The 57,671-nt window shown below is 33.3% G+C and carries 55 protein-coding genes, 1 other RNA gene and 3 pseudogenes (2 of these 59 only partly in view); 28 read left to right on the top strand and 31 right to left on the bottom strand.

From position 1 onward, the window contains the following. The 3 genes from P5P90_RS01135 to P5P90_RS01125 all read left to right on the top strand — a co-directional run. A protein-coding gene (locus P5P90_RS01135) for an RNA polymerase sigma factor (protein ID WP_278035423.1) crosses the window boundary here: on the top strand, positions 1–478 show its 3' portion. It extends 53 nt beyond the left edge of the window; the window shows 478 of its 531 coding nt (coding positions 54–531); its start codon lies beyond the left edge, outside the window; the stop codon is at positions 476–478. A gap of 4 nt (positions 479–482) precedes the next feature. Beyond that, positions 483–1,268, top strand: a complete 786-nt coding sequence (locus P5P90_RS01130; RefSeq protein WP_278035422.1) for an anti-sigma factor — start codon at positions 483–485, stop codon at positions 1,266–1,268. A 153-nt stretch (positions 1,269–1,421) separates the two neighbouring features. Next, positions 1,422–2,366: a tRNA dihydrouridine synthase gene (locus tag P5P90_RS01125; protein ID WP_278035421.1), complete on the top strand. Its 945-nt coding sequence runs from the start codon at positions 1,422–1,424 to the stop codon at positions 2,364–2,366. Between the two features lie 91 nt (positions 2,367–2,457). On the opposite strand, the gene P5P90_RS01120 is transcribed toward P5P90_RS01125, so the two are convergent. From P5P90_RS01120 to P5P90_RS01100, 5 genes are read right to left on the bottom strand one after another with little or no spacing between them, the layout of a single operon-like run. After that, on the bottom strand, positions 2,458–2,964 hold the full coding sequence (locus tag P5P90_RS01120) for a hypothetical protein (RefSeq protein ID WP_278035420.1): 507 nt from the start codon (positions 2,962–2,964) through the stop codon (positions 2,458–2,460). A gap of 21 nt (positions 2,965–2,985) precedes the next feature. Next, positions 2,986–4,476 (bottom strand): SUMF1/EgtB/PvdO family nonheme iron enzyme, encoded by a 1,491-nt coding sequence (locus P5P90_RS01115; protein ID WP_278035419.1) that lies wholly within the window; start codon positions 4,474–4,476, stop codon positions 2,986–2,988. Positions 4,477–4,520: 44 nt separating this feature from the next. Next, positions 4,521–7,241 carry a beta strand repeat-containing protein gene (locus P5P90_RS01110; protein WP_278035418.1) on the bottom strand — a complete coding sequence of 907 codons (2,721 nt, stop codon included), beginning with the start codon at positions 7,239–7,241 and terminating at the stop codon, positions 4,521–4,523. An 8-nt stretch (positions 7,242–7,249) separates the two neighbouring features. Next, a complete protein-coding gene (locus P5P90_RS01105; RefSeq protein WP_278035417.1) occupies positions 7,250–7,879 on the bottom strand; it encodes a hypothetical protein in 630 nt (209 codons plus the stop codon). Then, positions 7,876–8,346, bottom strand: coding sequence for a T9SS type A sorting domain-containing protein (locus P5P90_RS01100; RefSeq protein ID WP_278035416.1), 471 nt, complete (start codon positions 8,344–8,346; stop codon positions 7,876–7,878). The genes P5P90_RS01105 and P5P90_RS01100 overlap by 4 nt, the downstream gene beginning before the upstream one ends. Positions 8,347–9,133: 787 nt before the next feature. Between P5P90_RS01100 and P5P90_RS01095 the strand changes: the two genes are divergently transcribed. Further along, entirely contained in the window at positions 9,134–9,766 is a 633-nt protein-coding gene (locus P5P90_RS01095; RefSeq protein ID WP_278035415.1) for a helix-turn-helix domain-containing protein, read from the top strand. 90 nt (positions 9,767–9,856) lie between these two features. Here the strand turns inward: P5P90_RS01095 and P5P90_RS01090 are convergent, their stop codons facing one another. From P5P90_RS01090 to P5P90_RS01065, 6 genes are all read right to left on the bottom strand, one after another. Then, positions 9,857–10,084, bottom strand: a complete 228-nt coding sequence (locus P5P90_RS01090; RefSeq protein ID WP_278035414.1) for a hypothetical protein — start codon at positions 10,082–10,084, stop codon at positions 9,857–9,859. Beyond that, the gene (locus tag P5P90_RS01085; protein WP_278035413.1) at positions 10,068–10,406 is read right to left on the bottom strand and encodes a chlorite dismutase family protein; all 339 of its coding nucleotides are present in this window, start codon (positions 10,404–10,406) and stop codon (positions 10,068–10,070) included. Before P5P90_RS01085 ends, P5P90_RS01090 begins: the two co-directional genes overlap by 17 nt. Before the next feature lie 102 nt (positions 10,407–10,508). Continuing rightward, entirely contained in the window at positions 10,509–11,315 is an 807-nt protein-coding gene (locus tag P5P90_RS01080) for an ABC transporter ATP-binding protein (protein WP_278035412.1), read from the bottom strand. 82 nt (positions 11,316–11,397) lie between these two features. Further along, positions 11,398–11,913, bottom strand: a complete 516-nt coding sequence (locus tag P5P90_RS01075; RefSeq protein WP_278035411.1) for an ABC transporter permease subunit — start codon at positions 11,911–11,913, stop codon at positions 11,398–11,400. A 20-nt stretch (positions 11,914–11,933) separates the two neighbouring features. Next, the gene (locus P5P90_RS01070; RefSeq protein ID WP_278035410.1) at positions 11,934–12,284 is read right to left on the bottom strand and encodes a hypothetical protein; all 351 of its coding nucleotides are present in this window, start codon (positions 12,282–12,284) and stop codon (positions 11,934–11,936) included. Between the two features lie 118 nt (positions 12,285–12,402). Beyond that, positions 12,403–13,635 carry a CmpA/NrtA family ABC transporter substrate-binding protein gene (locus tag P5P90_RS01065; RefSeq protein ID WP_278035409.1) on the bottom strand — a complete coding sequence of 411 codons (1,233 nt, stop codon included), beginning with the start codon at positions 13,633–13,635 and terminating at the stop codon, positions 12,403–12,405. Positions 13,636–14,307: 672 nt separating this feature from the next. Between P5P90_RS01065 and P5P90_RS01060 the strand changes: the two genes are divergently transcribed. The 3 genes from P5P90_RS01060 to P5P90_RS01050 all read left to right on the top strand — a co-directional run bounded on the left by P5P90_RS01060 (position 14,308) and on the right by P5P90_RS01050 (position 19,937). After that, on the top strand, positions 14,308–17,826 hold the full coding sequence (locus P5P90_RS01060; RefSeq protein WP_278035408.1) for a nitrate reductase: 3,519 nt from the start codon (positions 14,308–14,310) through the stop codon (positions 17,824–17,826). Between the two features lie 86 nt (positions 17,827–17,912). Beyond that, complete coding sequence (locus tag P5P90_RS01055; RefSeq protein WP_278035407.1) at positions 17,913–19,358, top strand: rubredoxin; 1,446 nt, start codon at positions 17,913–17,915, stop codon at positions 19,356–19,358. A 27-nt stretch (positions 19,359–19,385) separates the two neighbouring features. Further along, positions 19,386–19,937: an acyl-CoA thioesterase gene (locus P5P90_RS01050; RefSeq protein WP_278035406.1), complete on the top strand. Its 552-nt coding sequence runs from the start codon at positions 19,386–19,388 to the stop codon at positions 19,935–19,937. Between the two features lie 159 nt (positions 19,938–20,096). Here the strand turns inward: P5P90_RS01050 and moaA are convergent, their stop codons facing one another. From moaA to rocD, 11 genes are all read right to left on the bottom strand, one after another. After that, positions 20,097–21,104, bottom strand: coding sequence for a GTP 3',8-cyclase MoaA (gene moaA / locus P5P90_RS01045; protein WP_278035405.1), 1,008 nt, complete (start codon positions 21,102–21,104; stop codon positions 20,097–20,099). After that, positions 21,091–22,005 carry a bifunctional molybdenum cofactor biosynthesis protein MoaC/MoaB gene (moaCB, locus tag P5P90_RS01040; protein ID WP_278035404.1) on the bottom strand — a complete coding sequence of 305 codons (915 nt, stop codon included), beginning with the start codon at positions 22,003–22,005 and terminating at the stop codon, positions 21,091–21,093. The genes moaA and moaCB overlap by 14 nt, the downstream gene beginning before the upstream one ends. Before the next feature lie 196 nt (positions 22,006–22,201). Next, positions 22,202–22,636: a molybdenum cofactor biosynthesis protein MoaE gene (locus P5P90_RS01035; RefSeq protein ID WP_278035403.1), complete on the bottom strand. Its 435-nt coding sequence runs from the start codon at positions 22,634–22,636 to the stop codon at positions 22,202–22,204. A 72-nt stretch (positions 22,637–22,708) separates the two neighbouring features. Beyond that, the gene (locus P5P90_RS01030; RefSeq protein ID WP_278035402.1) at positions 22,709–23,776 is read right to left on the bottom strand and encodes a HesA/MoeB/ThiF family protein; all 1,068 of its coding nucleotides are present in this window, start codon (positions 23,774–23,776) and stop codon (positions 22,709–22,711) included. Positions 23,777–23,804: 28 nt separating this feature from the next. Continuing rightward, positions 23,805–24,041, bottom strand: coding sequence for a MoaD/ThiS family protein (locus P5P90_RS01025; RefSeq protein WP_278035401.1), 237 nt, complete (start codon positions 24,039–24,041; stop codon positions 23,805–23,807). Next, a complete protein-coding gene (cobA, locus tag P5P90_RS01020; protein ID WP_278035400.1) occupies positions 24,041–24,841 on the bottom strand; it encodes a uroporphyrinogen-III C-methyltransferase in 801 nt (266 codons plus the stop codon). Before cobA ends, P5P90_RS01025 begins: the two co-directional genes overlap by 1 nt. A 5-nt stretch (positions 24,842–24,846) precedes the next feature. Further along, on the bottom strand, positions 24,847–25,419 hold the full coding sequence (locus tag P5P90_RS01015; RefSeq protein WP_278035399.1) for a molybdenum cofactor guanylyltransferase: 573 nt from the start codon (positions 25,417–25,419) through the stop codon (positions 24,847–24,849). 7 nt (positions 25,420–25,426) lie between these two features. Continuing rightward, positions 25,427–26,044 carry a molybdopterin molybdotransferase MoeA gene (locus P5P90_RS01010; RefSeq protein WP_278035398.1) on the bottom strand — a complete coding sequence of 206 codons (618 nt, stop codon included), beginning with the start codon at positions 26,042–26,044 and terminating at the stop codon, positions 25,427–25,429. Between the two features lie 58 nt (positions 26,045–26,102). After that, positions 26,103–26,600, bottom strand: coding sequence for a molybdopterin-binding domain-containing protein (locus tag P5P90_RS01005; RefSeq protein ID WP_278035397.1), 498 nt, complete (start codon positions 26,598–26,600; stop codon positions 26,103–26,105). A gap of 230 nt (positions 26,601–26,830) precedes the next feature. Further along, the gene (locus P5P90_RS01000; protein ID WP_278035396.1) at positions 26,831–27,793 is read right to left on the bottom strand and encodes an arginase; all 963 of its coding nucleotides are present in this window, start codon (positions 27,791–27,793) and stop codon (positions 26,831–26,833) included. A 6-nt stretch (positions 27,794–27,799) separates the two neighbouring features. Continuing rightward, positions 27,800–29,050 carry an ornithine--oxo-acid transaminase gene (rocD, locus tag P5P90_RS00995; RefSeq protein ID WP_278035395.1) on the bottom strand — a complete coding sequence of 417 codons (1,251 nt, stop codon included), beginning with the start codon at positions 29,048–29,050 and terminating at the stop codon, positions 27,800–27,802. Positions 29,051–29,260: 210 nt separating this feature from the next. On the opposite strand from rocD, the pseudogene P5P90_RS00990 reads away from it, so the two are divergent. The 5 genes and pseudogenes from P5P90_RS00990 to P5P90_RS00970 all read left to right on the top strand — a co-directional run bounded on the left by P5P90_RS00990 (position 29,261) and on the right by P5P90_RS00970 (position 33,044). Next, a pseudogene (locus P5P90_RS00990) lies at positions 29,261–30,276 on the top strand (M28 family peptidase). A 3-nt stretch (positions 30,277–30,279) separates the two neighbouring features. Then, entirely contained in the window at positions 30,280–30,927 is a 648-nt protein-coding gene (locus tag P5P90_RS00985; RefSeq protein ID WP_278035394.1) for an HAD family hydrolase, read from the top strand. 21 nt (positions 30,928–30,948) lie between these two features. Further along, positions 30,949–31,584 carry an HAD family hydrolase gene (locus P5P90_RS00980; RefSeq protein WP_278035393.1) on the top strand — a complete coding sequence of 212 codons (636 nt, stop codon included), beginning with the start codon at positions 30,949–30,951 and terminating at the stop codon, positions 31,582–31,584. Positions 31,585–31,599: 15 nt separating this feature from the next. Next, positions 31,600–32,147 (top strand): annotated as a pseudogene (locus P5P90_RS00975) (DUF1697 domain-containing protein). 198 nt (positions 32,148–32,345) lie between these two features. Next, positions 32,346–33,044 carry a Crp/Fnr family transcriptional regulator gene (locus P5P90_RS00970; RefSeq protein ID WP_278035392.1) on the top strand — a complete coding sequence of 233 codons (699 nt, stop codon included), beginning with the start codon at positions 32,346–32,348 and terminating at the stop codon, positions 33,042–33,044. A gap of 5 nt (positions 33,045–33,049) precedes the next feature. Here the strand turns inward: P5P90_RS00970 and P5P90_RS00965 are convergent, their stop codons facing one another. Together P5P90_RS00965 and P5P90_RS00960 are read right to left on the bottom strand one after the other, a co-directional pair. After that, positions 33,050–34,099: an AMP-binding protein gene (locus P5P90_RS00965; protein WP_278035391.1), complete on the bottom strand. Its 1,050-nt coding sequence runs from the start codon at positions 34,097–34,099 to the stop codon at positions 33,050–33,052. A 3-nt stretch (positions 34,100–34,102) separates the two neighbouring features. Next, positions 34,103–35,026, bottom strand: coding sequence for a CPBP family intramembrane glutamic endopeptidase (locus P5P90_RS00960; RefSeq protein ID WP_278035390.1), 924 nt, complete (start codon positions 35,024–35,026; stop codon positions 34,103–34,105). Positions 35,027–35,122: 96 nt separating this feature from the next. Between P5P90_RS00960 and arsC the strand changes: the two genes are divergently transcribed. Beyond that, positions 35,123–35,467: an arsenate reductase (glutaredoxin) gene (gene arsC, locus P5P90_RS00955; protein ID WP_278035389.1), complete on the top strand. Its 345-nt coding sequence runs from the start codon at positions 35,123–35,125 to the stop codon at positions 35,465–35,467. Between the two features lie 170 nt (positions 35,468–35,637). After that, positions 35,638–38,046 carry a TonB-dependent receptor gene (locus P5P90_RS00950; RefSeq protein WP_340696421.1) on the top strand — a complete coding sequence of 803 codons (2,409 nt, stop codon included), beginning with the start codon at positions 35,638–35,640 and terminating at the stop codon, positions 38,044–38,046. Positions 38,047–38,178: 132 nt separating this feature from the next. On the opposite strand, the gene P5P90_RS00945 is transcribed toward P5P90_RS00950, so the two are convergent. Then, positions 38,179–38,343, bottom strand: a complete 165-nt coding sequence (locus P5P90_RS00945) for a hypothetical protein (RefSeq protein ID WP_278035387.1) — start codon at positions 38,341–38,343, stop codon at positions 38,179–38,181. A 169-nt stretch (positions 38,344–38,512) separates the two neighbouring features. Here P5P90_RS00945 and fumC point away from each other — a divergent pair, with 169 nt between their 5' ends. After that, entirely contained in the window at positions 38,513–39,898 is a 1,386-nt protein-coding gene (gene fumC / locus P5P90_RS00940) for a class II fumarate hydratase (protein ID WP_278035386.1), read from the top strand. A 132-nt stretch (positions 39,899–40,030) separates the two neighbouring features. Here the strand turns inward: fumC and P5P90_RS00935 are convergent, their stop codons facing one another. Then, entirely contained in the window at positions 40,031–41,239 is a 1,209-nt protein-coding gene (locus P5P90_RS00935; RefSeq protein WP_278035385.1) for an NAD(P)-dependent oxidoreductase, read from the bottom strand. A gap of 184 nt (positions 41,240–41,423) precedes the next feature. On the opposite strand from P5P90_RS00935, the gene P5P90_RS00930 reads away from it, so the two are divergent. The 3 genes from P5P90_RS00930 (at position 41,424) to P5P90_RS00920 (ending at position 43,965) form a co-directional block, all read left to right on the top strand. Continuing rightward, positions 41,424–42,629, top strand: coding sequence for a serine hydrolase domain-containing protein (locus tag P5P90_RS00930; RefSeq protein WP_278035384.1), 1,206 nt, complete (start codon positions 41,424–41,426; stop codon positions 42,627–42,629). An 87-nt stretch (positions 42,630–42,716) separates the two neighbouring features. After that, positions 42,717–43,114: a transfer-messenger RNA gene (gene ssrA / locus P5P90_RS00925) on the top strand. A 380-nt stretch (positions 43,115–43,494) separates the two neighbouring features. Further along, complete coding sequence (locus tag P5P90_RS00920) at positions 43,495–43,965, top strand: Arm DNA-binding domain-containing protein (protein ID WP_278035383.1); 471 nt, start codon at positions 43,495–43,497, stop codon at positions 43,963–43,965. Between the two features lie 94 nt (positions 43,966–44,059). Here the strand turns inward: P5P90_RS00920 and P5P90_RS00915 are convergent, their stop codons facing one another. Together P5P90_RS00915 and P5P90_RS00910 are read right to left on the bottom strand one after the other, a co-directional pair. After that, a complete protein-coding gene (locus tag P5P90_RS00915; RefSeq protein WP_278035382.1) occupies positions 44,060–46,351 on the bottom strand; it encodes a type IA DNA topoisomerase in 2,292 nt (763 codons plus the stop codon). A gap of 104 nt (positions 46,352–46,455) precedes the next feature. Further along, positions 46,456–46,926 (bottom strand): OsmC family protein, encoded by a 471-nt coding sequence (locus P5P90_RS00910; protein ID WP_278035381.1) that lies wholly within the window; start codon positions 46,924–46,926, stop codon positions 46,456–46,458. Positions 46,927–47,108: 182 nt separating this feature from the next. Here P5P90_RS00910 and P5P90_RS00905 point away from each other — a divergent pair, with 182 nt between their 5' ends. Then, positions 47,109–47,546 (top strand): META domain-containing protein, encoded by a 438-nt coding sequence (locus P5P90_RS00905; protein WP_278035380.1) that lies wholly within the window; start codon positions 47,109–47,111, stop codon positions 47,544–47,546. Between the two features lie 7 nt (positions 47,547–47,553). Beyond that, positions 47,554–48,000: a peptide-methionine (R)-S-oxide reductase MsrB gene (msrB, locus tag P5P90_RS00900; RefSeq protein ID WP_278035379.1), complete on the top strand. Its 447-nt coding sequence runs from the start codon at positions 47,554–47,556 to the stop codon at positions 47,998–48,000. A 167-nt stretch (positions 48,001–48,167) separates the two neighbouring features. Here msrB and P5P90_RS00895 read toward each other — a convergent pair whose 3' ends face one another. From P5P90_RS00895 to P5P90_RS00885, 3 genes are all read right to left on the bottom strand, one after another. Next, positions 48,168–48,389: a LutC/YkgG family protein gene (locus P5P90_RS00895; RefSeq protein ID WP_278035378.1), complete on the bottom strand. Its 222-nt coding sequence runs from the start codon at positions 48,387–48,389 to the stop codon at positions 48,168–48,170. Positions 48,390–48,584: 195 nt separating this feature from the next. After that, positions 48,585–50,270 carry a sodium/sugar symporter gene (locus tag P5P90_RS00890; RefSeq protein ID WP_278035377.1) on the bottom strand — a complete coding sequence of 562 codons (1,686 nt, stop codon included), beginning with the start codon at positions 50,268–50,270 and terminating at the stop codon, positions 48,585–48,587. A 329-nt stretch (positions 50,271–50,599) separates the two neighbouring features. Further along, complete coding sequence (locus tag P5P90_RS00885; RefSeq protein ID WP_278035376.1) at positions 50,600–51,328, bottom strand: biotin--[acetyl-CoA-carboxylase] ligase; 729 nt, start codon at positions 51,326–51,328, stop codon at positions 50,600–50,602. A 96-nt stretch (positions 51,329–51,424) separates the two neighbouring features. Here P5P90_RS00885 and rsfS point away from each other — a divergent pair, with 96 nt between their 5' ends. The 8 genes and pseudogenes from rsfS to P5P90_RS00845 form a co-directional block, all read left to right on the top strand. After that, positions 51,425–51,796 (top strand): ribosome silencing factor, encoded by a 372-nt coding sequence (rsfS, locus tag P5P90_RS00880; RefSeq protein WP_026715516.1) that lies wholly within the window; start codon positions 51,425–51,427, stop codon positions 51,794–51,796. Between the two features lie 17 nt (positions 51,797–51,813). After that, complete coding sequence (gene ftsH, locus P5P90_RS00875; RefSeq protein WP_278035375.1) at positions 51,814–53,739, top strand: ATP-dependent zinc metalloprotease FtsH; 1,926 nt, start codon at positions 51,814–51,816, stop codon at positions 53,737–53,739. Between the two features lie 110 nt (positions 53,740–53,849). Beyond that, entirely contained in the window at positions 53,850–54,452 is a 603-nt protein-coding gene (locus P5P90_RS00870; protein ID WP_278035374.1) for a lactate utilization protein B/C, read from the top strand. A gap of 1 nt (position 54,453) precedes the next feature. Further along, a complete protein-coding gene (locus P5P90_RS00865) occupies positions 54,454–55,344 on the top strand; it encodes a phosphatidate cytidylyltransferase (RefSeq protein ID WP_278035373.1) in 891 nt (296 codons plus the stop codon). After that, positions 55,334–55,984, top strand: coding sequence for a phosphatidylserine decarboxylase family protein (locus tag P5P90_RS00860; protein WP_278035372.1), 651 nt, complete (start codon positions 55,334–55,336; stop codon positions 55,982–55,984). The genes P5P90_RS00865 and P5P90_RS00860 overlap by 11 nt, the downstream gene beginning before the upstream one ends. Beyond that, positions 55,984–56,244, top strand: coding sequence for an acyl-CoA-binding protein (locus tag P5P90_RS00855; RefSeq protein ID WP_278035371.1), 261 nt, complete (start codon positions 55,984–55,986; stop codon positions 56,242–56,244). The genes P5P90_RS00860 and P5P90_RS00855 overlap by 1 nt, the downstream gene beginning before the upstream one ends. Further along, the gene (locus P5P90_RS00850; RefSeq protein ID WP_422851718.1) at positions 56,222–57,034 is read left to right on the top strand and encodes a superoxide dismutase; all 813 of its coding nucleotides are present in this window, start codon (positions 56,222–56,224) and stop codon (positions 57,032–57,034) included. The genes P5P90_RS00855 and P5P90_RS00850 overlap by 23 nt, the downstream gene beginning before the upstream one ends. Before the next feature lie 206 nt (positions 57,035–57,240). Further along, a pseudogene (locus P5P90_RS00845) lies at positions 57,241–57,671 on the top strand (OstA-like protein); it runs 1,167 nt beyond the window's last position.

The following is a 57,671-nucleotide window of genomic DNA, read 5'->3' as shown; positions in this document are numbered from 1 at the left end:
CACACATCTTTATGATATGTATGCCAAAAGTTTATTTGCGGTTATAAGTAACTTAATCAAAAACACAGAAGAAGCGGAGGACGTACTCCAAGAGGTTTTTGTTAAAATCTGGAAAAACTTAGATACTTATAACGAAAATAAAGGACGTTTTTACACTTGGATTCTAAATATCGCACGAAATACTTCGATTGATAGATTACGTTCTAAAAACTTTAACAACAGTCAAAAAAACCTTTCTTCAGATAATTTCGTAAATCTATTTGAAGACAATAACAAATTGACCAATAAAGTAGACGGAATAGGACTGCAGGATTTCATCAAACGATTAAAACCTAAATGTATCCAAATAATAGACTTATTGTTTTTTAAAGGTTATACCCAACAGGAAGCTGCTGATGAACTTGAAATTCCATTAGGAACGGTAAAAACACACAACAGAAACTGTATTAATGATTTAAGAAACTATTTGAAAGTATAGTACGATGGAAACGAAAGAATATATAGAATCAGGTATATTAGAACTTTATGTTTTTGGTTCATTATCAGAAACCGAAAGTGAAGAGGTTGCTGAAATGGCTAAAAAATATCCTGAAATTAATGCCGAAATTATAGCTATCGAAAAATCAATGTTGGCCTTATCGTCTAGCTTTGCTCCTTTTCAATCGGTTAAAAATTATGCCGCTATAAAAGAAAAACTAAACTTGAGCACCCCTGAAGTTATCAACATGAGTCCAAAAAGAAATTGGGCTCAATACGTCGGTTGGGCAGCCGCTATTATACTCTTGGCAGGAATTGGTTTTCAATACAATCAATTAGAACTTACTAATAATCAAATAGTAACTACCAACTTAGAAAAAGTAAAAATCGAAAAAGAACGTAACGAATTAGCGACTAAAAAAGCCGCTATCGAAACTCATTTGGCTGTTATCAAAGACGACAAAAACACCGTAATCACACTTGGAGGACAAACGGTTTCCCCAGAATCTTCTGCAAAAGTATATTGGAACAAAGATACGCAAACGGTTTATGTAGATGCTTCTGGATTACCAGAACCTCCAAAAGGAATGGTTTACCAAGTTTGGGCTTTAAAATTAAATCCTCTTACACCTACCAGTATTGGTTTATTGGATAAATTTAAAGACAATAACGAGCGCTTTTTTGCCGTTAATAATATTGCCGAAGCTGAAGCTTTCGGTATTACATTGGAACCTGCTGGAGGAAGTTTAACTCCTACATTAGAACAATTATACACTTTAGGTAAAGTATAAAATAGACATTTATACCATTAACAAGTCAAGTTGATTAAGCAATTAATAATCTTAGAATTTAGTTCAAAACGTAAAAAGACTTTCTAGCGAAAGTCTTTTTACGTTTTGTATAGTTCTGGTTTCCATTGATTATATTTGCACAATTATTTTTTTATGAGCTATACCCTTCTTTCCTCTCCTCTTCAAGGATTTACTGATTTTCGCTTTAGAAATGCGCAAAACAAATATTTTGGCGGTATTGATACTTTTTATTCTCCTTACATTCGCTTAAACGGAAAACTGGTTGTAAAATCTTCCTACCAACGTGACTTACTTCCTGAGAACAATCAGGATTTAGAAGTTATTCCTCAAATCATTAGTAATGATGCGGATGAATTTTTATTTGTTTCGAAATATGTTCAGGAATTAGGATATAAAGAATTGAATTGGAATTTAGGTTGTCCGTATCCAATGGTAACCAAATCTGGCATGGGATCCGGATTGATTTGCCAAACACAAAAAATTGATCATATTCTGGAAAGAGTTCATGCCGAATCGGATATTATTGTTTCGATGAAAATGCGTTTGGGTTATGAAACTCCCGAAGAAATTCTGAATGTTTTACCTCTTTTAGAAAAATACCCGATTAAGAATGTGGCAATTCATGCCCGCATTGGGAAACAATTGTACAATGGTGGAGTGAATTTAGACGGTTTCCAACAATGTGTAGACAACACCAAACTAAAATTGTATTATAACGGTGATATTACTTCGGTGGCTCAATTTCAAAAAATGCAGGAACGCTTTCCTACCATCGACCATTGGATGATAGGTCGCGGATTAATTGCTGATCCTTTTTTACCTTCGATGATCAAAAGCAACAGCAGCGAATATCCATCAAACAAAATGGAATTGTTCAGCGATTTTCACGATACTTTATACGCCGGTTATAGTGAATCCTTATCGGGAGCAACACACATTTTATTGAAAATGCATCACCTCTGGGAATACTTTTCAGTGATCTTTTCCAATCCCCACAAAATCCATAAAAAAATTAAAAAAGCAAAAAGCATCCGTAATTATGAGCAGGCAGTGAGAGAGATTATAAAGGAGGGGTAAACATAAAACTAGTTAACTATTCGTAAAAAAAGGATAAATGAACTTTCTTATGTTTAGTTCATTTATCCTTTTCTATTTTATTCTATTTTAATTATTGACAAATGGTTTGAATAACAATACTCTGTTGATCACCATAACCATTACCCCCAAAAAAAATGGATTCAGTTAATGGATTAGTACAAATGGATTGTATAACAAAATTATCTATAGTTCCTGACCCTTTTCCACCATAAAAAATGGATTCAACAACAGGTGTACTACAAACAGATTGTACTAGAACATTATCTTGAGCGCCATATCCTTGACCTCCATAAAATATGGACTCAACAATAGCAGGGGAACATACCGTTTGAGACAAAATATTATCTTGAGAGCCATATCCTTGACCTCCATAAAATATAGATTCAACAAGTAAAGGCGTACAATTATTTTGAATTATTTCTTTTTGATCTGAACCAATTCCTTTCCCACCAGAATACATAGTAGGAATAATTTTTGATCCAGCAGATATTACCCCTCTCATGCTTGGCAAACCAATTTGCGCTTGAAGGTAATTACAACTAAAATAAAATAAAGTCAGTAAGATTATTTTTTTCATGCCTTATTAGTATTAAATAATTTAATAAGATCTCACTCCACGTCCTCCTTGAAAAAAACCATAACTATCAAAATTCACCCAATTTCGAGGCGATACACCCATCCATTCTCCTTGCCAGTTTGCTCCTCCTCCCTTTACAATAATTCTATTAGGAATCCATTCTGCCATATCTGTTGAACCATTATTCATTGACTCTCCACTTTCATACAAATTACCATCTCCATTGGCAGTAGTAAAATTTGAATAATCAACACCCCATCCACCTATACAAGATTCCCATACTCCACCAGTCATGTCTAACACGCCATAATAAGTAGCTCCAGCGTGCAATCTATCAGAACTTGCTGTAGCAAACATACCTGTTCTATAAAAAGTATCATACCCACTATTCGTTGGTCCTAAACCATTTTTTCTATTTTGTTCTGTCGATTTTCCTCTATCTACCACATCAAATTCCCTGAATAAATCGGTCGAACCCCAAGCATATTCATTAGCTGTAGGAGTAACAGGTCCTCTACACACTTTTTCATATTCAAATTCAGTCATAGGACGTATGGCAGCCCAATCTAAAAATGCAAAGAAGTTTTTCATATTCAATGCCACTGGCAAACCTAAACCATCTTCATCTTCGTTATATACACCATCGTTATCAAAGTCATTAGCATATACCGCAGGAGACATTTGTGTTAATGATTGTGCCGGTGTTGCTATCACAATATTCGCAGATCGATTAGAACAAGGCCAACAATGAAATTGGGTACCAGCCGGAGATGTAGGTGGTGTTGTATTCGAATTATAATCACGTTGCATTCTCAATTGTTGTTTGTAAGAAAGTGTGTTTAAAAAAGCAACGTATTGTGCAGCAGTAATTTCATATTTCATGCAATAAAAACGATTATACCCTAGTGGAAATGTTGAAGGTAAATTACCTGCAGAACCTAATGATTGTTTTTGATAATTTGAAGCAGCCCCTAGACCGTTAGTTTGAACAGTAGCATCGATTAATTTTGGAGCATCAGTACCACCTTCTGAAAAACTACGCATATCTACCCTACCATCACCAATATAAAATTGTCCTTGAGGTATGTTGACCATTTCTATTCCATAAACACCTATATTATCTGCTCCAACAGCTGTTGCCAAAGTTAATGTAACTGTTGCCTCGTTTATAATTCCAATTCCTGGAGCATTTCTTCTTATGAAAACCCCTTTGTTATCAGTAACTAAATCAACCTGAAGTTGAGCCCCTGAAACAGATTGACCAGAAGTTGCTAAATCGGCGTGAATCCAAGGACTTGTGGCACCATTAACACATGATTGCCTTTTAACAAATACCCATACAGCATCCCAATTAGAGGGTCCTGTAGTAACATTCCAGCTATTATCCCATTTAATCGTGAAAGTAACAGAATTTCCGCTTACACTTGGCGTTCCCATTATCAAATTATTTGCAACAGTTCTAGTGTAACTTGCAAAAAGCACAATTAGTATTATCAGTATATTTTTTTTCATAACTATTCTTTTATTAACTTAAAATTTTATCTATTTAACTCAAATTATTGCATATCTCCTGCAGTAACAATAATATCCCCACCTATACTCACAACTGTTGCAATTGCATAATTACCAGCCGTTGCAGTATAATTATTTCTGTTTTTCATCGTTACTCCTAGCCCTCCTGAAATATTAATTTTATTTGCATCATCACTTTTTTGCAAAATCATACAATTAAACCCTCTTGGTAATCCATTAGCAAATGTGATCGTGATAGGACTACTAGGATTACATATTAGTATTTTACTTTTATATTGCTCGACATTATTACTATCAATAGTTAAATCGGAAGTTATCTCATCTGTAATTGCTGCATTAGCCGTTACAGAACCATAAGTATTTACATTACTAATATCTGAATTCCCCAATTGAATAGTATTATTATTTGCTACCGTTGCACCATAACCTATAGCAGTAGCATTCGTTAAAGCTCCATTTGAAACATTTGCGTTACTTCCTATAATTGTATTTTTTGAACCAGTGGTTAAATTTACTCCAGCTCGATAACCTAAAGATGCATTGTCAGTTCCCATCCCCATTTCCATAGTACTTGTACCTACAGCAGTGTTTCTTGATCCTTCTTGAGCATTAGACAAAGCTCTAAATCCTAAAGCTGTATTATCATCTCCTCCACTTCCATTCCCTTGTCTCATCGCATCTTTTCCAATAACAGTGTTATTACTTCCTCCAGAAGATGTAAAAGCAAAAGTTCCCATAACTGTATTATTTCTTCCTACCGATGGGGCATATACAAAATTAGCCTGACCAAAATACAAGTTATCTACATTTCCTATAGTACCAATTTTGGCTAATTGTCCATCTCCAGATTTTACATTTAAAGGTTCATTAAAAGTTTTATTTCCTCCAATAGTTTGATGACTAGATAAATCAACAAACTTTGATGAAGATGCTGCTGAAGTAACAAAAGCAGTAGTTGCTATCTGTGTTGTGTTTGTCCCTTCATCCGCTGTTGGTGCAGTAGGAATACCCGACAAATCAATAGAAGTTGTCAATTTGGAAGAAGTTACACTAGCATCTTTGATTTTGTTAGTTTCAACTGCATCATCTGCAATCATAGAAGTGATCACTTTATTAGCCCCTATAGCAGTAACTCCCAAATTATCTATTGTTACATCACCTGAAATAGCTACCTCAGTTGCCTGATTACTATCATTACCAATGTACATTTTTCCATTTTCTAAAGTGTTTATAGAACTAGTAGCATTATCAACATAATCTTTAACCGATTTCACACTTGGGTATTTCGTATCCGAAGTTCCGTCAGTAGTTACATCAGTACTTTTGTTGGCTAGATCTTCTTTTAATAAATCGGCAGCGGTTCTGTTGCTTACTTCGGTAGCTAAATTGGTTGTCAAAGTGGCATCAGCTGCTGTTCTAGCTGTGGTTTCTGCTGTTAAATTGGTTGCAATTATAGTTTCTGCAGCGGTTGCTCTTGTTACTTCATTGGCTAAAGCTGTAGAAGCAGTTGTAGCACTTGCATCAACATAGGTCTTAACCGATTTTACAGTTGGGTATTTTACATCCGAATTTCCGTCGGTGGTTACATCTGTACTTTTGTTAGCAATATCTTCTTTCAGTAAGTCGGCAGCGGTTCTGTTGGTTACTTCAGTAGCTAAATTAGTTGTTAATGTAGCATCTGCTGCTGTTCTGGCTGTTGTTTCAGCAGTTAAATTGGTTGCAATTGTAGTTTCTGCAGTGGTTGCTCTTGTTACTTCATTGGCTAAAGCTGTAGAAGAGGTTGTAGCATTGGCATCAACATACGTCTTAACCGATTTTACACTTGGGTATTTTACATCCGAATTTCCATCGGTGGTAACATTCGTACTTTTGTTAGCAACATCTTCTTTCAGTAAGTCGGCAGCTGTTCTATTGTTTACTTCAGTAGCTAAATTAGTTGTAAAAGTTGCATCAGCTGCTGTTCTTGCTGTAGTTTCTGCTGTTAAATTGGTTGCAATTGTAGTCTCTGCAGCAGTTGCTCTTGTGATTTCATTAGCCAATGCAGTAGAAGCAGTTGCAGCACTTGCATCAACATAGGTCTTAACCGATTTTACACTTGGGTATTTTGTATCAGAAGCTCCATCAGTTGTAACATTTGTACTTTTATTTGCTACATTTTCTTTCAGATTTAAAGCCACTTGTGTTGCAAGACTAATTGGTTTATTTGCATCACTTGTGTTATCAACATTATTGATTCCTAAATTAGTTCTAGCGCCTAGTACTGTTGTAGCATTAGTTCCTCCATTTTCAATCCCCACAACTCCGGTAACATTCTCTGCATTTACAGCAGTAAAAGCCAATGGAACATAGGTAAATACTTGATTGCTTATTTCAACAAAATTAGAACAAGTCCCTTGAGCATTAATTCCAACTATTAAGCTCTTCTTGGTATTATTCCAAACTATACCATTAAAAGAGGGTGCGTAACCTGCTGTTTGAGTTCCTGAACCTATTACTAGATTAACCATACCAAAAGAATCGGTTTGGGTTTGAATAGTTTCTTGGTATTCAACATTAGAAAATTCATCTACAAACTTAAACTGTAAACAGATATTTTTATTTACTAACGGACTATTTGAATTATTTACCCCCGGAAGTTGCTCTCCTTTAGGATTAAAAATTACTGCTTGATAGGTAATTCCTTTATTTTGTGCAAAAACTTGTGTTGCTACAAAAAATATAAATAATAGTACTATTTTTTTCATATCCTTGATTAATTAATATTGAAATGGATCCCTAATTCGAGTTGATTTGTATTGTAAGACAAGTGCTCTTTGGATGAGCTTCCTACATTTACTGTTTGAGCAAAATCATAGCCTAAACTCAATCCTCCAATAGCAGGAATTCGGTACTTAAACTGTAAGCCTAATGATGATTCTAAAAGGATTCCTGAAAATTCTTCTTGTTTCTTCAAATCATAATAAACACCATTGATTTCTTGTTTCCCATAAATCATAGAAGATATATTCAAATCAGTTTTAACCACTACATCAATAGCATTTTTTTTATTCGTTTTGAATGAAAATAATTGGTATTGCAAACCAGATTGTAAACCCAAATATTGGGTATCCCAACGATAGGAATTCGCCATGTTTCCTCCAATAGCATTATAATCATTCAAGGAAAGTCCTAATGAATAATAGATTTTTTTATTGGTTAAAGGTTTTATAAATCCAATTTCATAAAAACTCCCCGTTCCACTTTGAAGATTAGGATTGCTCTGAAGATTCGAGTCTTTATACTTATACTTGGTGTAATTTTTTCCTGTTTTCAAATAAATTTCCTGGGAAAATAATGTAGCCGTTGTTAAAAAAAACAGACCTAAAAAGTAGTTTTTTATCATAGTTTTACAAGTTTAGTATAGTAAGTTAGCGTGTTATTTTGAAGTTTAACTAAGTATTCCGATTGAGGTAAATTAGATAGATTTATAGATAAAAGCTGATTTGTTACCTGCTTTTTTTGTTGGTAAACCAAACGACCCGCGATATCAAAAACATAAATGGACATCTCCTCTTTTATAGCTTGCGAGAATTGAAAATTTACAACCTCAGCAAAAGGATTAGGAAACGTTAAAGTTGTAATTTGATTAGTTTCATTTGAAGAAATAATAGTACTCCAATTGCTTTGCTGAAAACCTTGAATAGCGACAACGTTCTTATCAGAATTTCCTACAGTGCTTTGTTGCCCTATTGTCTGACTAATAATATAACCGTTAGCTATTTTTTTGGAAGTTCCTTGTGAGGACAACATTTGATGATGCAACACCTGACCATAAAAAGGAAGAGTGATAAAAAACAGTATAAACTTCATAAAATATAATTTTAAAACAAAAATAAAACAAATCTTCATTTTAACGATGTTTTATGCGTTTCGTCGATAAAATTTAAAGCAAATAGTAATGCTTTTTCACTTTTTAGTAAACAAATGTCTATTAAAAACAAAACTATTCCTACTTTAATTTTAAAAAAAAAACAAAAAAACGTGTAGTTAATCGGGTTTTTTAATCTAAATTTGATTTTTTTTAAGAAGATTTAATTCAATATAATTTTTATTAAAGCTATCTAAAAAACAAATGATATTTGATTCCTTATACATCATATCGGGTTTAATTGGCTATATAATTAGTGGAATTCTATTTGCCAATAGAAAATCAAATCCAATAATGAACATTTATATTGTTCTATTAATTTTTGTCATCTCAACACGTTACTTTAGTTATGGAATTCTCAATTTACTATTCAATGTAGAAAGAATACATTATGATAGTTATTCTAACATTTCTTTCGTAGTCATTCCATTATGTTATTTGTATTTTAAGAAGATAACAGCTCTTAAATCATTCGAGAAAAAAGATTTATTACATTTTATCTTCCCAGTTGCATATTTTTTATTAATTTTTGAAATAAACAACTATTTCAAACCATTATTTCTACTTAGATTCGTATTGTATTTAATCTTTGTACTCTTTTTAATAATTTATTTGTACTTAAGTTTCAAAACTTTAAAAAACACTATTTGGAACAAAAAAGGAGAAAATAAATTCACAAAAAAACAATTACGGAAAACCTATCATTGGACAGTCTTTTTATTCATTGCCATGCTGCTCGTTACTTTGCGATTAACCATTTCTTTATTTGTAGAACTTATAAATGGTGAGGCAATAAGAGGAATGTCTTTTCAATGGGTGTCAGCAATCATATTGATGATAATTTTAGTCAAAATAATAGTAACTCCAGAAATTCTTTATGGTTATAAAATTCTAACTGATAAAGTACAGGAAAACAGAAGTTCAAATTTAATTTTTGATGAAATTTGGCAATTGCAACCTATGATTAAAATTAGCAATGTCCAACATCGAGTTTTAAAAGAAAAAATAGATGCTAATCTTCAAAATTACTTCGAAGTCATTGAAAAGACAGCCCTCGAAGATAAAATTTTTAAAGATTCAAAACTCACTCTAACCGATTTAGCGAGTCGAATAAATATTCCTAAAAGTCACTTATCGTATGTTTTTAAATACCACTGTAGCATATCATTTACTGAATTTAAAAATTCAGTACGAATCCATTATGCTATAAAACTTATTAATGAAGGATACCTTAAAAATAATACTTTAGATTCTTTATCAAGAGAAATTGGTTTCACTTCATACAATCCTTTTTTTACAAGTTTTAAAGAAATTATTGGTTTGGCTCCAAATGAATATCTTAATAACATTCAGATTGCTTAAGAAGCAAAAAAAAATCAAAACAATAAAGAGATATAATAACAAAGCTCGTTTGATATAAACGAGCTTTATTGTTTGATATATATTCTGATATTAAACCTTCATCAACCTAATATCCACCTCCCTCTCAATATAATTCCATTCCTCCGTTTGTCGAAGTTTATACAGTAATTCTTCAAAAGCTTTTTCATCAGAAGGTGCGTATTCAAACCAGGTTAAAAAATCAAAAGACTCCCCTATATCCCTGCTATGGAATAATTTTCGAGCAATAGCTGGTAAATATTGTAAACCTGTTTGAGTATGTTTAGAACTTTCTTCCATGATTTTTTCTCCTTTCATCCTGGGCCAAATTCCACCAATCAACGGATTTTTTTAAAGGTATAAAAGCGGCATAAGTTGCAGAAGGTCTTCCTAAATCTTCCTGAATAGCAAGCAGTTGCTCTTTTTCTGCTTTTTCTGTATATCTAAGATTACTAATAATTCCTTTCAAAGACCAAATTCCATGTTTGGATTTTTCTAATGAACCAGGTACTTTGTTTAAATATTCTACCATTTTCAGTGGCTCTCCTTTCAAAAGCTGCATATCCCTTAGCTTCCACTCTCCTGAATCTCCTCCAATAAATTCAAATATTGTATTACTCATTTGATATCGATTTTAAATTATAAAAAAGAAAATTTTCAACGACACTAAAAAATCCCTATCGTACAACTACGATAGGGATTTAAACAAACAAAACAAATTAAACTAATTTTTGTATTTCATTCCCATGTCTTCAATTGAGAAGTGATCAGTTAGCAAGTGTAACAATTTATCTCTCAAATCAATATATTCAGGCATTTTTACAATTTCAATTTTGTTTCTTGGTCTTGGCAAATGAACTTCAACAATTTCCTTTATAGTTGAAGATGGACCATTATTTAAAACAATAATTCTATCAGACAAGAATAACGCTTCTTCAATATCATGAGTAATCATCACAATCGTTTTTTCACGATTATCAAGATTCCATAATTTCAATACCTCTAATTGCATAAATCCTTTAGTCAAGGCATCTAAAGCCCCAAAAGGTTCATCCATTAATAAGACACCTGGATTGATTGCAAAGGCACGAGCAATGGCTACTCTTTGTTTCATTCCTCCCGAAAGTTGTCCTGGTAATTTGTCTTTGTGTTCAAACAAATTTACCATCTTAAGATTTTTTTCCACAATTTCCTGTTTTTCTGCAACAGTCCCTTTTACAACCGAATCGACAACTTGAAACAAGTTTTGATACACCGTTAACCAAGGTAAAAGTGAGTAATTTTGAAAAACAATTCCTCTATCAGGACCAGGTCCTTTAATACTTTCATTATTTAACACAACTGAACCAGCTGTAGGAGTTAACATTCCTGCAATTGCATTCAAGATAGTTGATTTACCACAACCTGAGTGTCCAATAATTGATATGATTTCGCCTTTATTAATGGATAAATTAATATCTCTAACGGCTGTATATTTCCCTTTTGGTGTTGGAAATGAAATTTCCAAATCTTTGATTTCTAAATAACTCATGATCTTCAATTTTAGATTTTTGACTGATGATTTTAGATTTCAGAACTTTAAGCCTTAGCTAAGCTGAACCTCAATCTCTTTATTACGCTTTGTATGCTACTTTACTTTCGATATAGGTGAATAATTTATCAAATAATAATCCAACGACTCCAATGATAATAATTGCTGATATTACTTTTTCAAGACTTAATGCATTCCAGCTATCCCAAACAAAGAATCCAATTCCTGCACCTCCTGACAACATTTCACCTGCCACGATTACCAACCAGGCAACACTGATACTCAAACGTAAACCTGTAATGATATGAGGTAAACTAAAAGGAATTAAAATTTTAGTCAGGTATCTCATTTTAGAAAATCCAAATGCTTTGGCTACATTTTTATGATCTTGTGGTAAAGATGCTATACCAAAAGAAGTATTAATTAATGTTGACCATAATGAGGTAATAAAGACAATAAAAATTGTTGCTAATCCTGTGTCTTTAAATACAACTAACCCAATAGGAAACCATGCTAATGGTGAAACTGGTTTTAAAAGTTGTACAATAGGATAAAATATTTGTTTGCAAATTGTACTTGCTCCCATCAAAATTCCCATAGGAATAGCTACTAAAGAACCTAAAAAAAACCCAATAATACGGTTTTAATAGAGTTTATTAATTGTAATCCTATCCCTTTGTCGTTAGGTCCATAATCATAAAATGGATCACTAAGCATTTCATACAAAACTGTCAATGTTGCTATAGGAGTTGGCAAAGCACCTTCGGTAAGACTACTTACTAATTCCCATACTCCTCCAAAAATAACCAATCCTAAGATTGCTAAAAAAACTGATTTTGATTTAGTTACTACTTTTTCAATGAATAAACTTAATTTTTCATTTTTGATTTCTACACTCTGAGATGTTGATTCTACAGCAATATTTGCCTCCTCTAGAGCATCAATTGTTAATGTTTCTCTTTCTGCCATGATTCCTTCTTTTTTAGTTTAACTTAATTGTATTGTTTGTTTCAATTGTTTAGTTATGCTTGATAATTTGTTTTAAAACCCCTCTCAAAAGAGAGGGATTATTTGATGTTTTGCTTTGTTATTTTCTTACTACTTTTAGGTAAGCCGCTGGATTTGCAGGATTAAAAACCGTTTTGTCAATTGTCAATGAAAATGGCTTCATATCATCCGCAGGTACTTTTACTTTCATACTTGCAGCCACTTCTTTGTATAAATCCTGTAGAATTAATTTATCAGCAATTGCTTTATAATTTGGCGCTTCTTTCAAATATCCAAATCTTACATACTGCGCCATAGCCCAAATTGCATACGATTTACGAGGGAAATTCACCAATCCTCCTTTGTGGAAAACCATTTGGTCACCTTTATAAATCTTTTGTCCTAACTTACAACCCAGATTGTATTCACCATTCAAACGATCCTGAATAACATCGTTATTAGCATTTACATAAGGTGCTCTTCCTATGATATCGGCTGTTTTTTTACGATTAGCAGGAACATCTAACCATATACACGCTTCTAAAATTGCTTTCATTACTTTTTTAAGATCTTCTCTCCTTTTGGCAGCAAAATCTTTGTTTACGACCAATGCTTTTTCTGGGTGATCTTTCCAAATATCTTGTGTGGCAATTTGAGTAAACCCTACTCCTTGCATAGCAGCAACACCACCCCAAGGCTCTCCTACACAGAATCCATCCATGTTACCCACTTTCATATTTGCAACCATCTGTGGAGGTGGAATAGTGATAATTTTTGATGTTTTTTGATTCACCCCTGCAATAGCTAACCAGTTACGTAACCACAAATCGTGTGTTCCTCCTGGGAAAGTCATTGCAAACGTTACTTCTTTTTCGGCTTTTAATTTAGCGGCAACTACTGGAGCTACTTTTGCCATATCTTTAAAACCAACTTTTCCACAAAAATCATTTGACAATGTAATTGCTTGACCATTTGAATTAAGCATCATCGCTATTTTCATTTCCGATCCTGCTTTTCCCCCCACTCCTGTGTATACTGAGAAAGGCATCGAATACAAGCAGTGTGCTCCATCTAATTCTCCTGTTAAGATTTTATCCCTAACATTTGCCCAAGAAGATTCTTTGGTTACAATTACTTCTACACCATATTTTTTAAACAAACCCAACTCTTTGGCCATTACAATAGGTGAACAATCCGTAAGAGGAATAAAACCTAATTTGATAGGATCACCTTGTGCGCTTGTTGTAATTGATGTTAATGAAACCAAGGTTACCAATCCTGCTAGCATCAATCTTGAAAAAAGTTTTGCTATTTTTTGTGTTGTTTTTTTCATATCGATTTTTTTAATGATTAAAACTTACTTATTGAGATTCTTATTTTGTATGAAGCAAATTTACGTAAGTATATTTACTTAAAAATCACCTAAAAACCAATCAAAAACAGTTTTTTATCACAGTTTAATCTAGTACCTAAACATTAAAAAAAACTGCCAAAACACAACATTTATAGCTAACTCCTTATTCAACATGGATTTTTGACTTCATAATATACGTAGTTATTACAACGTATTGTTACTAAAAGAAATTAATGGATTAAAAATTCTTCTTCTAAAATAGATTTCATGTTTGTTTAAACTGAAAACTACATCATCTACAGTAGATTTCACTAGTAGACGGTTTTTAATATCATTACTATATAATATGTAATAAAGTAGCCTTTTCAGTTAGTTAAATTTTGTTTAAAAAAAGTTGATTTTTATTTAAAACTGTACGTTTACCAGATAATATATCTTGATTACAAAAGGGATGTTTTTGAATAATCATCGTTTTTCAAAGCAAAAAAAACATTAAAAACAATATTTTGAGTTTCTTTTACTTTTTTGTCAAACTCAAAAAAAAAAATCCAAAAAAATAAGTACTTATACGTAATTAATACGTACTTTTACATTTTAAATACAAGTATCAAGTTTGAATAAGGAGTTCGCTATAAAAAAACAGAAATGCTAATGCAAAATTCAGAAATCAAAACTACATGTTCCTATTGTGGAGTAGGATGTGGAATAATTGTAAGCAAGGATTCTAGCAATGGAGTTACAGTAAAAGGAGATGTCGATCATCCAGTTAATCGCGGGATGTTGTGTTCTAAAGGAATGAACCTACATTATGTAGCCAACGACACTTCTGATAGAATTCTTTATCCTGAAATGCGTTGGAGCAAATCACACCCTTTGGAGCGTGTCACTTGGGATGAAGGCTTAGATCGTGCCGCAGCCGTATTCTCTTCTATTATAAAAAAGCACGGACCTGATAGTGTAGGCTTTTATATCTCAGGACAATGCTTAACCGAAGAATATTATCTCGTTAATAAATTGGTCAAAGGTTTTCTAAAAACCAATAATATTGATACTAATTCTCGTTTGTGTATGAGTTCGGCCGTAGCAGGCTATAAAAAAACATTTGGAGAAGATTCGGTACCTATCTCCTATGAAGATATTGAATTAGCAGATACCTTCTTGATAACGGGTGCTAATCCTGCTTGGTGCCACCCTATTTTGTTTAGACGTTTAGAACAGCATAAGGAGAAAAACCCTAATGTAAAAGTAATTGTAATCGACCCAAGAAAAACAGATACTGCTTTATCTGCCGATTTACATTTGCAAATTTTACCAGGGAGCGATATTATCTTATACCATGCATTGGCAAAAAGAATTATCGAAAAAGGCTATGCTGATATTGATTTCATCAAAAAACACACTGAAAATTTTGAAGCATATAAGGATTTAGTACTCTCTACTTCATTAGAAAAAGCAACTCAATTGTGTGGTATTTCAATAAAAGAAATTGATCTAGCCGTAGATTTAATAGGTAAAGCCCAAGGATTCCTTACCTTATGGGCAATGGGATTGAACCAAAGTGCCGTAGGTGTTGATAAGAATACTGCTTTGCTTAACATTTCTTTACTAACAGGACATGTGGGGAAACCGGGTTCAGGACCATTTTCATTAACTGGACAACCCAACGCAATGGGTGGCCGTGAAGTGGGTGGAATGGCAAATTTACTTGCCGTTCATAAAGAATTAGCCAACCCTGAACACCGCCAAGAAGTTGCTGATTTTTGGGGAGTAGATTCCATTTCCGAAAAACCAGGACTAACAGCAACCGAAATGTTTGCCGCTTTAGAATCAGGGAAAATGAAAGCCGTATGGATTATTTGTACCAATCCAATGGTAAGCTTACCTAATTCCAGACAAGCCGAAAGAGCATTGAAAAATGCTAAATTTGTTGTGGTTCAAGAGATATCACACAATGCCGATACAGCTAAATTTGCCGACTTACTGCTTCCTGCTGCGGGATGGTTAGAAAAAGAAGGAACTATGACCAATTCGGAAAGAAGAATTTCTTATCTCCCAAAAGGAATAAACCCTCCTGGTGAAGCGCTTCCTGACTTTGAAATCCTTATCCGATTTGCCAAAAAAATGGGATTTACAGGTTTTAATTTCAATACTACCGAAGATGTCTATAAGGAATATTCACAAATGACAAAAAATACGCATATTGATGTTTCTTACCTTAACTATAACCGATTAAAACAAGAAGGAACTTTTCAATGGCCTGTCCCAGATTATGGACATCCTGGTACTCCTCGCCTTTTTACCGATAAAAAATTCTATACACCTTCTCAAAAAGCCATTTTCAATTTACCTACAACAATTGAAAACACCTCTGTAGAACCTGATGACAACTTCCCTCTTATTCTTACTACTGGTCGAATCAGAGACCAATGGCACACCATGACTAAGACTGGGAAAGTTTCTCGTTTACTATCTCATATTCCTAGTCCTTACCTCGAAATCAATCCAATAGATGCCTTCAAAACAGGTATTGAAAATGGGGATGTTGCAGTGGTTAATAGCCGAAATGGAGAAGTAAGAGTTAAGGTTAAAGTAACAGATACCATTAAAGAAGGAGTCGTATTTTTACCTATGCATTGGGGCAAACAATTAGAAAACGATCTAAATAGAACTAACAATCTAACAAATACTCTTGTTGATCCTGTTTCTAAAGAACCTGATTTTAAGTATACCGCAGTAGCTGTAAAAAAATACGAAAAAACATTTCAAAAAATAGCTATCGTAGGGGCTGGAGCAGCTTCTTTCCGATTCATTCAAAACTACAGAGAATTAAACACAACCGATGAGATTATTGTTTTCTCTAACGAGGCCAATCCTTTTTACAACCGTGTACTGTTACCTGAATATGTAACCAATGAATTATCTTGGGAAAATTTATTAAAAATTAGAACGGATGATGGCTTAAGTAAACTAAATATAAAATTAAAAGCTGCTGTGAGTATTGATAATGTAGATACTATCAACAAAACAATCACAGACAGTCAAGGCGAAACCCATACTTTTGACCGTTTAATTCTGGCAACAGGTAGTCGTCCGTTTATTCCAGAAAATGCACAATTACATTTACCTGGTCGTTTTACTATGCGTAGAAAAGACGATGCCGATAAATTGAAAAACTATTTGGATCAAACCAATTTAGCCCCAGAAGACCAACATGTAGTAATTGTAGGTGGTGGTTTATTAGGTTTAGAATTAGCCGCAGCTCTAAAACATAAAAAAGTAAAAATAACCATTATTCAAAGAGCTTCCCGATTGATGGAACGTCAATTGGATCAAATCTCTTGTAAATTATTAGCTGAAGAAGTACAACTTCGAGATATCCAAATTTATTTTGATAATGAAGTAAGTACTGTTTTTGAGTCCGATTTTCCAAACGAGTTAGAAATAGCACTTAAAAGTGGTAGAATCCTAACCGCTAATGCCATTGTATATGCCATTGGAACAATTCCTAATATTGAAATTGCTAAAGAAGCTGGTATTGTTTGTGGCCGTGGTGTAAAAGTAAATCAATACCTTCAATCTTCTAATCCAGATGTTTTTGCTATTGGAGAAATTGCGGAGTTTGAAGGCAAATTATTTGGAATTACCTCTGCTGCCGAAGAACAAGCCGATATATTAGCGAATTATTTTGCTGGAGATATTAGTAGTTTTTACAAAGGATCTGTTTTAATGAATATTCTTAAATTAGAGGATATTAATCTTTGTAGCATTGGCGATATTAATATCCCTGAAAATGACGACAGCTACGAAGAAATTGTTTTCGCTGATTTGAAAAAACGATATTATAAAAAATGTATCGTTAAAGACGATTTATTAGTAGGGGCTATTTTAATGGGTGACAAAAGTGAATTTGCCGAATTCAAAACCATGATTGAAAGCAAAATTGAACTGTCTGAGAAAAGAAACCAACTGCTAAGAGGAAGTAACGCTAGTGCAAAACCAGTAATAGGTAAACTTGTTTGTTCTTGCAGCCAGGTTGGTGTAGGAAACATTGAAGTAGCAATCAAAACTGGAACAACCAACTTCACCGAATTATGTAAATCTACAGGTGCAGGTCTTGGATGTGGTAGCTGTAAAACTGAAGTAAAAGAGATTTTAGCAAAGTGTAAATGAGTTGAAAAGTACTTAGTACTTAGTCCCTAGCGTTTCATACTACTAAGGACTTAGGACTAAAAACTAAGGACTAAAAAATAAAAAACATGGAATTAACACGATTAATAATAAAAGGGGGCGTTATTTCGCCAGGTGAGCTAAAAAACATTGTAAACTTATGTCTGGAACAAGGTTTGAAAAACATTTCTTTTGGCTCTAGGCAAGACATTATTTTTCCTAATGGTTTTAAGTATATAGAATCAGAAAATAATGCCAAGCTACACATTGTTTATCCTAATGAACAAAGTGGAAATAACATTGTATCATCTTATGTATCAACAGATATTTTTAGAAATACCCCTTGGCTTACAGGTAACAAGTTCCTGTATGTATTAGAACAATTTAAAGAACAACCTGTTTTAAAAGTAAATATTACCGACCCTAAACAACAATTAGTACCCTTGTTTACTGGACATATTAATTTTATTGCTTCTGAGCACGAAGATTATTGGTATTTATATATTCGACTACCTAATTGGCAACGTATGGAAGTATATCCAGTACTAATTTACAGCTGGGATATTGCTAAAATATATTACGAAATAGAACGTTTGGTTAGTGAAGAATCCATGGGAATCGAAATGATATTCAACTTAGTGAGTGAGAATATTGATTCTAATAACCGTACGATTGACAAGCCATTAACAATTCCTTTTTATCCGTTCCCTTATTATGAAGGAATGAACCGTTTGGGTATAGACCAATACTGGCTAGGTTTATATTGGAGAAACAACCTGTATGATTTAGCATTTCTAAATGAAATGTGCGACTTATGTTTTGATTGCAAAATTGGAAAAATATGTATCACACCATGGAAATCCTTCATCGTAAAAGGGATTCCAAAAGACCGAAAATTAGATTGGGAAAAATTCCTTGGCAAAAACGGAATTAATGTACGTCATTCGCTTTTAGAATTAAACTGGCATTTACCTGTAGCTACTGATTGGTCCTTAAATCTAAAAACTTTCTTAGTTAGGACCTTAGACCAATTTGATATTAGTACTTATGGACTTACCTTTGGTATTTCTGATTACAATCGTGATGGGCATTATTTTACTTCAATAGTAATTGAGAAAAATAAGTTACCCAAAGATTTAGAAACAATAAAAATACGAGACACCTATAATGTCTTGTATGCCAAACATTTTGACCCAAATACTCGTGAATACATTGTTCACACTCAAGATATTGACAAGTTAGAATTACCAAGTATTTTAATCGAATTAAGTAAAAAATACTTTAATGAACTGGGTAATATCACTTCTGTAGAAAATAACACAGCTACTGCTGCAACAAAAAAAGAAAAACAAGAGCATGATATTTACCAATGTTCAGAATGTCTCACTATTTACAATCCAGAATTTGGTGATATCGAACAAGGAATTGACAAAGGAATTCTTTTTAAAGAGCTACCTGCTGACTATTGTTGCTCTTTATGTGAAGCACCAAAATCAGATTTCGTACTTTTGGCTACAGAAAAACAAGATATCTAAACTAAAATTATCCTAAAAATACCTTTTATGAGTATCGAATATAAAACTGTTGATTCTTCAAAAATTACGATTTCAGAATTAATGCTGCCATCGCACACTAATTTCAGTGGAAAAATTCACGGTGGTTATATTTTATCCTTGATGGACCAGATTGCCTTTGCTTGTGGTTCTAAATTTTCAGGAAACTACTGTGTAACGGCTTCGGTTGATACCGTAAACTTTCTAAAACCTGTTGAAGTAGGCGAATTACTAACTATGAAAGCTAGTGTAAATTATGTAGGGAATAGCTCTATGATAATTGGTATACGCGTTGAATCTGAAAACATTCAAACAGGTGTTGTCAAACATTGTAATTCTTCATATTTTACTATGGTGGCCAAAGACAAAGAAGGAAATAACACTCCTGTCCCTGGATTAATTTTAACTACCTTAAAAGAAGTGAGTCGCTTTCAAAATGCATTGAGACAAATCGCTTTGAAAAAAGAAAAAGAATACCAAAAAACGGTAGCCACATTTGGTTCTATTGAGACAATATTAAAATCAAATGAATACAAAGTAAGAGTAGATTTTGAAAATTAAGAGTTGCCATAAATACGACCGTTTTTTAAAACGGCCGAATCTATAAACAACTTCTAAAAACGCGAAAAGCACAGTGTAACGCTGTGCTTTTTGTATTTATGAATTTTCAATTCTACAAACATAGGATGACAAACTGAACGCTGAAAATCTTTCGAGTGGTTACCCCCCAATCGCAATCATAGAACGATTATCCTGATTTAAAACCGGATTATCAACATCTTCAAGAGTTGTCATTCCTGCCCTAACTTTTTTCTTGCTTTTAATGGCATTGCTAATCACGGTTTCAATTGGAGCACCGTTGCGATACGGAGTCAAAATATCGGTTTCAATATTGGAAAACAGGCAATTTTTGATTTTCCCATTTGCCGTAAGCCGAATTCTATTGCAACCATCACAAAACGGATTGGTAATTGAACTTATGATTCCAAAACTTCCTAAAAAGTTATTTATCTTAAATTCTCTGGCGGTAAAATGTTGCTCATCTTCTAATTTCTCCAAATTTTCTTCAGAAAAATGAGTGTTAATTTGGTCCAGAATTTGCTTTTGTGATATCATCTTACTCCTGTCCCATTCATTTCCTGCAAAAGGCATGAATTCAATAAAACGAATGGAAATCGGCAAAGACTCGGTTAGGTTAATAAAGTCAACGATTTCATTATCATTGAATCCTTTAATCAACACCACATTTACTTTTACCTTAAAATCATTATTTAAAAGCAAATGTAAATTGTCTATTACTTTTTCAAACTGATTGCGAAGTGTAATCGTATTGAATTTGGTTGCTACCAAAGTATCCAAACTCAAATTGATGTTTTTGACTTTAAATTGCTTTAATACTTCCAGATGTTTGTCAATTAGAATTCCGTTAGTAGTAATCGAAATCTCGGTTTCTAATTGGGATAATTTTTCTATGATTTCAGGAAAATCTTTTCGCAACAGCGGCTCCCCTCCTGTCAATCTAATTTTGTTAACTCCATTATTTACGAATGTCTGGGCGATAGCAAAAACCTCATCGGCGGTCATTAACTCTTTTTTGGGAGTCAATGCAATTCCCTCAGCCGGCATGCAATAAGTACAACGTAAATTACATTTTTCTATTAAAGAAATACGTAAATAATTGTGTTTACGACCAAAATCATCCGTCAATATGGTGTTATTTGGTATCATGATTACTCCCTTTTAGGATGTGAAAAACATGCAAAACATGTGGAAAAACAGCATCCATCGATTCTTTGGCACCATTAACCGAACCTGGCAAAGCCAAAACCAAACTGTCTCCTATAGTTCCCGCCACCGAACGCGAAAGCATCGCATAAGGCATACGATCCTGACCGTAATTGCGGATGGCTTCTTCAATTCCCGGAATCCTGTTTTCTAATAATGGCTCTAATGCTTCCGGCGTAACATCCCTTGGCGAAAGCCCGGTTCCTCCGGTAAAAATCACCAATTGGTTATCTTCAACATACTTTTTAGTTCTGTTCTGGATAAAATCAACTTCATCAGGAATAATTTCGTAATGAGTCGTTTCCACACCGTAAGATTCTAATTTCTCAACGATAACTTTTCCGGAACGGTCTTCCTTATCTCCTGCAAAAATAGAATCGGAACAAACAAAAACAGCCGCTTTTAAAACATTGCGGAATCTGTTTTTATACGAAGACTTTCCTCCTTTTTTCTCCACTAATTTAATAGTCGAAATTTCGATATTCTTATCGATAGGTTTCAACATATCATACATCGTCAACGCCACAATAGACGCGCCGTGCATAGCTTCAACCTCAACTCCTGTTTTATAAACGGTTTTAACCGTAAAAAGAATATCAATCGTTAAATCCTTGATTTCATAAGCCACCGCCGTATATTCAATAGGCAAAGGATGACAATCAGGAATGGATAAATGTGTATTTTTTACTGCAAACAAACCTGCAGTTTTAGCCATTTCAAGCACATTTCCTTTAGGAACTAAATTTTTCTGAATAGCTTCTATGGTTTCTGGCAAACTTACTTTTACAGTTGCCATGGCAGTTGCCGAACGTAACGTACTTATTTTATGGGTAATATCAACCATTTTTTATTTTTTTTCATCACAAACCTGCCACGCCGGCAGGCGGGTTACACTAATTCACACAAATTAAAATTCGTTTAAATTTCACAAATCATTGAATGAGATTGCAATTTGTGTCCTATTTTCAATTTATTTTATTTGTGACTATTTATACAACTTGCCTCGCCGACAGGCGGGTTCGTGTACAGCTTTTTAGACGTTATTTATTTTGCTTCCAAATGAAGTCTTCGTTTTCAAAAATTTCCTTACCAAAGATAGGCACTTCGGTTTTAATCCAATTCACGATAGCCTCAGTAGCCTCATAAACCTGAGTGCGATGTCCCGCCGAAACAAAGACAAACAAACAAATTTCACCGGCTTTAACCACACCCAAACTGTGATAAATGTGCATACAAACCAAGTCAAATTGAGCAAAAGCTCTTTCACGTATAACCGCCAGAGCTTCATTTGCCATTTCTTCATAAGCTGTATACTCAATCGCTTTTACTACATTTTCTTCTTCATGCACATCGGCGCGAACTTGACCTAAGAAAATATTATGTGCTCCTATGGTATGTTTTCCTTGATGTTTCGCGATGGAATCGGCTATAAATTCAGGAGTTATGGCTCCTTCTATGAAAACTTTTTTACTCATTTTTTTTTTAATTTTACCGCAAATTCGCAAATTATAAACTTTTATATTTTTTTGAATCTGTAGTTATTATTTTTAAATCGAAAGAATATTATTGGCTATAACTTCTTCTAATTTCAAAGCACCACCTGAAACACTTTGAACATTTGGAAATTGATTCTTTTTCAAAATTTCAACGGCGGTTTTACTTCTTATTCCTGATTGGCAATACACCAATATTTTTTTATTTGAATCTAATATTGAAAGATTATTTTCTAATTCTGAAAGCGGGATTTGAATACCGTTTCGAAATCTAACTTTAGGCAATTCTTCTACATTTCGAACATCCAAAAAAAGCACTTGACTATCATTAATTTTTTCCAATGCTAATCGGGCAGAAATCTCTAAAACTGGAGCAGGAATGCTATTATATTTCTTTTCAAAATCTGATTTACTTAATGAATTTTCCGAAGTTCTTACTAAATCAAATTTTTGTTGGTCATTCGTTAGCATATTATAAATCAACAATTCGCCCGAAAGTACATTGCCAATTCCCAGAACCATTTTTAAAACTTCATTAGCCTGAAACATGCCAATAATCCCAACTGAAATTCCCATTACACCGGCATCTACACAGTTTTTACTGTTTGAAGATTCATCCGGAAAAAGACAACGGTAGGTAGGTCCGTTTTGATAATTAAAAACCGAAATCTGACCTTGGAATTTATAAATAGATCCGTAAACAAAAGGCTTGTTGGTTACTTGACAGGCATCATTTATCAAATATTTGGTTTGCAAATTATCGGTCGCATCGACCATAATATCATAATATTCGAATAAAGGAATGGCATTTTTAGCATTCAAAGTATCGGTAATGGCATTAATCTGAATCGAAGGATTCAAAGACAAAGCCATCGCCTTAGCTTCTAATGCTTTGGATTTTCCTATGGCATCACTTTTATAGATTACCTGCCGTTGCAGATTACTGATTTCGATAGCATCATCATCAATAATCCCTATTTCTCCAATTCCGGCTGCTACCAAATACGGTAAAATTGCCGCACCCAAACCACCGGCACCAATAATCAATACCTTAGCTTGGCCTAGTTTTTCCTGGCCTTTTTCACCCACTTCAGGAAGTATAATTTGTCGATTGTATCGCATAATTGCTACCAATTAAGAAATTGTTTTTTTAACCTCCGGCAAAAGGAGGCAACAAAGCAACAACATCATTAGTCATTAACATGTAACTGTTTTTGTCTTGTACCAGTTTTTGATTGACCGCAATACTATAAGAAAGCGAGCCTAAATCGTATTTTTGTTCTAATTCATCTACTAATTCCTGTAAAGATAAATTAGAAAAAGGAATATTCTCTCCTTGAACTTTTGTTTTCTCGGCTACAGCACCAAAATATTTTACACTTAGCATTATTCAGTTACATTTAAATTTTGAAAAATAAATTCGTCATCACTATAAGCCGCTTTAGTAAAAACAGCTAATTCTGAAGTATGATTTACCACCTCTCCAATTACGATAATAGCCGGTGAAGCCAGTTTGTGTTCAGCTACTAATTTACTGATGGTACTTACCGTTCCTATTACTTTTTTCTGTGTGTCTTTCGTTCCGTTTTGAATGATAGCCACCGGCAAATCATCGGTTCTGTTGTTTTGATAAATAGATACAATTTCGTCCAGTTTATTCATTCCCATTAAAATCACCACCGTAGCCGACGACTGCGCTGCCAAACTAACATCAGTCGATAATTTATGTGCCGAAGTTGTTCCTGTAATTACCCAAAAACTTTCTGAAATTCCGCGTTGTGTTAAACTGATTCCGTTAGAAGCCGGAACTCCTAAAGCCGAAGATATTCCCGGAACAATAGCCGTTTCCAGACCATGTTTTTGAGCAAATTCAATTTCTTCACTTCCTCTACCAAAAACAAACGGATCACCTCCTTTTAATCGCACCACATGACCGTGTTTTTGAGCCATAACCACAATCAATTCATTTATCTGATCCTGAGTATAGGCATGACAACCAAAACGCTTACCCACAAAAACTATTTCGGTTCCTGCAGCAGCATATTGTAACAAATCCTCATTCACCAGCGCATCATAAAGCACTACATCCGCATCTCCTAAAGCTTTGATGGCTTTAATGGTAATTAATTCCACATCGCCAGGACCAGCTCCTACAATTGTTAATCTTGGTGTGTTTGCCTCTTTCATAATCTTCAGTATAAATTGGTATTCAGTTCTTGCAATTCGGTTAGCGAATTGACATTTCTAAATTGCTTGCTTTTCTCGCCTGTAACTTCTATTATTTGATGATTCACTTTTGCTAACAAGTGCATCATTTTTAATTCATTTTCTTCTATAGCCTTTTTTAGAACCGGAATTATTTTTTTCGAATAAATTCCTATCAAAGGATGGATTTTATTGGTATCTGAAAAAACAGAAACCTCAAAATCTGTTGTATGTTTGTTAATCAATTCCAATAATATTTCGGTTGAAATCAGCGGAATATCACAACTCAATATCAAATTAGTTTCCGATTGAGAATGAACCAAAGCCGAATAAATTCCGCCAATAGGTCCTTTGTCTATTTCAATATCTTTTATTTTTTGATACGGCAAATAATCATAATTTGCTGTATTTGTCACTAATTGTATTTCATTACTAATAGGCTTAACCGCTTCAATGATATGCTCAATAAATGGATTTCCCTGAAAAAGCACTAATCCTTTCTCCGATTGCATTCGGCTACTTTTGCCTCCACAAAGAATTGATACAGTTACTTTTTTCATTTTTCTTTCAATTAAAAGGCAAAACTACAACTTCCTGATTCGCCTTAACATGAGTAATATCATGTGGTATGACAATTAAACCATTTGCAACCGAAAAAGTATTCAACATTGCCGAACTCTGACTCTCCAAAACCGTTACTTTTTCATCTCCGTAAAGCGCTTTTAAAAACAAGGTCTTTCCAGTTGTATTTTTAAAATCTGTACTTATCTTTTTCTTCATTTCCGGCAAATGTATTGCTTCAAATCCCATCAACTTTTTCAAAGCAGGAAAAGCATATACATAAAAACAAGTCAGTGAAGAAGCGGGATTTCCCGGTAAAGCAAAGACAATTTTATTTTCTTTTGTTCCAAAAAACAAAGGCTTACCCGGTTTTTGATTGATCTTATAAAACAACTCAGTCACTCCGTTTTTCAACAAAGCTTCTTTGACATAATCATAATCCCCTACCGAAATTCCGCCTGAAATCAACAAAACATCAAAATTAGCCAAACAGCTTTCTACTGCTTTAATCGTTTTTTTCAGACTATCTTTAACCTTAAAAACAGTCGTTTTTTTAATCCCGATTGTTTGTAAAGCCGCTTCTATCATTAGCGAATTACTTTCGTAAATTTTTCCTTTTGGCAATTTATTTCCGGCCGGCACTAATTCATTTCCGGTAACTAAAATAGCTACTCTTGGTTTTTCATATCACCTTGATTTTTGTAATTCCCAAACAGGCTAAAAAACCAATAGCCGCAGGAGTAATCACCGTATTGGCATCAAAAACCAATTCGCCTTTTTTAATCTGCTCTCCTTTTTCACGAATATTAGCACAAGCAACAGGCATTTTTTCAATTTGAAGCAAATTGTCCGTTCTTGTTGTATGCTCCTGCATCACCACAGTATCAGTATCATCAGGAACAAAAGCACCTGTAAAAATACGAACCGCTTGATTTTCCTCAATTTTATCATCCAGAAAATCTCCGGCTTGTGATGTATTTACCACTTCAAATTGATTCGATCCATTATGAGTAAAAGCATATCCATCCATCGCCGACTGACGAAAAGGAGGCATATTTATTGGAGAATAAACCGCTTCTGCCAAAACATACCCCAGTGATTTACTCACTTTAATTTTTGCAATTGGCATTTTACAACTATTCTCAGCTATAATATTTAAAGCTTCGGCTACTTGAATCATAAAAATTTCATTTTTTAAAACTAAGTATAAATACTTATGCAAATATAAGTAATTTTGATTAGTGATGTTATAAATTAACGCTTTTAAGGAGCGAAATGTCATAAATAAAATTAACCCTCTATTAATTGCAAAAAAACAAATTTTTAATTGCTTTTTGTTATAAATCTTTAAAGTGAATTTTCACAAAAACAGATTAACTTCAGAATTTCACTTGCTAAACAAGCTAAAAACTACTCATTTGGCAAAACCAAACTGGATGTAATTTGTTCTAAAACCTCAAAAGCGGTTTCCGCCATTTTGTTTCCTTTGGTATCCAAAAGCGGATTGATTTCGCAGAATTCTACACAAATTACTTTTCGAGAAGCAATAATTTGATTAATTATAGCAATTACTTCATAGTGATCAAAACCTTTTGAAACCGGTGTTCCTGTTCCATTTGATACCAAATCACAATCTAAAGAATCAACATCAAATGAAACATATATCATATCACAATGTTCTAATTTCGACAATGCTCTTTCTACACAATTAGCTAAACCTTTATAACGAACCTCCTCAACACGGAAATTTTTAATACCTAATTGTGCAATTTGGAAGTCTTCAGCCTCCTCAGTATCCCGTACTCCAAAATAAATTAAATGTTCAGCCTCTAATTTAGAACCAGGAATTCCAATATTTTTCATTTCCTCCCAATGAAGTTGCGTTTCCGGAATTACTTCATTGATTTGACATTTTAAATTATCAAAACCTAAAGCAGCTCCAAGAGGCATTCCATGAATATTTCCTGAAGGAGAAGTATAAGGCGAATGCAAATCAGCATGAGCATCAATCCACACAACACCTAATGTTTTATGAGGATACATAGCTTTAATTCCGCTAATAGTTCCCAAAGCTGAAGAATGATCTCCTGATAAAACAATAGGTAAAAAATGGGCTTCTAAAGTACGCTTAATTGCATAGGAAACACGAGTACATTGTTCTAAAACAAACTCAATACGTTTCGCAAATGTATTTCGATTCTTATCGTAAATGGTTTCGTTATGCGTCTTAACATCTTCGAAGGTAAATTGATTAAAATATTCACTTCCATGATTGATTGCTGCAACTTCTAATGCATCCACTCCTAAATCAGAACCACGAGTTCCACCACCAATATCCGAGCGATTTTTTATTAATTTAATTACCCGATCCATACCGTTTTATTTAAAATCGTTTAACGCTTTTTCGATAATTGACAAACAGTCTTGTATTTGATTTTCTGTAATCACTAACGGTGGCGCTAAACGAATTTTGTTGCCATGTGTAGGTTTAGCCAGCAAACCATAATCTCTGAATTTCAAACAGATATTCCATGCTAAATCTGATTCTTCATCACAATCAATTACTATTGCATTCAATAAACCTTTTCCTCTTACTAGCTTAATCAATGAATTCTTAGCTGCAATTTCGTTTAGTCCTTTTCTCAAAATCACACCCAATCGTTCAGCATTTTCGGCTAACTTCTCCTCTTTGATAACTTCTAATGCAGCAATTGCTACCGCAGCAGCGACAGGATTACCCCCAAAAGTAGAACCGTGTTGCCCTGGCTTGATTACATTCATTATTGAATTATTAGCCAAAACAGCCGAAACAGGATATACACCTCCTGAAATGGCTTTTCCTAAAATTAAGATATCGGGTTGTACGTTTTCATGTTGTACTGCCAATAATTTTCCAGTACGAGCAATACCTGTTTGAACTTCATCGGCAATAAATAACACATTGTGTTTTTCGCATAATGCTTTGGCTTTCGCCAAATATCCTTCGCTAGGAACATAAACTCCTGCTTCACCTTGAATAGGTTCTACTAAAAAGCCAGCAATATTTTTTGAAGATTCCAATGCTTTTTCCAATGCATCCAGATTATCATATTCTATTTTTATAAATCCTTCCGTAAAAGGCCCAAAACTTTTGCGAGCCGTTTCGTCGTTCGAAAAAGAAATAATAGTTGTAGTTCTTCCATGAAAATTGTTTTCACAAACAATGATTTGTGCTTGATTCTCAGCAATTCCTTTTACTTCATAGGCCCATTTTCTACATAACTTCACAGCAGTTTCGACAGCTTCTGCTCCTGTATTCATTGGTAAAACCTTATCAAAACCAAAATATTGCGTTACAAATTCTTCGTAAACACCTAATTTATCATTATAAAATGCACGAGAAGTTAAGGTTAATTTTTGGGCTTGCTCAAGCATTGCTCCCACAATTTTAGGATGACAGTGTCCTTGATTAACCGCTGAGTAAGCCGATAAAAAATCGTAATATTTTTTTCCATCTACATCCCACACAAATACACCTTCTCCTTTTTCCAAAACTACTGGTAAAGGATGGTAATTATGAGCTCCATAATTATTTTCTTTATTAATTAATTCTTCCGATTTTGGAGAGTGAATTTCCTGTATTTGTTCCATGATTTCTATTTATTTTCTAAGTTACAAAAATACGTATATTTTATTGCCTATCAAAACCTTAATATAAGCCTTAAACAGAAGAAAACGAAGCGATTTATTCTCTCTTTTTTACATAAAAAACAGCTTCATCAGCATAGAATCACTAGGTTTTATCAAATTAATTTTCAGATATTTGTAAAAAATACAATCACAACCAGCAGATATCAATTTATGAGAAAATTTCTTTTTCTACTTGCTTTTAGTGCGTTGGCTTCTTGTCAAGGTACAAAAGAAGTCTCGTCAAAAAAACAATTAGCCCAATTAAATATTCTAATTCTATTACAATTGAAGAATTAAAAAAACACCTTTACATCGTTGCTAGTGATTCTATGGAAGGTAGAGAAACAGGTTCTGTAGGACAAAAAAAAGCGGGAAACTATTTAATTAATCAATATAAAAAAGACAAAATACCGTTTCCAAAAGGAGCTCAAAATTATTATCAAACGGTTCCTGCTGCTTTTTTAAATGCCAGAAGAAATGAGAATCTTCCTGATTCAGAGAATATTTGGGCTTTCATCGAGGGGACTGAAAAACCAGATGAAATCGTTGTGGTATCTGCCCATTACGACCATGTGGGTACTAAAAACAATGCTATTTATAATGGTGCTGATGATGATGGTTCAGGAACTGTAGCTCTTCTTGAAATTGCCCAAGCTTTTCAACTTGCAAAAGCACATGGACAGGGACCTAAACGCTCTATTTTAATATTGCATGTTACAGGTGAAGAACACGGCTTACATGGTTCTCGCTATTATACTGAAAATCCATTATTCCCAATCAAAAACACTGTTGCCAACATCAATATCGATATGATTGGGCGTCGTGATGTAGCACATAAAGATACTAACAACTATATTTATTTAATTGGTGCCGACAGACTTTCAAGTGATTTGGATAAAATTTGTAAGGAAGTAAACGAAAATTACACCCATTTAGACATTGATTATAAATACAATGCGGCCAACGATCCAAACAATTACTATCGTCGTTCGGATCATTATAATTTTGCTGCCTTAGGCATCCCTTCTGTTTTCCTTTTTAACGGAACACATGCCGATTATCACAAACCTACAGACACTGCCGACAAAATTGAGTATGACGCTTTAGCAAAAAGAGCGCAACTAGCATTTAACATCGCATGGGAAATTGCAAATAGAAACGAAAGAATTGTGGTAGATAAAAAATAATAAATGAAATACAAAGCCGTACTATTTGACCTAGACGGGACCCTAGTCAACTCATTAAAAGACATTGCCGATTCTATTAACTTTGTTCTTCAAGAAAGTAATTTACCCACACATAGCTATGAAGTTGTTAATAATTTCATTGGCAGCGGACTGCATGTTTTAGTTACAAAAGCCCTTCCAACTACTCATCAAGATAGCGAAACAATCACAAAAACTTTCGGGGCGATGATGACCATTTACGGGAAAAATTGCACTAACAAAACCATTGCTTATGATGGAGTCATGGAATTATTATACTCACTAAAAGCAAAAAATATCAAACTTGCCATTTTATCGAATAAGGCAGATGAATTAACTAAGAAAATTGGGAACACCTTATTCCCAAACTATTTCGAAATCGTTATGGGATTGAAAAGTGAATCAACGAAAAAACCTAATCCGATTGCAGCTCTTGAAATCAGTGCTGCTTTGGGTTGTAAACCAGAAGAAATACTGTATGTAGGCGATTCTGGAATAGACATGCAAACTGCTAAAAACGCCCGTATGTTTGCTGTGGGAGTTCTTTGGGGTTATCGACCAAAAGAGGAATTAGTAGCAGAAGGAGCGCAAGCCCTTATTGAACATCCGTTAGAATTACTGAAACTTTTATAAATAGCCTGTAATACAAACAACATGAAATACAAATGCATCATTTTTGATTGTGACGGTGTATTGGTAGATAGCGAAGCTATTTCCATAGGTACATTAGTTGAAATGGCAAAATCTCATGGAGCTAGTATTGATCTAGATTACGCACATCAATTATTCTTGGGGAAATCGCTTGAATTTTGTTTTGACTACATTGCTGGTTTGGCTCAAAAAAAATTACCTGAAAATTTTGAGGAAGAATTTCGAAAACGAACTTTTGAGGCTTTTCAAAAAGAATTACAACCTATTAAAGGAATTCATGATTTGTTAGCCAAAATAAACATACCAATTGCCGTTGCATCAAATGGTCCAGCTGATAAAATAAGACTCAACTTAACAACCACCCAACTGATTGATAAATTTGAGGGTAATATATTTAGTGCTTACGACATCAATAGCTGGAAACCCAATCCTGAATTATATTTACATGCCGCAAAAATCATGGGATTTGACGTCAAAGACTGTGTCATTATCGAAGACAGTCCTGCAGGAGTCCAGGCAGCTTTGAGTGGTGGATTTGATGTTTTTGGATTTACTAATCATGCTAATTTTGATGCTTTACAGCAAATGAATATTCCGCTTTTTGACGATATGACACAACTTAACTTACTTTTACACTAACTTATTTCATTAAAAATGACAACACATTTGGCTTTACTTCGCGGCATCAACGTGTCTGGACACAACATGATGAAAATGGATGCATTACAAAAAATGCTTGAAAATATGGGCTTTACTAATGTTAAAACCTATATTCAAACGGGTAATGTTTTTGTCACTAGCGAAGAAGAAAGTCCAGCTGCAGTAGGATTTAAAATCAAACAAGAAATTTTTAAAACCTTTGGCCATGATGTCCCTGTAGTTGTTATTAACAAAGAAGATTTAATTGCTTGTCAAGAAAACAATCCCTTTTTGAAAGAAAACAATGTAGATACTAAAAAACTCTACGTAGCATTTGTTTCAATGGAATTGCATAAAGACAGAATTCACGATCTTAAAATGAGTCAAGTAAAACCAGATGAAGTTCATATAGACAGCAATAAAATATTTATAAAATATGCTGTTTCGGCTGGAAAGACAAGATTAGACCAAAAATATATTGAAAAAAACTAAATCTTACGGCTACAATACGTAACTGGAATACGGTAACACATTTACTAAAAATGTACAATGAAGAAGCATAACCAACTCATCAACTGAGAATTTGATATATTTTATTTCTAAAAAATACAATTATCCTAAAAAGAACAACTCCATTTCTTAAATTCATAAAAAGACTCAAAACTACGTAATTTAAACTATAAAAATTAAGTATTAATACTTGTTTTATTTATTTTTGTTTTATTGATAACTGAGTTCAACTCATCTAAAATATAAAACAAATGAGAGGAATTACTACTGAATGTACAAACTGCATCAACACAAATTGTTTTATTAAAAAGCACATACATCTAGAAAAAATGCAGGATTTTGTTTTAGAAAAAACAAATTATACTTGCAAAAAAGGGCAACAATTCATGATTGAAGGCGCTCCTATGCAAGGTTTGTATTTTATCCATAAAGGAAAGGTAAAGGTTTTAAAAACGGGAATTTACGGCAAAGAACAAATTGTTCGCCTTACTACTGATGGAGATACTTTAGGCTTTAGAGGATTTGGAACCACGAATCGCTATCTAATTGCGGCTTCGGCAATTGAAGATACTGTTTTATGCAATTTTAGTAACAATGTAATGCACGCCATCCTAAAATCAATTCCTGAATTTACTTATGATATGATGTTATTCTATGCCGAAGAACTGAACAAAAGTGAAAACAGAGTGAAAAAAATTGCTCAAATGAATGTTCGCGAAAGAGTAATCGACATCCTTTTGTATTTGCATAAAAAATTCGGACACACTAACAACTTACTCAATATCAACTTATCAAGAAAAGAAATTGCTGATTTTGCTGGTACAACCGATGAACAAGTAACTCGTATACTTTCGAGTCTAAAAAAAGAAGGTGTAATTAAAATCGTTAATAAAAAAATTGGAATCTTACAGCTCAACAAATTGAATGCTGAAATCGCCGAACACAAATAAAAAAATTAAACTAAAGATTTTAAAATCGCTTTACGCTTAATTTTTCCGCTTTCAGTAGTTTCAAATTCAGGGACGAAAAACAAAGCTTTTGGCTTTTCATATTTTTCTAACAAATGAAATATTGTATCGTCAAAATCTTTATTGTTACTTTCTATAACTAAAACTAATTTTTCGCCTAAAACAGCGTCTGGAATACCTCCAACAAAAAAACGAGAAGAAATACTATTGCTCAATTTTTCCTCAATTTTTTCAGGAATCAATTTGACACCGCCACTATTAACCACATTATCAATACGTCCTAAAAGAATAAATTGGTTTTCATTTATCATCTGGACTAAATCGTTAGTAAACAATCGCTCTTCGCTCACCAACGGTGCATCTATAACCAAACATTCATTGTCATCTTGCGAAATACGCACATTGGGTAATATCGAAAATGCTGTTTCTCCCACTCGCTTTGCTGCTATATGTGTTATGGTTTCGGTCATACCATAGGTTTCATAAACCTTAGTTTTTAAACCTACTAATTTTTGCTCTAAACTACTATCCATTTTAGCGCCACCCACAATAAGTTGGTTAACTTTGTGCAAATCATGAAAAGAGTTTTGAACTTGCATAGGCACCATTGCAACAAAATCATATTTTTTATTCAATAAAGTTAATGGAGTCGAACTAGGTGGAACAATATCAATTTCTAAACCTAAAATAAAACTTCTCACCAACATCATCTTACCAGCAATGAACTGAACAGGCAAACAACATAAAGCCGTATCACCTGGTTTTAAACCAAAAAAATCACCCGTAGCTAAGGCTGAATTCACAAGAGCTTGTTTGCTTTTTCGAATAATCTTTGGAACTCCTGTGGTACCCGATGTTTGCAAATCGATATACCAATTATCATCAAACCAATCCAATAAAAATTCCCCCAGCGCTTTTTCATGCTCATCGCCTTCCTTAATAAAGTAATAAGCCGCCACTCTTAATTCCTCACCATTTAAGTGAACTCCGTTGAATTTAAAATAATTATGAATGTTTTTATAGATAACCTTTTTCATAAACTAGAAAATAGTATCGATTGAACCAAATAACTTTTGTTTCCAATTACTCCATTTGTATTTTCTACTAAATATAAGTAAAAGTAAAGGGTAAATCAAGACTACTGGCAGAATAATATCTAAGCCTGCACGAGGTTCTGACATGTCTTTAAATATAGAATAGGTTTGAAAAGCAGACCAATCTGAGGTAACCAACAAAGCTCCTATTAAATTATTAGCGGCATGAAAACCTAGTGCCAACTCCATTCCGTCGTCCATCAATGTGATGATTCCTAAAAACAATCCTGTACCAATATAATAGACAAATATTAGGTTTCCAATCTTATCAACTTCAGGATTTAAATAATGCATAGCTCCAAATATTAGCGAAGTCATCACTAATGGAAACCATTTATTTTTAGCCAAATTACCAAATCCCTGCATCAAATATCCTCTAAAAATATATTCTTCTGAACTGGTCTGAAAAGGGATTAAAACAACAGCAATAAGCACTAAAACAGCAAAAGGAAGCGGTTTAAAATCTACAATGTACAAATCAGGATTTAAAAAATAATACACTAATGTAGAAACAATTGATATGGAGGCCCAAATTCCGAAAGAAAAGCCAATTCTACCCCAGTCAACTTTGTCTCGGGAGGTTGTAACCGAAAGCATCGTTTGTTTATGGAAAAATTTTACAACAAAAACAATCGCAGCAAATGCAAAAACAAAAGAGAGTAATAATAAGAAAAGAGTCAAATTTGATTCTAAAAAATGCATCACTGCTTCTTGTGTCATTGGATAACTTTCGCCTGTTGTCATCGTTTTGGTCATAATAGCGATTATAAGTGGAAGCTGACCTATAAAAGACATTCCAATAATTATTGCTGAACCCAATAGATACTTCCAAAATGGATTGTCTTTTCGAATACTTTGCTCTATAAACATTTTTTTAACGATTTAAATAGTAGTATTAAACTTTCGTAAGTTATTTTTGCTACTTCGAAATTACCTTTTTTATTTCACATTATAAAACCAGAATTCATGATTGAAGTATATCATAATCCACATTGTGGAAAATCAAGAAATTGTTTGGCTTTTTTAGAAAATGCAAATCAAGAATATACAATTATTAAATATCTAGAAGAAACTCCTAGTACTGATGAACTTACATCAGTATTAACAAAGCTAAAATTGAAACCTATAGATCTTATTCGTCAAAAAGAAAAAATCTGGATTGAAAATTACAAAAATCAAGAAATGACAGATGAAGCTATTATTCAAGCAATGGTCAATCATCCTATTTTAATTGAAAGACCTATCATCATCAAAGGAAACGAAGCCATAATTGCTCGCGATATGGATAAAATTGAAGCTTTCTTTAGTTAAACAAATAACTTTTTAACAGCAATTTAACATCCTTGGTTTTAAACCTAATCGGTTTTTTTTATTCAAAGGAAAAACATAAAACAACAAAAATGCAACGACCTTTTAAATTATTTTTAAGCCTTAGTTTATTTTTTATTTGCCTTACTAATTACGCAAAAACAATAGACCCTGTGAATGATCCAGCAAAGGAAAAAGTGAAAATCACTGGAACAGTAATCGAAAAAACAACTAAACAACCGCTGGAATACGCAACAATTACTATTACTGATTCAAAAAATCCAAAAGTGATTTCGGGAGGAATTACGAACGCTAAGGGAGGATTTGCAATTGAAGTTGCACCAGGAATCTACAACATCAAAATTGAATTTATTTCTTTTAAAGCGGTTGAATTCAACAATCGCTCTTTTGAAAAAAATAGCGATTTAGGAACAATCGCTCTTTCTGAAGACGCCGCTGTTTTGAATGAAGTAGTTGTACGTGCCGAAAAATCTACAGTTGAAATAAAATTAGACAAAAAAGTGTACAATGTAGGTCAAGATATGATTGTAAAAGGTGGAACAGTGAGCAATGTGCTTGAAAATGTACCTTCGGTAACAGTTGACGTAGAAGGAAATGTAAGTATACGTGGTAATGAAAATGTCCGTATTTTTATTGACGGACGCCCTTCTAACTCATTAAATATGGCCGAAGCACTACGTCAAATTCCTGCAGATGCTATCGATAAAGTAGAAGTAATTACTAATCCATCCGCTAGATACGATGCCGAAGGTGGTGCTGGTATTTTAAATATTGTTTTGAAAAAAGGAAAAAATTTAGGTTTTAATGGAAGTTTTATCGCTTCAACAGGTATTCCAGAAACCTATGGTTTAAGTGGTGATTTGAATTTTAAAACTAAAAAATTAAACTTCTTCACTTCTACAGGATACAACTATAGAACTAGTGAAGGTGCAGGTTTAACCTATTCTCAATTATTAGATAGTAATAAAAACACCATTGGTTATACTAATGAAGATAAAAATACTGAACGTATAAGAAAAGGAATTTCCAGTAAAACAGGTGTAGAATGGACCGTAGCTCCTAATACTTTTTGGACAAATTCTATAAGTTACAGAGATGATCGAGGTAGTAATAATGATTTAGTTAACTATAATTTTTTTGATGGAAGTTATAATTTCATCTCTAAACGTTACCGTTTAAGCGAAGGAGATGATAATGGAAACGACACCGAGTTTGCTTCTAACTTCTTAAAAAACTTCAATGATAATGGGCACAAATTAACCGTTGATTTTTCATACGCTACGAATAATGACACTGAAAATGCTCTAATTACCGATGAAACCTTAAACAGTAACACCCCAGCAACGTATGACTCTACCTTTAACAAACAAAAACAAAACATGATTCAAGTTCAAACTGATTATGTTTTACCTTTTGAAAATGGTAGCCAATTTGAAATGGGATATAAAGGGAATTTTAATAACCTAGACAACATTTATAGTGTTACCACTGATGATCAAGGAAATCCAATAAATAGTTTCCTATCGAATACTTTAGAATACAATGAGCGTATCAATGCTTTGTACACACAATATGGATTTAAATTAAAGAAAATCTCTTATCTATTTGGCTTACGTTGGGAAGATACTAAAATTGACGTAAACCTTTTAGATACCCAAAATTTCAATACCAAAAAGTACAATAACTTTTTCCCAAGCGCATTCATCAACTATGAAATTTCAGATGAAAGCAGTGTTTCTTTAAGTTACAGTAAACGATTATCAAGACCTAGAGGACGTTTCTTAAATCCAGCCACCAACTATTCGAGTAATATTAACCTGTTTAGAGGTAATCCTGATTTAGATCCTTCATTTACAGATAAATTTGATTTAGGATATTTAAAAAAATGGGAAAAAGTAACATTTAGTACTTCGATGTTTTTTGAAAACACAAAAGATGTTTTCTCTTTTGTAAGAACAGAAACAGGAGATTATGTGGGTAATAATCCTGTAGTTTTAAGTAGTCCTATCAATCTTGCTAAGGAACAACAATTTGGATTTGAATTTACACTAAATTACAATCCTACCAAAACATGGAAATTAAATAGTAGTTTCAATTTATCAAATTCTAAAACTACTGGAAGTTATACCTATACCAATGTTAACAACGAAGTAAAAACACAAGAACTTAATAATGAGGCTTTCTCTTGGTTCTCTAGAGTAAGTTCTAGATTAACATTACCATATAAAATTGATTGGCAAATTAATGGAATGTATTTTGGACCAAGAAAAACAGCTCAAGGTAAGAGTTTAGGAAACTACGTTATCAATACGGCATTTAGTAAAGATATTTTGAAAGATAAAGGAACAATTGCTTTTAATGTGAGTGATCTTTTCAATTCCAGAAAAATGAAAAATGATGTAAACTTACCAAGTGTTATTTCATATAGTGAATACCAATGGAGAAGAAGACAATTCAATCTATCTTTTACTTACCGTTTGAACATGAAAAAAACGGATAAACCTAAGCAACAAAGAAATAACAATGACGGCGGTGGTGACGGCGGTGAATTCCCAGGATAATATTTAAGAATACCCAAATAAAAAAAGCCAAATTCCAAATGTAAATATTGGAATTTGGATTTTTTATTGGAATTTAATTTTTGAACATAAAAAAAGGATTCGTAAAACGAATCCTTTTTTATTAAATCTCCATTATAGAGATTCTTGATTTTTTGCTTTCTTTTCTTTGAATCTTTCCCAAGCAGCACCACCTACCCAATAAGATACGAAGCTCACTAGGAAAAACATTAACCAAAATCCCATAGTAAGGATGGTTAAGAAAAGTAAAAAGCCTAAATACTGTGAAAATTCAAACATGTTTTCCGGAATTTTGAATGTAGCCACAAATGTAGCAGTTAATTTTTTTCTTAGCAATAAAATCAGCTGTCAATTTTCATAAAAATACATTTATGCGTACATTTAAACAGCCTTTTGTTAATTAAAAAAGTCAATCAAGCTAAAATCGCCTAAAAACAAATTCATAATCATGCAATACCGAATAGAAAAAGACACCATGGGAGAAGTTAAAGTTCCTGCTGACAAATATTGGGGCGCACAAACCGAACGTTCCCGAAATAATTTCAAAATTGGTCCTTCGGCTGCAATGCCTACAGCAATTATTATTGGTTTTGCTTATTTAAAAAAAGCAGCTGCTTTCGCTAATTGTGATTTAGGTGTTTTAAGTATTGATAAAAGAGATGCTATTGCGAGCGTTTGTGATGAAATTTTAGAAGGAAAGTTAGAAGATCAATTCCCTTTAGTGATTTGGCAAACGGGCTCCGGAACACAAAGCAATATGAATGTCAATGAAGTCATTGCTAACAGATCACAAATTTTAAAAGGATTGAAAATTGGCGAAGACGCCTCTTTTATAAAAGCCAATGATGATGTGAACAAATCACAATCTTCTAATGACACCTTCCCTACTGCAATGCACATTGCTGCATATAAAACCCTTGTTGAAAAGACAATTCCTGGAGTTGAACAATTACGAGATACATTAGATTTGAAATCGAAAGCATTTAAAGATGTAGTAAAAATTGGCCGAACTCATCTAATGGATGCTACACCAATCACTTTAGGTCAAGAACTATCAGGATATGTAGCTCAACTCAGCCACGGATTGAAAGCATTAAAAAACACACTTCCTCATTTGTCGGAATTGGCTTTAGGAGGAACCGCCGTAGGAACCGGACTAAACACACCAAAAGGCTATAACACAAAAGCAGCCGAATATATTTCCCTATTTACTGGGCTTCCATTTGTAACTGCAACCAATAAATTTGAAGCCTTAGCGGCACATGATGCGATGGTAGAATCACACGGCGCTTTGAAACAATTAGCTGTTTCTTTGAACAAAATTGCCAATGATATCAGAATGCTTGCATCAGGACCACGATCAGGAATTGGTGAAATTCTAATTCCTGAAAACGAACCCGGTTCATCCATCATGCCTGGAAAAGTCAATCCTACTCAATGCGAAGCATTAACTATGGTTTGTGCTCAAATTATGGGAAATGATGTGGCAATAAGTATCGGAGGTATGCAAGGACATTACGAACTGAATGTTTTTAAACCCATGATAGCAGCCAACTTTCTACAATCGGCAAACTTGTTAGGAGATGCCTGTGCCTCATTCGATGAACATTGTGCTCAAGGCATCGAACCCAATTACAAACGTATCAAAGAATTATTGGACAATTCGTTAATGTTGGTTACCGCATTGAATACTAAAATTGGATATTACAAAGCTGCCGAAATTGCTCAAACGGCTCATAAAAACGGCACTAATCTCAAGGAAGAAGCTATCCGTTTGGGCTATATAACTGCTGAGGATTTTGATAATTGGGTAAAACCAGAAGAGATGGTGTGATTTTTAACCGCAAAGTTCGCAAGTTTTTTATTCGGATTGTATTGATAAAACGCAAAGTCCACAAAGCTTTGCGAACTTTGCGTTTTCATTTAAATTTCTTAAACAATTTCTTAGCGTGTTTTGCGGTTATTTTTAGACATATTTATTATCTACAAAATCTTGCAAATACGAAAACCTAGCTGTCAATTTACCATTTTCAGTGATTTTGGCTCTTTCTAGAATTCCATCTTTATCGCCATCAAAAAAAGCAGGGATTACTTTTTCGATGAACATTTGACCAAAACCTTCACTGGCATCTTTAGGTAATTCGCAAGGTAAATTATCGACTGCCATCACCACAATAGCAGCAGGATGAAAGATATCAACTTCTTTGTTTTCTGAAGGTAAATAACCATAAAAAGGTTCATCAATAGTAGAGGAACGCAAAGTACAGGCAACAGGACCGTTGATATCACAAGAGATATCGCCTACTACTTTTATTTTACAATCTTTAGCCTTTAACATCTCTTGCGTTAAAATCGCAGGAGATTCATTGGCATGAAAATGACCTGTAATTACTATATCCGAAACTTTGGTAAATCGTTCAAAATTACTTTCGTAATCCTTAGGATTTTTAAAGAAATCGTTATTATCCAAAACTGCTCCGTCTTTTCTTTGATTGTAATCCAAAACATCGATTTGCGTATATACCGATTGTGTATAATTTTTAGTCAAGAAATTCTCAACCTTTACCGATTTCACCTTAATAGCATCCAAAATTTCTTTGACACCAGCGCCTACTTTTCCTTTTCCCGTCACCACAAATTTAATCGGTGGAAGTACCACTCGTTTTAAATAGCGAATTAAATCTTCCTTTCCTGAAAGTGTTTCGGCTTTAGGCAATTTGAATAACTCAAATTTAATTCCAAATGCACGAATACTATTATAAGTTCCTACCATTCCTGCATAACGACCAAAACCAATTAAACGGTTATTTTGAACATCTACAAGGGTTTCATGGTCATAAAAATCAATATTTTTAGCCAATAAAGCTTGAAGTAAACCTCTATTATAAGGCTGCTTTTTAATAGTGTGTGAAAAAAAGAAATAAGTTTTATTTGGAATCAAATGCGCTGCAGGAACTTCTTTTACTCCAATTAAAACGTCACAATCAGAAACATCATCACTAACAACGATCCCTTCATTTTGATATTCCAAATCAGAGAAAACTCGAATTGGAGAACTTTCTACCTTTATACTTAATTCAGGATAAAGCGATTGTAATTTTATTAGCTCTTTAGGAGAAAAAACAACACGTCTGTCAGCAGGGATTTTTCTTTCTTGTAGTATTCCAAATTTCATAATGTAAGATTCCTTATATTTCTTGTGATAAATCTATTTTATTCTTCAAAATTCATTAGAAGCTGAAAGCCAAAAACATAGAAAAAATGCTCCTCAAAACTTTCAAAAAAATCTGTTAACGTTAAAAAAAACAACGCCCAAAATTATTTGATTCTATATATTTGCGAATATAGTACTCGCGAAAATGAATTTTATAAAAAAGACAAATATACTACAATTACTCCTCCTAATCTTAGTTTTGAGTTCTTGTAATCAAAAGAATAAAGAGGCTGCTGAAAACCAAAAACCAAAGGACACCATGCCTCACATGGAGCCTCCAACTAAAAAACTCCCAAAATTATCCGCTCAATATATATATACTAAAAAAAATGCTATTGAACGTTTTTACAATAAAAACTGGCCTAATAACAGCATGAATGGTAGTTTTTTAGTGGCTCAAAATGGCAAAATTATCTTTGAAAAATATGAAGGTATGGCTAATTTTAGAGACGAGAGGCCTATTACTGCTACGACCCCATTGCATTTAGCATCAGTTAGTAAAATTCTAACAGCGGCTGCCGTACTAAAATTAATTGATGCCAAAAGAATTGGTTTAGATCAAAAAGTAAATACCATAATTCGAAATTTTCCTTTTCCCGAAGTAACAGTAAAAATGCTACTAAATCATCGAAGTGGTATGCGCAATTACGCCTATTTTACAGACAAAAAAGATGGTGTTTGGGATCGACATAATATTCTAAGCAACAAAGATATTGTTCACTTAATGGCCACAAAAGAAATTGGCTTAGAATCCAGAACAAATACTCGTTTTGCTTATTGCAACACCAATTATGCCGTTTTGGCATTAATTATCGAAAAAGCGACAGGTCAAAGTTACCATAAAGCAATGGAACGTATGATTTTCAAACCTTTGGGTATGAACCACACTTTTGTTTTTGATTATGAAAGAGATAAAGATTCCATTGTTCCTTCCTACAAAGGAAACAAAGTCGAAATAGGAAAAGATTATCTAGATGCCATATACGGAGACAAAAACATTTATTCGACACCTAGAGATTTACTAAAATTTGATTTGGCTCGAAATAATCCAAATTTTTTAAATCCAAAATTATTAAAAATGGTCTATACCCCTTTTAGCCAAGAACGTAAAGGAGAAAAAAATTATGGATTAGGAATCCGAATGATTAATTGGGAAACAGGACAAAATTTCTATTTCCATAACGGTTGGTGGCATGGGAATACATCATCGTATATAACCTTGCTGAAAGAACATGTGACCATTATCTCCTTATCAAATAAATACACTACAAAGACCTATCAGGTTAAAAAATTAGCTCCCTTATTTGGAGACTATCCATTTAAATTAGGTAAAGATGATAATGAGGAATAATTTTTGCTACTATGCTAATAGTGATATTAAACTATAAAATTGTATATTCGCGCACTCAAATTATGATTTGAATACTTTACAAAACTGGGGGTCGACTGGTTTTGACAGCAAGTCGAATTGAACAGTAAGCACGTCGAGCATTGAGACCTTGCTCGTAAATATAAGATCTCGAACTTTTAAACGGCGAAAATACTTACGCTTTAGCTGCATAATCCGAATTATAGTACGATTACGCCACGTCCCTACAAGGTAGGGAAGCTGGATTCTCCTTGAAAGCCTTGGTTTATGGCGGTCAGTACAGGGGAACCGTAAAAATAGACCTAGATTTCTGTTAGCTTCGGGCAGATTTCGAAAATTAAGAAGCTAAGTAGTATGTGGCTGTTTCTGGCCTAGCATCCTATCGAAAATTCAATCAGGAAATAAGCGTGTAGAAAGCTCTTTAGTTGCTTGTTTGGACCCGGGTTCGATTCCCGGCGACTCCACAAATGCCAAATGACGCCATTGAAAGACAATTGGCGTCATTTTTTTATATTAATGCTTTTTAATTCTATCTAAAAAAGTTAAAATTGGAAGAAGGTGTTCAATTAAAACACCATTCACTCCACTAAAACAAATTCAAATTGATTCAAAAGCCTGTAAATCGTATGATTTACAGGCTTTTTTGTTTTTGGTACTATTCAAATTATCTATTAAATCTCAAATCATTGGTGGTAAAATCGGTTACCCCAAAAAAAGCAAAATTAGGGTAACCGATTTTCTTCTGAAGCCAGTGATAGCAAGCAGTTCAAAAGATGAACATCTTGACAACTAAGAGGTAAATAATTAATTTGAATAACTATAAAGTCACCACAATATGAAACACAAAATGTCTATACTTTTATACGTGAAAAGTTCAAAAGCTTCAAAAAACGGCTTACTTCCCATTTATAAAAGAATAACAATTAACGGCACTCGAATTGAATTAAGCACATCAAAGTTTGTAGAAAAATCAAAATGGAATGTTACAGCAGGCAAAATTAAAGGGAATTCAGAAGAAGCCAGGATATTAAATAGTTACCTCGATATTTTAAAAAACAAAGCCTATGAAACAGAAAAATGGATGGTTAACAACAACCAGGAAATTAATGCTCAAACTTTCAAGAATAAATTTTTAGGTATTGAAGAAAAACAACGTAAACTGATTTTAATTTTTGAAGACCATAACAAACGAATGAAAGACTTAATTGGAAAAGAATTCTCGATTAACACTTATAAGAAATATGAAACTGCACTATGTCATACAAGAGAATTTCTAAAGTATCAATATTCCGTTAATGAAAAAAACATAATCTTGTAATTTAATCAACAGAAAATAACTCTTTAAATACTACTTACAAAAAAACTCGCAAACAAATTGTTTACGAGTTTAAATAATTGAATAAAAGAAATATCTAAAACCCCTCTTTCAAAATAGCATAAACCAATTCTTTAGTAGGTTTTTGGTCTTTTAATTTTTCTCTAACCGTATCAAAAGAGACCCTAAAATCACATCCCAATCGAAATGAACTACAGCCATAAGCAGTTTTCCCTTTCATGATAGTTCCTTGTTGACATTTAGGACAAAACAAAGCATCAGAAGGTTCTTTTTGAACGGTTTTCTTTGGTTCTAAAACCAATTTAAAATCATCATCAAAACGAAGTAAACCTTCTACATTTCTGGATTTTGTTTTAAAATCTTTTAGATTTACGGTTGAACCTTTTTGGAGCAAACGCAAATATTGATTTTCGGATATTTTTTTCTCTGCAAAAACAAAAGGCAATACAAAATCACAACCAGACTTGTGGTTTCTACATCCAAAAGCCGATTTTCCTTTTATTAAAGTGGTCGTTTTACATTTAGGACAAACCTCAGCAGCAATTCCCGCTGACTGCTTTTTCTCGACTGCAGCCTCCTGTTTTTGAATACTTGCTGTATGCGAAATATTAGCATGAGTAGTTTCCTTTCGTACTTCATAAACCAAAGCATCTACCATGCTTTTCATATTATTGATAAAAGCTGAAGCGGTAAAAGTACCTTTTTCAATATCCTTTAATTGTTTTTCCCAAACTCCAGTTAATTCAGCCGATTTTAGTAAGTCATTCTGGATCGTTTCAATCAGTTGAATCCCTGTTGGCGTAGGCAAAACCTGTTTTTTATTCCTAACAATGTATTGCCGTTTAAAAAGCGTTTCAATAATATTCGCTCTGGTTGATGGACGTCCAATACCATTTTCTTTCATTAACTCGCGTAAATCCTCATCATCCACCTGCTTACCAGCTGTTTCCATAGCACGTAATAAAGTAGCTTCTGTAAACTGATTAGGTGCTTTTGTTTCTTTTTCTAAGAATGATGGTTGGTGCGGTCCTTTTTCGCCGTTTACAAAATCAGGCAACAAATCTGGTTCTTTTTCTTTAGCGTTTGGATCTTCAAAAACTACTCGCCATCCTTTTTCCAGAATTACTTTCCCGGTAGTTTTAAAAACAACATCGGCGGCTTTACCAAGCACAGTCGTATTGGCAACCAAACAATCATCATAAAAAACAGCAATAAAACGTTTTACAATAATATCATAAACTTGTTGTTGATTATAAGGCAAATTGATTTCGATACCTGTTGGAATAATGGCGTGGTGATCGGTGACTTTTTTGTCATTAAAAACCTTGGTCGATTTTTTGATTTTCTTTGCCAAAACTGGCGCAATCAACGCCGAATAATTATTCAATTTTTGAAGAATACCTGGAACTTTTGGGTAAATATCACTAGGTAAAAAAGTGGTATCTACTCTGGGATAAGTAATTACTTTTTGCTCATATAAAGTCTGAGCTATTTTAAGGGTTTCCTCTGCCGAAAATCCAAATTTCGTATTGCAATAGACCTGCAAACCTGTCAAATCGAATAATTTAGGAGCAAATTCATTCCCTTTCTTTTTTTCAATCGAAATGATTTCAAATTCACTTTCCTTGACTTTATTGGCTAATTCTTCTCCTTCTTCTTTATTAATAAAACGTCCTTCTTCGTAACTAAAAAGCGTGTCTCTATAATGCGTTTGCAACTCCCAATAAGGCTGAGGAACAAAATTATGAATGTCTTTGAAACGCTCTACAACCATCGCCAAAGTTGGTGTTTGCACCCTCCCGATTGACAATACCTGCTTGTAACCGCCATGTTTTACCGTATACAATCGAGTGGCATTCATTCCTAAAAGCCAGTCACCAATAGCTCTCGAAAAACCAGCATAATATAAATTATCGTAATTGGATGCAGGCTTTAAATTTTCAAAACCTTCTTTTATGGCTTCAGTAGTTAAAGACGAAATCCATAAACGCTTGACTTCGCCTTTATAATTAGCTTCATTCATTACCCAGCGCTGAATAAGCTCTCCCTCCTGCCCGGCATCCCCGCAGTTGATAACCAATTCCGCTTGATCAAATAAACTTTTAATGATATTAAATTGCTTCTGAATACCTGAATTTTGAACCACCTTAGTTTCGAATTTTTCAGGAAGCATTGGTAAATTATTTAAATCCCAACTTTTCCAATACGGTCGGTAATCATTGGGTTCTTTTAAGGTACACAAATGTCCAAAAGTATAGGTTACAACATATCCATTGCCTTCAAAATAGCCATCACGCTTAGTATTAGCACCTAAAACAGCGGCTATTTCTCTTGCTACACTTGGCTTTTCGGCAATACAAACCTTCATTTATCCTTATAATTTGAGGGTGCAAATTAGGCATTTTGAAATGGACACTAAAACAAATTTACCAAGAGTTATAAACGAAATGCAAATCAAATAACTGCTAAAAGCTAATCAACAGCTTCACAAGTAGGAAAATGGATTATGGGGAAATTACAAGAGTTGGCTATAAAACAAAGTTCAGCCGCTTTAGCGTGTAACTGCTTGGCTAATGCTGTTTTATCTTTTTGTACTATCACCACTTTTGGATACAAACGAATTTCAACAATTCGTCCAGAACCATCATGTGCTACTTCTAAATCGGCTTCGGCATTATCCTGATAAGAAACAACATCAATTTCGTTTTGGGAACAAACATACAAATAAGACATCATGTGACAGGAAACTACGGCACTCAGCAATAAATCTTCTGGATTATACAATGCAGGATCACCTTTAAATGCTTTAGCAGCTGATACGTTTAAAACAGGTTTTCCTTCAATAGCTATTTGGTGCGTTTTACTGTATCTTCTCTTAATAGCTGTTTTTTCAGTTGTAGAACTCCAATTTAATTTTGTCTTAAATAAATGTTTAAAAGCCATAGAATTAGGTTGAAAATTCAAATATAACCAAATAAGGCTTATCCTCTTTTCTATTTGAAAACTTAAAATTTAGGATTTTGTAAACATTGTAAAAGAAACGGCTTCTTTACCTTTGTTTCACAACCGAATGATAACTCAATCACAAAACCGAATTAGAATCATTCAGCCTCAAATTGTAAAAGATGAAAAAAATAATATTGTTTTCCCTAGCTCCCTTTTTATTTGCTTGTAATACAGCTAAAATAAATAATCAAAACAATCAAAATTTGACTGTTACCGAAAAATATTGGAAACTAATTGAAATTAATGGTGAGAAAGTTACCGCTGGAAATTTTGTAAAAGAACCTCATTTTATTTTAAAATCCAATGACAATAGGATTATAGGAAACAGTAGTTGCAATTCTTTTTCAGGCACTTATGTATTAGACACTATAACAAATAGGATTTCTTTTTCACAAATGATTGCCACAGAAATGGCTTGTATCAAACCAACTGTTGAAGAAGCTTTTTTAAATATTTTAAAAATGACAGATAATTATTCCGTTAAAAATGATACCTTACAATTGAATATAGCTCGAATGGCTCCTCTAGCAAAATTTGTAGCGGTATATCTTAAATAAATGAATTATGTTAAACTGGAACGACCTTATAAAATTTACCTCCCACGGCAACCCTACACCTCCAAACCGAGTGGTAAAAACAGATGCTGAATGGGAAGCTCAATTAACTGCCGAAGAATATTATGTAACCCGACAAAAAGGAACAGAAAGAGCCCATAGTTCAGAAATGTGTAATCTTTTTGAGGCGGGAAAATATGCCTGCAAATGTTGCAAAACTCCTCTTTTTGATTCAACTACTAAATTCCAAAGTGGAACAGGCTGGCCATCCTTTACACAACCTATAGCCATCGAAAATGTAGCCTATCACAAGGATGTAAGTTATGGCATGATTCGTATAGAATGCGTCTGTAATGTATGCGATGCGCATTTAGGTCACGTTTTTCCTGACGGACCTCCTCCGGGTGGTTTACGCTATTGTATCAATGCGGTTTCAATTGAAAAAATCAAAGAATAATAGTTTTTAAAACCATTAAGAAATTAAGTTCATTAAGTTTTTATTCTTCAAAAAGTAAAAAAACAAAGCCGACAGTTTCAAAACTTGTCGGCTTTTATATTTGAAGAATTAAGTTGAAAACAAATTCTAAATCCTCTTAATCCCTTAATGGTATATAACTAAAAATATTAATTCATCAAAAAAACGGTCAATCCTCTGGCTCCGTGGGCTCCAAGTACTAATGATTGCTCTATATCTGCTGTTTTAGAAGGCCCTGTAATGAAAGTTCCAAAACCATAATCTAAATCACCTATTCGCTCATAGGCTTGTTGCATGAAGGGAACAATATCTTTCTTATTTACAATAATTGCTAAATATTGCGGAATAAATGGAGAAACTCTTTGACCCAAAATGGCATCTGTAACCTAAAGCGCTGAATTTTCAGCCACTCCAAAATGCGCTTTCACAATAGCTAATTCTACATTTTGTAAACTATGCGGCAATTCAATAAAAACTATTGTTTGTAAATAATTATCAAAAAAAAAAAATGTGAAGTCGAACAAATTCAACTCCACATTTTTGCATTTAAAACTATTATTGTAATCCTACCAGAACTTCACGTATAAAGCTGCGATAATTAATAAAGTAATGATAATTAATACTGTTGTTTGTGGTTTTACCTTGAACATTTCAGTATCCAATTCAAAAGCTTTAGGGTTCACTTTTGGTCCTGCGAAACTCACTGCAACCATTAAAAGCATAGTGAACATAAATGATAATCCCATACAAATGTGGAATGGAATTTCAAATCCACCTTTCCCATTTGGCCAAGCAGTGTATAAGAACGTTTCATTTCCAAACAATGCTGGTGCATATTCATTAAACAATACTGATAATAAGAATCCTGCTAATACTCCCACAATAGCTGCAGTTCCTGTTGTACGCTTCCAGAACATCCCTAAGAAGAACATAGCAAATACTCCAGGACTAATAAATCCTGTATACTTTTGGATATAGGTAAATCCTCCAACTCCGCCAATTCCTAAAACATCATTCCATGTGAATAATACTGCTAAAACCATAGAAGCAAAAACAGCATATCTACCAATGTTTACCTGAGCTCTATCTGAAGCACTTTTTTGAATGTATTTTTTATGAACGTCTAAAGTATAAATCGTAGAAATACTGTTTACTTTACCTGCTAACGAAGCTACAATAGCTGCTGTTAATGCTGCCACCGATAATCCTTTTAATCCTGTAGGCAAGAATGTCAACATCGCCGAGTAAGCACCGTCTTTTCCTCCTACTAATTGCGGTAAATGACCTCCTTCGTTTAAAACATAAGCAGCAATACCAGGTAACATTACAATTACAGGCATTAATAATTTTAACAATCCTGCAAATAAAATTCCTGTACGAGCTGTAGTTAAGTCAGCTCCAAGTGCTCTTTGTGTGATGTATTGGTTACATCCCCAATAGTTCAAGTTGATAATCCAGATACCTGCTAAATAAGATAAAATTCCAGGGAAAGTAAGGTATTTATCAATTTCTAATTGTGTAGAAGTAGCTGTTGGACGTGGAATAATCATTTTGAAATGCTCTGGCGCTTCCTGCATTAATACATTGAATCCAGCAATAGCATCTTTTCCTACTCCAAAATATTCTCCTACTGTTGTCAAAGCAATATAAGAAGTCACTAAACCTCCAATAATCAATACCGCTACTTGAATAACATCTGTATAGGCTACTACTTTCATACCTCCAAGAGAGATAATCAAAGCAAATACCGCTAAACCTAACATAATTACATGAAGATATTCTCCTCCTGCTAATCCGTTAATCGCTACAGCTCCTAAGTATAAAATAGAAGTTAAGTTTACAAAAACATATAAAAACAACCAGAAAACAGCCATAATCAATGCTGTAGTTTCATTGTATCTTGTTTTTAAGAATTGTGGCATGGTATAGATCTTGTTTTTCAAATAAACAGGAATAAACCAAATCGCAATAATGATTAAGGCAATAGCAGCAACCCACTCGTAGGCAGCAACTGCAATCCCTAAGAAGAAACCTTCTCCACTCATCCCAATAAACTGCTCTGCAGAAATATTAGAGGCAATCAATGAAGCTCCAATAGCCCACCATGTCAAAGTTCCTTCGGCTAAGAAATACGCCTTAGCATCGTGTTCGTTTTTTTCGCGCTTGCGATAAACAATGTATCCATAAACAGATACTATTAAAAAGTAAATTATAAAGACTGCATAATCTGCAAATCCGAGAGTTGAGCTCATAAAAAAAAGTTTTAAATTATTAATTATTGGTTGTTAGATTAATACACAATACTTTTAACAAGACTTAAATTTTAAGCTTGTAAAGCTTACGAATTTCGATAATTTTACCCATAAAAAATTAAACATTAATTTTATTATATTCTATTTTTTACGAAAAACGAAATCCAAAAGTAAAATAAAAATACTTATTTCCATCATGCTTTTAAGTGTTCAAATAACATTTAACTTTTAAAAAAACACAAAACACTATACAACATGCATTTAGAAATAAAAAAAAGATGATTTTTTTTAAAATAAATAAATTTAGAATACAATCTTGATTACCTAATTCAATACAACAATTGTATTTCTTTAAGACCATAATCTACTAGACTATCATCTTCATGAAGTACCGTTAATTTTCCTTGCTTAGTAACACTTGTAATTATCCCCATAATAGGCTTATTGTCACCTATAGTAAAAGGCATAGGTATCCCTTTCTTGAAAAGTAAATCCATGTATTCTGCCCACAATTTTTGAGAATGAGAACCAATTAATTTTATATACTCTTTCAATTGATTTACGATTAACTCTACTAATTGATCTTTATCAAAATAGGAATTAGACACAACTGCCATAGAGGATGCTTTAGGAAGGTTCTCAAAATTAGTTTGATTTACATTCAAACCAACACCTATTATAGACGTTATAGAACCATCACTTTTGAAACTATTTTCAATAAGAATGCCAGCCAATTTAAAATTATCTGACATAATGTCGTTAGGCCATTTTATCTTTAAATTATTAATTTTTTGATCCTTCAACACTTGAATTATCGCTAACGAAGTTGCAATATTAAGCAGATAAATCGCTTCTACATTTAATAATAAATCCTTAACAAAAACACTCATTATCAAATTCTTAGACTTTTCCGAATTCCAAACCGCTCCCATTTGTCCTTTTCCTTTAGTTTGGTTTTCAGCAGTTACCACAGTAAAATTCTCTAGTTCTTGAGAAGCAGACAAGGCTTTCAAAAAATCATTTGTAGAGTCTATGGCATCGAGTTTGATAAGTTTCATTAGGAATTATTTTTGTAACATTTTTTAATATTATGTTAAGGTTCAAAAATAATCACAAAAAATGGTAACTTTACACACTTATTATAAAAATAATTCATGGCAAAAAAGACTGTAAATAATGATGCATTGCTTGCAAACATTATCAAAGGAATAGAAGAAGTAAAAGGAAATGACATAGATATTCTCGATCTTAGAGAAATAGATAGCGCAGTTTGCGACTATTTTGTTATCTGCAACGGAAATTCAAATACCCAAGTTAACGCAATTGTTAACTCCATCCAAAAAATAGTTTCCAAAGAAATAAAAGATAAACCTTGGCATGTTGAAGGAACTGACAATGCCGAATGGGTACTTATGGACTATGTGAACATCGTGGTGCATGTTTTCCAAAAACAAATTAGAGAATATTATAATATCGAAAGTTTGTGGGGAGATGCAAAAATTACTACAATTGCAAACAAATACTAAAAGTAAGATAAAAAATAATGGCAAAAGACAACAATCCAAACCCAAACAAATTTAGAATAAGTCCATGGTTAGTTTATACTGCCATCTTGCTTATTTTCTTATTTATAAGCTTTGTTACGGGTAGTACTAACTTACAAGAACCAGCTCAGCTAAAATCGTCTAACATTGACAACATGTTAGCCAAAGGAGACATAAAAAATGTTATTATTTTCAATAATAAAGATGCCGAAATTTACCTTTCAGAAAAAGGATTAAAAAACCCTTCTAACAAAAAGGTGGCAAAAGACATCTTTGATCGCCCTAACAAAGGCCCACATTACACCACAAAATTTGGTGATTTAAAATCATTTCAAGAAAAATTAGACAAAGCCAAAGAAGAAAAAAAACTGGTTGATTACGATTTTAAAGAAGCAAGCAATTGGTCAGATATCATTATTAGCTTACTTCCGGTAATCATTATCATCGCAGTATGGATTTTTATCATGCGTAAAATGTCTGGTGGTGGCGCTGGTGGCGGTGGGCAAATTTTCAACATTGGAAAATCAAAAGCGAAACTTTTTGACGAAAAAACCGATGTTAAAACCACTTTTAAAGATGTAGCTGGATTAGAAGGAGCTAAAGAAGAAATTCAAGAAATTGTTGAATTCCTTAAAAATCCTGAAAAATTCACAAACCTAGGAGGTAAAATCCCAAAAGGCGCTTTACTTGTAGGACCTCCTGGAACAGGAAAAACATTATTAGCAAAAGCGGTTGCCGGAGAAGCTCAAGTTCCCTTTTTCTCACTTTCAGGGTCAGATTTCGTAGAAATGTTTGTCGGAGTTGGTGCTTCAAGAGTACGTGACTTATTCAAACAAGCTAAAGAAAAATCTCCTGCTATCATTTTCATTGACGAAATTGACGCTGTAGGTCGCGCTAGAGGTAAAAATAATTTCTCTGGAGGTAATGACGAAAGAGAAAATACTTTAAATCAATTACTAACCGAAATGGATGGTTTTGGTTCTAATTCAAATGTTATTGTTTTAGCTGCAACTAACAGAGCCGATGTTTTAGACAAAGCCTTAATGCGTGCAGGACGTTTTGACAGACAAATTTTTGTTGATTTACCAGATGTACGTGAACGTGCCGAAATATTCAAAGTTCACTTAGCGCCTTTGAAAAAAGTAGAAGGTTTAGATTTAGACTTTTTAGCCAAACAAACACCAGGTTTCTCTGGAGCTGATATAGCTAACGTATGTAATGAAGCTGCATTAATAGCCGCTCGTAATAACAAAACTGCAGTTGACAAACAAGATTTCCTTGATGCAGTTGACCGTATTGTAGGTGGATTAGAGAAAAAGAATAAAATCATTACTCCTGAAGAGAAAAAAGCAATTGCCATTCACGAGGCAGGACACGCAACTGTAAGTTGGATGTTAGAACACGCTGCACCTCTAATCAAAGTCACCATTGTTCCTAGAGGTCAAAGCTTAGGTGCTGCTTGGTACTTGCCAGAGGAACGTCAAATTGTTCGTACTGAGCAAATGCTAGATGAGATGTGTGCAACTATGGGTGGACGTGCTGCCGAGAAAGTTACTTTCAACAAAATCTCTACTGGAGCATTAAGCGATTTAGAAAAAGTAACAAGACAAGCCCGAGCAATGGTTACGGTTTATGGACTGAATGAGAAAATAGGTAATGTAACTTATTACGATTCAACAGGACAAAGTGAATATAATTTTTCTAAACCTTATTCGGATGAAACAGCTCAAATCATAGATAAAGAAATTTCTTTATTGATTGAAAATCAATACCAAAGAGCTATTCAAATCTTAGAAGAAAACAAAGATAAACTAAATCAACTTGCTGATATTCTTATCGAAAAAGAAGTTATTTTTAAAGACGATTTAGAAGCTATTTTTGGAAAAAGAAGTTTTGACAAAAATCTTGAAGAAACAGTCTCTTAATAAGACACTTAATATAAATAATTTAAAATCTTAATTCAAAACCTCGTTTTGAATTAAGATTTTTTTATCTTTGAACGGTTACAAATAAAACATTAAGTACCTTACAAAATATGAGTCTTTTTAGAAAACTTTTTGGATCTAGTGTTTCACCTTCAGATGAAGAAAAAGAAAGCCAAAACAACAACTTTTTTTCTGATAGCAACATCTCTGTTGACGAGCGTTTTATCTACAATTTCAAAAAAAATGGAGGTAAATTTATCTACTGTGAAAATGATCAAGAAGTTAAGGATCAATTTGAAAATATTTTAGAAGAAAACGATTGGTTCGAAAGTGAAGTACTATGTTACGATACTAAGTTATTTTATTTGTTAGACGAAAATAAACTAGTTTATAATAAGCCTACAAACCCTAAATTCTTACTTTCGAGTTGTGAAAATTTAATTGCTGAAGAAGGTTCTATCCTATTTTCATCTAAACAAATCAAGCAACATAAACCAAACGAACTACCAACAAACATAGTTGTTTTGGCTACAACAAGTCAAATACTTGCAATGAAAAGTGATGGTCTTAGTGCAATTAAAAAGAAATACGAAAGAGACTACCCTACCAATATTACTGCTATAAAATATTTTGAAAAAGCGAAAGAAGAAGACTTCACACAATATGGAAGCTCCGCAAAAAATCTTTATTTATTGCTTTTAGAAGATCTTTAAAATGAATGAAACTCTAAAAAGATCAATATCAGGCGCTATTTACATTGTATTATTATTAGCTTCTATATTATTCTCAACCGAAAGTTTTTTTATCCTTTTCGGTATTTTTTTACTGATTGCTATCTCTGAATTTTGCAATCTAACGCAAGTAAATAAAGTGCTTCCGTTAATTGCTGCATTCTTAGTATATACAACTATTACCCTTATTAGTCATTACAATACACTAACTACTACAACTATCAATGATTATCTAGGGACAAACATTGAAATCACGATAAACATTGAACTACTTAACATCATTTTATTAGCAACCACACTCGTAGTTTCAGTAAAATGTATTCTTTTTCTTTTTTACGACAGTGTTCAAAAAATTAGTACTTCTTCTAAATACCTTTATTTATTTGGTTACATAACACTACCATTTGTATTTATAACTAAAATTTCATTTGGTATCAAAGATTACAACCCAAAAATCATCATTGGTTTATTCCTTCTAATTTGGACCAATGATACTTTTGCCTACATCGTTGGGAAATCAATTGGGAAACATAAATTACTCGAACGAATTTCGCCTAAAAAAACAATTGAAGGATTTTTAGGAGGTATCATTTTTGCCATTTTTGCTGGTTATTTAATCTCCAAATATTACATTAGTCCAAAACCCGAATTCAGTCAGCAATCCATTTTAATATGGACATCAATTGCAACTATTGTTGGTATTTTTGGAACCATTGGAGATTTAATAGAATCCAAATTCAAAAGAATTGCTGGAGTAAAAGACAGTGGAAACATTATGCCTGGTCATGGAGGTGTACTAGATAGACTAGATAGTGTTATATTTGTAGCACCAATAATATTTTTATTTTACCAAATTTTAAATTATGTTTCATAAAGAAGGAATTCCATCTATTTTTTTAAGTTCGGTTTTTACCGTGGCAGTATTATTACTTGCTGATAAATTTATTGATATCGAATGGCTAAGAATGCTCGTTCAACTCTTTGCTTTCTTAGTTTTAGTTATCGTATTACAATTCTTTAGAAACCCTAAAAGACCTTTGATTATAAACGAAAATCAAATTCTTGCTCCTGTTGACGGTAAAGTGGTTGTTATCGAAGAAGTATACGAAGGTGAATATTTCAAAGACAAACGTTTACAGGTGTCTATTTTCATGTCGCCAATTAATGTTCACGTAACTCGATATGCCATGAGTGGAATTATTAAATTTAGTAAATATCATCCTGGTAAATTCCTAGTGGCTTGGCATCCAAAAGCAAGTGAAGAAAACGAGAGAACAACTGTTGTCGTTGAAAACAACACATTCGGAGCTGTTTTATACCGTCAAATTGCTGGTGCACTAGCACGCCGAATTGTTAATTATGCGGAAGAAGGAATGCAGGTAGTACAAGGTACTGATGCAGGTTTTATTAAATTTGGTTCCAGAGTAGATTTATTCTTACCTTTAGGAACTCCAGTAGATGTAGTTTTAAACCAAAAAGCAATTGGAGGAAAAACTGTTATTGCAAAAAAATAATGACTCAAAAAGATTTAGATACTCGGTTTAACGAAGCGGTTGAAAAAGCTTCAAAAATGACTCAAGCATCTTTACCTCAAGATGTGCAGCTAAGACTTTATGCCTTTTACAAACAAGCAACAATAGGTACATTAGGAATTAGACAAACTTCTAATTTTCATCTAAGAGATGCCTTTAAAACAAATGCTTGGATGCAAATCAGTCATCTTTCGGTAGATGAAGCCAAAGAAAACTATATTGAAATCATTAATTCGCTTTGAAAATAATACAATTCATGAAAAAGCTTTTCTTTACCACAGCAAGCCTATTTTTTTAAGTTTTTTAGTTTCATGCAATAAGAAAAAACTAACTGAAGTTGTCGAAGTTCCACTTCCTACAGCTGAAGAAAAAATCTCTATTGGTTTTCCAGATGATGTAAAAGCAGACCCTGGCTCTTTTTTATTGGACAAACTGCCCTATAACTATGATGATTTAGCGCCTTCTCTATCCCCTTTAACATTAGAAGTTCATTATTCGAAACACTATTTATCGTATACCAATAATCTAAACAAAGCCATTGCTGGTACGGAATACGAAAATATGTCTATCGAAAACATTTTAGCCAAACTTGATATAAATGATACTGAATTAAGAAATAATGCTGGAGGATTTTATAACCACTCCTTATACTGGAAATCTATTGGCCCTAAAGGCGGAGGAACACCAAAAGACACTATAGCATCCGTAATTGATAGAGATTTTGGATCTTTTAACGACTTCAAAAATGCTTTCATACAAGAAGCAAGTTTACAATTTGGTTCAGCTTGGGTTTGGTTAATTGTAGACAAAGCTGGAAAACTAAAAATCACCAGTACACAAAATCAAGACAATCCCTTAATGAGAAATGCCGCTGTGCCAGGAACACCTATTTTAGCATTAGACCTTTGGGAACACGCTTATTATTTGGGTTACCAATACCGTCGAAAAACCTATATTGATGCTTTTTTTGCTATTATTGACTGGAATAATGTCAATGAAAATTACAAAAACTCATTTATCAAACAGTATTGATATAATTTCAAACCAATAAAATGCCGACGCCTTATTTTAAAATAAACGTCGGCATTTTTTGTTGTAATCAACAACATTACTACAAATAAAACTCTCTTATCAAAATCATAAATAAACAGTAATATTTATTGGGTTTGCGTCCTTTTTTATAAATTTGACAAAAATATACACCCTTGAGTAAATCGCTATTTTTCATCTGTTTTAGTTTGTTTTTTGTTACTTCAATACAAGTAAAAGCGCAAACTCCTAAAAAAATCATCATTGAACATTCTGATTTTGCCGATGTTAATCAGGCAGAAATGCCAGACGCTTTTTTATTAACTGGAAATGTGGTCGTAAATCACGATGGTGCCGTTTTAAGTTGTAACAAAGCCTACTATTTTCAAAAAGAAAACTACATTAAAGCTTTTGGTAATGTACAATTAGTTCAAGGAGACACTCTTTATTTAAACAGTAAATATGCCGAGTACAACGGAAATGTAAAAAAAGCATTCGCTACTGGAGATGCTGTTTTAAGCACACCCGACTCTACTTTAAAAACAGATACAATTAATTTTGATCGTAATACCCAAGAAGCATTTTACAATACTAAAGGGGTAATTACAAACAATGAAAATACTTTAGAAAGTAATTCTGG

Source organism: Flavobacterium nitratireducens, assembly GCF_029625335.1.
In the GTDB taxonomy this organism is placed as follows: Bacteria; Bacteroidota; Bacteroidia; order Flavobacteriales; family Flavobacteriaceae; genus Flavobacterium; species Flavobacterium nitratireducens.
This window is presented reverse-complemented; position numbering and strand designations above follow the sequence as displayed.

Bases quoted from the DNA above. Each gene is read 5' to 3' on its own strand.
- P5P90_RS01130 (WP_278035422.1), top strand. From the start codon at position 483: ATGGAAACGAAAGAATATATAGAATCAGGTATATTAGAACTTTATGTT.
- P5P90_RS01125 (WP_278035421.1), top strand. From the start codon at position 1,422: ATGAGCTATACCCTTCTTTCCTCTCCTCTTCAAGGATTTACTGATTTT.
- P5P90_RS01120 (WP_278035420.1), bottom strand. From the start codon at position 2,964: ATGAAAAAAATAATCTTACTGACTTTATTTTATTTTAGTTGTAATTAC.
- P5P90_RS01115 (WP_278035419.1), bottom strand. From the start codon at position 4,476: ATGAAAAAAAATATACTGATAATACTAATTGTGCTTTTTGCAAGTTAC.
- P5P90_RS01110 (WP_278035418.1), bottom strand. From the start codon at position 7,241: ATGAAAAAAATAGTACTATTATTTATATTTTTTGTAGCAACACAAGTT.
- P5P90_RS01105 (WP_278035417.1), bottom strand. From the start codon at position 7,879: ATGATAAAAAACTACTTTTTAGGTCTGTTTTTTTTAACAACGGCTACA.
- P5P90_RS01100 (WP_278035416.1), bottom strand. From the start codon at position 8,346: ATGAAGTTTATACTGTTTTTTATCACTCTTCCTTTTTATGGTCAGGTG.
- P5P90_RS01095 (WP_278035415.1), top strand. From the start codon at position 9,134: ATGCTGCTCGTTACTTTGCGATTAACCATTTCTTTATTTGTAGAACTT.
- P5P90_RS01090 (WP_278035414.1), bottom strand. From the start codon at position 10,084: ATGGAAGAAAGTTCTAAACATACTCAAACAGGTTTACAATATTTACCA.
- P5P90_RS01085 (WP_278035413.1), bottom strand. From the start codon at position 10,406: ATGAGTAATACAATATTTGAATTTATTGGAGGAGATTCAGGAGAGTGG.
- P5P90_RS01080 (WP_278035412.1), bottom strand. From the start codon at position 11,315: ATGAGTTATTTAGAAATCAAAGATTTGGAAATTTCATTTCCAACACCA.
- P5P90_RS01075 (WP_278035411.1), bottom strand. From the start codon at position 11,913: ATGGGAATTTTGATGGGAGCAAGTACAATTTGCAAACAAATATTTTAT.
- P5P90_RS01070 (WP_278035410.1), bottom strand. From the start codon at position 12,284: ATGGCAGAAAGAGAAACATTAACAATTGATGCTCTAGAGGAGGCAAAT.
- P5P90_RS01065 (WP_278035409.1), bottom strand. From the start codon at position 13,635: ATGAAAAAAACAACACAAAAAATAGCAAAACTTTTTTCAAGATTGATG.
- P5P90_RS01060 (WP_278035408.1), top strand. From the start codon at position 14,308: ATGCAAAATTCAGAAATCAAAACTACATGTTCCTATTGTGGAGTAGGA.
- P5P90_RS01055 (WP_278035407.1), top strand. From the start codon at position 17,913: ATGGAATTAACACGATTAATAATAAAAGGGGGCGTTATTTCGCCAGGT.
- P5P90_RS01050 (WP_278035406.1), top strand. From the start codon at position 19,386: ATGAGTATCGAATATAAAACTGTTGATTCTTCAAAAATTACGATTTCA.
- moaA (WP_278035405.1), bottom strand. From the start codon at position 21,104: ATGATACCAAATAACACCATATTGACGGATGATTTTGGTCGTAAACAC.
- moaCB (WP_278035404.1), bottom strand. From the start codon at position 22,005: ATGGTTGATATTACCCATAAAATAAGTACGTTACGTTCGGCAACTGCC.
- P5P90_RS01035 (WP_278035403.1), bottom strand. From the start codon at position 22,636: ATGAGTAAAAAAGTTTTCATAGAAGGAGCCATAACTCCTGAATTTATA.
- P5P90_RS01030 (WP_278035402.1), bottom strand. From the start codon at position 23,776: ATGCGATACAATCGACAAATTATACTTCCTGAAGTGGGTGAAAAAGGC.
- P5P90_RS01025 (WP_278035401.1), bottom strand. From the start codon at position 24,041: ATGCTAAGTGTAAAATATTTTGGTGCTGTAGCCGAGAAAACAAAAGTT.
- cobA (WP_278035400.1), bottom strand. From the start codon at position 24,841: ATGAAAGAGGCAAACACACCAAGATTAACAATTGTAGGAGCTGGTCCT.
- P5P90_RS01015 (WP_278035399.1), bottom strand. From the start codon at position 25,419: ATGAAAAAAGTAACTGTATCAATTCTTTGTGGAGGCAAAAGTAGCCGA.
- P5P90_RS01005 (WP_278035397.1), bottom strand. From the start codon at position 26,600: ATGATTCAAGTAGCCGAAGCTTTAAATATTATAGCTGAGAATAGTTGT.
- P5P90_RS01000 (WP_278035396.1), bottom strand. From the start codon at position 27,793: ATGGATCGGGTAATTAAATTAATAAAAAATCGCTCGGATATTGGTGGT.
- rocD (WP_278035395.1), bottom strand. From the start codon at position 29,050: ATGGAACAAATACAGGAAATTCACTCTCCAAAATCGGAAGAATTAATT.
- P5P90_RS00985 (WP_278035394.1), top strand. From the start codon at position 30,280: ATGAAATACAAAGCCGTACTATTTGACCTAGACGGGACCCTAGTCAAC.
- P5P90_RS00980 (WP_278035393.1), top strand. From the start codon at position 30,949: ATGAAATACAAATGCATCATTTTTGATTGTGACGGTGTATTGGTAGAT.
- P5P90_RS00970 (WP_278035392.1), top strand. From the start codon at position 32,346: ATGAGAGGAATTACTACTGAATGTACAAACTGCATCAACACAAATTGT.
- P5P90_RS00965 (WP_278035391.1), bottom strand. From the start codon at position 34,099: ATGAAAAAGGTTATCTATAAAAACATTCATAATTATTTTAAATTCAAC.
- P5P90_RS00960 (WP_278035390.1), bottom strand. From the start codon at position 35,026: ATGTTTATAGAGCAAAGTATTCGAAAAGACAATCCATTTTGGAAGTAT.
- arsC (WP_278035389.1), top strand. From the start codon at position 35,123: ATGATTGAAGTATATCATAATCCACATTGTGGAAAATCAAGAAATTGT.
- P5P90_RS00945 (WP_278035387.1), bottom strand. From the start codon at position 38,343: ATGTTTGAATTTTCACAGTATTTAGGCTTTTTACTTTTCTTAACCATC.
- fumC (WP_278035386.1), top strand. From the start codon at position 38,513: ATGCAATACCGAATAGAAAAAGACACCATGGGAGAAGTTAAAGTTCCT.
- P5P90_RS00935 (WP_278035385.1), bottom strand. From the start codon at position 41,239: ATGAAATTTGGAATACTACAAGAAAGAAAAATCCCTGCTGACAGACGT.
- P5P90_RS00930 (WP_278035384.1), top strand. From the start codon at position 41,424: ATGAATTTTATAAAAAAGACAAATATACTACAATTACTCCTCCTAATC.
- P5P90_RS00920 (WP_278035383.1), top strand. From the start codon at position 43,495: ATGTCTATACTTTTATACGTGAAAAGTTCAAAAGCTTCAAAAAACGGC.
- P5P90_RS00915 (WP_278035382.1), bottom strand. From the start codon at position 46,351: ATGAAGGTTTGTATTGCCGAAAAGCCAAGTGTAGCAAGAGAAATAGCC.
- P5P90_RS00910 (WP_278035381.1), bottom strand. From the start codon at position 46,926: ATGGCTTTTAAACATTTATTTAAGACAAAATTAAATTGGAGTTCTACA.
- P5P90_RS00905 (WP_278035380.1), top strand. From the start codon at position 47,109: ATGAAAAAAATAATATTGTTTTCCCTAGCTCCCTTTTTATTTGCTTGT.
- msrB (WP_278035379.1), top strand. From the start codon at position 47,554: ATGTTAAACTGGAACGACCTTATAAAATTTACCTCCCACGGCAACCCT.
- P5P90_RS00890 (WP_278035377.1), bottom strand. From the start codon at position 50,270: ATGAGCTCAACTCTCGGATTTGCAGATTATGCAGTCTTTATAATTTAC.
- P5P90_RS00885 (WP_278035376.1), bottom strand. From the start codon at position 51,328: ATGAAACTTATCAAACTCGATGCCATAGACTCTACAAATGATTTTTTG.
- rsfS (WP_026715516.1), top strand. From the start codon at position 51,425: ATGGCAAAAAAGACTGTAAATAATGATGCATTGCTTGCAAACATTATC.
- ftsH (WP_278035375.1), top strand. From the start codon at position 51,814: ATGGCAAAAGACAACAATCCAAACCCAAACAAATTTAGAATAAGTCCA.
- P5P90_RS00870 (WP_278035374.1), top strand. From the start codon at position 53,850: ATGAGTCTTTTTAGAAAACTTTTTGGATCTAGTGTTTCACCTTCAGAT.
- P5P90_RS00865 (WP_278035373.1), top strand. From the start codon at position 54,454: ATGAATGAAACTCTAAAAAGATCAATATCAGGCGCTATTTACATTGTA.
- P5P90_RS00860 (WP_278035372.1), top strand. From the start codon at position 55,334: ATGTTTCATAAAGAAGGAATTCCATCTATTTTTTTAAGTTCGGTTTTT.
- P5P90_RS00855 (WP_278035371.1), top strand. From the start codon at position 55,984: ATGACTCAAAAAGATTTAGATACTCGGTTTAACGAAGCGGTTGAAAAA.